Annotated in this window: 40 protein-coding genes, 14 pseudogenes and 2 riboswitches (1 of these 56 only partly in view); of the genes and pseudogenes, 35 read left to right on the forward strand and 19 right to left on the reverse strand. The window is 44.1% G+C overall.

What is annotated here, in order from left to right; translation table 11 throughout:
• Nucleotides 1–259, forward strand: the 3' portion of a protein-coding gene (locus G7Y90_RS14415; protein ID WP_250162727.1) for a GNAT family N-acetyltransferase. The gene continues 224 nt to the left of window position 1, outside the view; only the last 259 of its 483 coding nucleotides appear in the window; the start codon falls outside the window, past its left edge; the stop codon is at nt 257–259.
• Nucleotides 260–328: 69 nt separating this feature from the next.
• Here the strand turns inward: G7Y90_RS14415 and ppnP are convergent, their stop codons facing one another.
• The 3 genes from ppnP to G7Y90_RS14430 form a co-directional block, all read right to left on the reverse strand.
• Nucleotides 329–613, reverse strand: a complete 285-nt coding sequence (ppnP, locus tag G7Y90_RS14420) for a pyrimidine/purine nucleoside phosphorylase (protein ID WP_250162728.1) — start codon at nt 611–613, stop codon at nt 329–331.
• 34 nt (nt 614–647) lie between these two features.
• A protein-coding gene (gene prfB, locus G7Y90_RS14425) for a peptide chain release factor 2 (protein WP_157292386.1) occupies nt 648–1743 on the reverse strand; the annotation gives its coding sequence in 2 pieces (ribosomal slippage) (nt 648–1670 and nt 1672–1743; 1095 coding nt in all).
• Between the two features lie 116 nt (nt 1744–1859).
• The gene (locus tag G7Y90_RS14430; protein ID WP_250162729.1) at nt 1860–2561 is read right to left on the reverse strand and encodes an HAD family hydrolase; all 702 of its coding nucleotides are present in this window, start codon (nt 2559–2561) and stop codon (nt 1860–1862) included.
• Between the two features lie 211 nt (nt 2562–2772).
• On the opposite strand from G7Y90_RS14430, the gene G7Y90_RS14435 reads away from it, so the two are divergent.
• Both G7Y90_RS14435 and G7Y90_RS14440 read left to right on the forward strand, forming a co-directional pair.
• Nucleotides 2773–3114: a hypothetical protein gene (locus tag G7Y90_RS14435; RefSeq protein ID WP_250162730.1), complete on the forward strand. Its 342-nt coding sequence runs from the start codon at nt 2773–2775 to the stop codon at nt 3112–3114.
• On the forward strand, nt 3095–3277 hold the full coding sequence (locus G7Y90_RS14440; RefSeq protein ID WP_250162731.1) for a hypothetical protein: 183 nt from the start codon (nt 3095–3097) through the stop codon (nt 3275–3277). Before G7Y90_RS14435 ends, G7Y90_RS14440 begins: the two co-directional genes overlap by 20 nt.
• Before the next feature lie 89 nt (nt 3278–3366).
• Here the strand turns inward: G7Y90_RS14440 and G7Y90_RS14445 are convergent, their stop codons facing one another.
• Nucleotides 3367–3903 (reverse strand): gamma carbonic anhydrase family protein, encoded by a 537-nt coding sequence (locus G7Y90_RS14445; RefSeq protein WP_087813762.1) that lies wholly within the window; start codon nt 3901–3903, stop codon nt 3367–3369.
• 410 nt (nt 3904–4313) lie between these two features.
• Here G7Y90_RS14445 and carA point away from each other — a divergent pair, with 410 nt between their 5' ends.
• From carA to G7Y90_RS14500, 11 genes and pseudogenes are all read left to right on the forward strand, one after another.
• The gene (carA, locus tag G7Y90_RS14450; RefSeq protein WP_250162732.1) at nt 4314–5546 is read left to right on the forward strand and encodes a glutamine-hydrolyzing carbamoyl-phosphate synthase small subunit; all 1233 of its coding nucleotides are present in this window, start codon (nt 4314–4316) and stop codon (nt 5544–5546) included.
• A gap of 159 nt (nt 5547–5705) precedes the next feature.
• A pseudogene (carB, locus tag G7Y90_RS14455) lies at nt 5706–8962 on the forward strand (carbamoyl-phosphate synthase large subunit).
• A gap of 393 nt (nt 8963–9355) precedes the next feature.
• Nucleotides 9356–9831, forward strand: a pseudogene (gene greA / locus G7Y90_RS14460) (transcription elongation factor GreA).
• Between the two features lie 509 nt (nt 9832–10340).
• Nucleotides 10341–11090, forward strand: a complete 750-nt coding sequence (locus tag G7Y90_RS14465) for a hypothetical protein (protein WP_250162733.1) — start codon at nt 10341–10343, stop codon at nt 11088–11090.
• A 10-nt stretch (nt 11091–11100) separates the two neighbouring features.
• Entirely contained in the window at nt 11101–11310 is a 210-nt protein-coding gene (locus G7Y90_RS14470) for a hypothetical protein (RefSeq protein WP_250162734.1), read from the forward strand.
• 172 nt (nt 11311–11482) lie between these two features.
• Nucleotides 11483–11866: a hypothetical protein gene (locus G7Y90_RS14475; protein ID WP_250162735.1), complete on the forward strand. Its 384-nt coding sequence runs from the start codon at nt 11483–11485 to the stop codon at nt 11864–11866.
• On the forward strand, nt 11847–12095 hold the full coding sequence (locus G7Y90_RS14480; RefSeq protein ID WP_250162736.1) for a 2-oxoacid:acceptor oxidoreductase family protein: 249 nt from the start codon (nt 11847–11849) through the stop codon (nt 12093–12095). The genes G7Y90_RS14475 and G7Y90_RS14480 overlap by 20 nt, the downstream gene beginning before the upstream one ends.
• A 117-nt stretch (nt 12096–12212) precedes the next feature.
• Nucleotides 12213–13481 carry a putative DNA modification/repair radical SAM protein gene (locus G7Y90_RS14485; protein WP_250162737.1) on the forward strand — a complete coding sequence of 423 codons (1269 nt, stop codon included), beginning with the start codon at nt 12213–12215 and terminating at the stop codon, nt 13479–13481.
• A gap of 42 nt (nt 13482–13523) precedes the next feature.
• Nucleotides 13524–13916, forward strand: a complete 393-nt coding sequence (locus G7Y90_RS14490; protein ID WP_250162738.1) for a hypothetical protein — start codon at nt 13524–13526, stop codon at nt 13914–13916.
• On the forward strand, nt 13838–14392 hold the full coding sequence (locus G7Y90_RS14495) for a TIGR03915 family putative DNA repair protein (RefSeq protein ID WP_250162739.1): 555 nt from the start codon (nt 13838–13840) through the stop codon (nt 14390–14392). Before G7Y90_RS14490 ends, G7Y90_RS14495 begins: the two co-directional genes overlap by 79 nt.
• A gap of 149 nt (nt 14393–14541) precedes the next feature.
• A complete protein-coding gene (locus G7Y90_RS14500) occupies nt 14542–15891 on the forward strand; it encodes a glycosyltransferase (RefSeq protein WP_250162740.1) in 1350 nt (449 codons plus the stop codon).
• A 162-nt stretch (nt 15892–16053) separates the two neighbouring features.
• Here G7Y90_RS14500 and G7Y90_RS14505 read toward each other — a convergent pair whose 3' ends face one another.
• Genes G7Y90_RS14505 through G7Y90_RS14515 form a run of 3 tightly spaced genes read right to left on the reverse strand, consistent with a single transcriptional unit; the run spans nt 16054 to nt 17525 of the window.
• Nucleotides 16054–16812 (reverse strand): cupin domain-containing protein, encoded by a 759-nt coding sequence (locus G7Y90_RS14505; protein WP_109590839.1) that lies wholly within the window; start codon nt 16810–16812, stop codon nt 16054–16056.
• Nucleotides 16787–17338 (reverse strand): gamma-glutamyl-gamma-aminobutyrate hydrolase family protein, encoded by a 552-nt coding sequence (locus G7Y90_RS14510; RefSeq protein ID WP_250162741.1) that lies wholly within the window; start codon nt 17336–17338, stop codon nt 16787–16789. The genes G7Y90_RS14505 and G7Y90_RS14510 overlap by 26 nt, the downstream gene beginning before the upstream one ends.
• Before the next feature lie 40 nt (nt 17339–17378).
• Entirely contained in the window at nt 17379–17525 is a 147-nt protein-coding gene (locus tag G7Y90_RS14515; protein WP_250162742.1) for a hypothetical protein, read from the reverse strand.
• A gap of 590 nt (nt 17526–18115) precedes the next feature.
• On the opposite strand from G7Y90_RS14515, the pseudogene G7Y90_RS14520 reads away from it, so the two are divergent.
• The 7 genes and pseudogenes from G7Y90_RS14520 to G7Y90_RS14550 all read left to right on the forward strand — a co-directional run bounded on the left by G7Y90_RS14520 (nt 18116) and on the right by G7Y90_RS14550 (nt 26029).
• A pseudogene (locus G7Y90_RS14520) lies at nt 18116–19347 on the forward strand (glutamine synthetase family protein).
• 1 nt (nt 19348) lies between these two features.
• On the forward strand, nt 19349–20731 hold the full coding sequence (locus tag G7Y90_RS14525; protein WP_250162743.1) for an NAD(P)/FAD-dependent oxidoreductase: 1383 nt from the start codon (nt 19349–19351) through the stop codon (nt 20729–20731).
• Between the two features lie 195 nt (nt 20732–20926).
• Nucleotides 20927–22420 carry a Na+/H+ antiporter NhaC family protein gene (locus G7Y90_RS14530; protein WP_020443104.1) on the forward strand — a complete coding sequence of 498 codons (1494 nt, stop codon included), beginning with the start codon at nt 20927–20929 and terminating at the stop codon, nt 22418–22420.
• 161 nt (nt 22421–22581) lie between these two features.
• Entirely contained in the window at nt 22582–23409 is an 828-nt protein-coding gene (gene aguB, locus G7Y90_RS14535) for an N-carbamoylputrescine amidase (protein WP_250162744.1), read from the forward strand.
• A gap of 148 nt (nt 23410–23557) precedes the next feature.
• Nucleotides 23558–24627, forward strand: a pseudogene (gene aguA / locus G7Y90_RS19280) (agmatine deiminase).
• A gap of 31 nt (nt 24628–24658) precedes the next feature.
• Nucleotides 24659–25517: pseudogene (locus tag G7Y90_RS14545) on the forward strand (aldehyde dehydrogenase family protein).
• Nucleotides 25463–26029, forward strand: a complete 567-nt coding sequence (locus G7Y90_RS14550; protein WP_250164009.1) for an aldehyde dehydrogenase family protein — start codon at nt 25463–25465, stop codon at nt 26027–26029. Before G7Y90_RS14545 ends, G7Y90_RS14550 begins: the two are co-directional and overlap by 55 nt.
• Before the next feature lie 95 nt (nt 26030–26124).
• On the opposite strand, the gene G7Y90_RS14555 is transcribed toward G7Y90_RS14550, so the two are convergent.
• The 3 genes and pseudogenes from G7Y90_RS14555 to G7Y90_RS14565 all read right to left on the reverse strand — a co-directional run bounded on the left by G7Y90_RS14555 (nt 26125) and on the right by G7Y90_RS14565 (nt 30793).
• Nucleotides 26125–27567, reverse strand: a complete 1443-nt coding sequence (locus G7Y90_RS14555; protein ID WP_045445480.1) for an APC family permease — start codon at nt 27565–27567, stop codon at nt 26125–26127.
• A 310-nt stretch (nt 27568–27877) separates the two neighbouring features.
• Nucleotides 27878–29140, reverse strand: coding sequence for a 4-aminobutyrate--2-oxoglutarate transaminase (gabT, locus tag G7Y90_RS14560; RefSeq protein WP_250162745.1), 1263 nt, complete (start codon nt 29138–29140; stop codon nt 27878–27880).
• 181 nt (nt 29141–29321) lie between these two features.
• Nucleotides 29322–30793 (reverse strand): annotated as a pseudogene (locus G7Y90_RS14565) (NAD-dependent succinate-semialdehyde dehydrogenase).
• Nucleotides 30794–31055: 262 nt separating this feature from the next.
• Between G7Y90_RS14565 and G7Y90_RS14570 the strand changes: the two are divergent.
• Nucleotides 31056–31826 (forward strand): IclR family transcriptional regulator, encoded by a 771-nt coding sequence (locus G7Y90_RS14570; protein ID WP_201560691.1) that lies wholly within the window; start codon nt 31056–31058, stop codon nt 31824–31826.
• A 34-nt stretch (nt 31827–31860) separates the two neighbouring features.
• Here the strand turns inward: G7Y90_RS14570 and G7Y90_RS14575 are convergent, their stop codons facing one another.
• The 3 genes and pseudogenes from G7Y90_RS14575 to G7Y90_RS14585 form a co-directional block, all read right to left on the reverse strand.
• Nucleotides 31861–32865, reverse strand: coding sequence for a histone deacetylase family protein (locus G7Y90_RS14575; protein WP_250162746.1), 1005 nt, complete (start codon nt 32863–32865; stop codon nt 31861–31863).
• Nucleotides 32866–32985: 120 nt separating this feature from the next.
• Nucleotides 32986–34194, reverse strand: a complete 1209-nt coding sequence (locus tag G7Y90_RS14580; protein ID WP_201560689.1) for a CaiB/BaiF CoA transferase family protein — start codon at nt 34192–34194, stop codon at nt 32986–32988.
• A 178-nt stretch (nt 34195–34372) separates the two neighbouring features.
• Nucleotides 34373–35555, reverse strand: a pseudogene (locus G7Y90_RS14585) (acyl-CoA dehydrogenase).
• A gap of 175 nt (nt 35556–35730) precedes the next feature.
• Between G7Y90_RS14585 and G7Y90_RS14590 the strand changes: the two are divergent.
• Nucleotides 35731–36558, forward strand: coding sequence for an IclR family transcriptional regulator (locus G7Y90_RS14590; protein ID WP_201560687.1), 828 nt, complete (start codon nt 35731–35733; stop codon nt 36556–36558).
• A 73-nt stretch (nt 36559–36631) separates the two neighbouring features.
• Here the strand turns inward: G7Y90_RS14590 and rtcR are convergent.
• A pseudogene (gene rtcR / locus G7Y90_RS14595) lies at nt 36632–38340 on the reverse strand (RNA repair transcriptional activator RtcR).
• Between the two features lie 291 nt (nt 38341–38631).
• On the opposite strand from rtcR, the gene G7Y90_RS14600 reads away from it, so the two are divergent.
• The 6 genes and pseudogenes from G7Y90_RS14600 to G7Y90_RS14625 all read left to right on the forward strand — a co-directional run bounded on the left by G7Y90_RS14600 (nt 38632) and on the right by G7Y90_RS14625 (nt 45607).
• Nucleotides 38632–39861, forward strand: a complete 1230-nt coding sequence (locus tag G7Y90_RS14600) for an RtcB family protein (RefSeq protein ID WP_250162747.1) — start codon at nt 38632–38634, stop codon at nt 39859–39861.
• 39 nt (nt 39862–39900) lie between these two features.
• On the forward strand, nt 39901–41493 hold the full coding sequence (locus tag G7Y90_RS14605) for an LA2681 family HEPN domain-containing protein (protein ID WP_250162748.1): 1593 nt from the start codon (nt 39901–39903) through the stop codon (nt 41491–41493).
• Nucleotides 41494–41606: 113 nt separating this feature from the next.
• Nucleotides 41607–42709: pseudogene (rtcA, locus tag G7Y90_RS14610) on the forward strand (RNA 3'-terminal phosphate cyclase).
• Nucleotides 42710–42915: 206 nt separating this feature from the next.
• The gene (locus tag G7Y90_RS14615; RefSeq protein WP_087813738.1) at nt 42916–44718 is read left to right on the forward strand and encodes an FMN-binding glutamate synthase family protein; all 1803 of its coding nucleotides are present in this window, start codon (nt 42916–42918) and stop codon (nt 44716–44718) included.
• Nucleotides 44719–44790: 72 nt separating this feature from the next.
• Nucleotides 44791–45012 carry a hypothetical protein gene (locus tag G7Y90_RS14620; protein WP_250162749.1) on the forward strand — a complete coding sequence of 74 codons (222 nt, stop codon included), beginning with the start codon at nt 44791–44793 and terminating at the stop codon, nt 45010–45012.
• Nucleotides 44972–45607 carry a phosphodiester glycosidase family protein gene (locus tag G7Y90_RS14625; protein ID WP_250162750.1) on the forward strand — a complete coding sequence of 212 codons (636 nt, stop codon included), beginning with the start codon at nt 44972–44974 and terminating at the stop codon, nt 45605–45607. Before G7Y90_RS14620 ends, G7Y90_RS14625 begins: the two co-directional genes overlap by 41 nt.
• A gap of 132 nt (nt 45608–45739) precedes the next feature.
• Here the strand turns inward: G7Y90_RS14625 and G7Y90_RS14630 are convergent, their stop codons facing one another.
• The 5 genes and pseudogenes from G7Y90_RS14630 to G7Y90_RS14650 all read right to left on the reverse strand — a co-directional run bounded on the left by G7Y90_RS14630 (nt 45740) and on the right by G7Y90_RS14650 (nt 51184).
• Nucleotides 45740–47056, reverse strand: coding sequence for a globin domain-containing protein (locus G7Y90_RS14630; RefSeq protein WP_250162751.1), 1317 nt, complete (start codon nt 47054–47056; stop codon nt 45740–45742).
• Nucleotides 47057–47372: 316 nt separating this feature from the next.
• Nucleotides 47373–48592 (reverse strand): annotated as a pseudogene (locus G7Y90_RS14635) (vWA domain-containing protein).
• A gap of 86 nt (nt 48593–48678) precedes the next feature.
• On the reverse strand, nt 48679–49542 hold the full coding sequence (locus G7Y90_RS14640) for an AAA family ATPase (protein WP_045445446.1): 864 nt from the start codon (nt 49540–49542) through the stop codon (nt 48679–48681).
• Between the two features lie 378 nt (nt 49543–49920).
• A complete protein-coding gene (locus G7Y90_RS14645; RefSeq protein WP_250162752.1) occupies nt 49921–50559 on the reverse strand; it encodes a hypothetical protein in 639 nt (212 codons plus the stop codon).
• A gap of 306 nt (nt 50560–50865) precedes the next feature.
• Nucleotides 50866–51184: pseudogene (locus tag G7Y90_RS14650) on the reverse strand (YcgL domain-containing protein).
• A gap of 235 nt (nt 51185–51419) precedes the next feature.
• Nucleotides 51420–51557, forward strand: a riboswitch (glycine riboswitch).
• 54 nt (nt 51558–51611) lie between these two features.
• Nucleotides 51612–51771: riboswitch (glycine riboswitch) on the forward strand.
• A gap of 188 nt (nt 51772–51959) precedes the next feature.
• Between G7Y90_RS14650 and gcvT the strand changes: the two are divergent.
• The 6 genes and pseudogenes from gcvT to G7Y90_RS18640 all read left to right on the forward strand — a co-directional run bounded on the left by gcvT (nt 51960) and on the right by G7Y90_RS18640 (nt 57504).
• Nucleotides 51960–53147 (forward strand): glycine cleavage system aminomethyltransferase GcvT, encoded by a 1188-nt coding sequence (gene gcvT / locus G7Y90_RS14655; RefSeq protein ID WP_250162753.1) that lies wholly within the window; start codon nt 51960–51962, stop codon nt 53145–53147.
• Between the two features lie 69 nt (nt 53148–53216).
• Nucleotides 53217–53597, forward strand: a complete 381-nt coding sequence (gene gcvH / locus G7Y90_RS14660) for a glycine cleavage system protein GcvH (protein ID WP_011280078.1) — start codon at nt 53217–53219, stop codon at nt 53595–53597.
• Nucleotides 53598–53855: 258 nt separating this feature from the next.
• Nucleotides 53856–54637, forward strand: a pseudogene (locus G7Y90_RS14665) (nitroreductase family protein).
• Between the two features lie 76 nt (nt 54638–54713).
• Nucleotides 54714–55857: pseudogene (locus tag G7Y90_RS14670) on the forward strand (PLP-dependent aminotransferase family protein).
• Entirely contained in the window at nt 55841–56770 is a 930-nt protein-coding gene (locus tag G7Y90_RS14675) for an aminomethyl-transferring glycine dehydrogenase (protein WP_250162754.1), read from the forward strand. The pseudogene G7Y90_RS14670 and the gene G7Y90_RS14675 overlap by 17 nt, the downstream one beginning before the upstream one ends.
• Before the next feature lie 255 nt (nt 56771–57025).
• A pseudogene (locus G7Y90_RS18640) lies at nt 57026–57504 on the forward strand (hypothetical protein).
• The last annotated feature ends 167 nt before the right edge of the window (nt 57505–57671 follow it).

A 57671-nucleotide genomic window follows, 5' to 3' on the forward strand; every position in this document is an offset into this window, starting at 1 on the left:
TACTTGGAATATCACTGAATGCTGTTATTTAGAAGATTTATATGTCAATGAACAGGTACGCGGACAAGGCGTAGGACGAGTACTGATTGAAAAGGTGTATGAGTTCGCTCATAGTAAAACTGCAACCGTGTGTATTGGACGACACAAGAGGGCAACACCACGGCGCGCAAACTCTATGACGCCATCGCCACTCAAACAGACATGGTGCAGTATCGTAAAAACCTATGATTTGTACTACCTGTCTTATGACTTACAATGAATGAGCAAGTAAAAAACGCCAAGCGTTAAACACTTGGCGTTAATCTGTTGACTACTACTCTAAAAATACTTATTTACCATAAACACATAAATAAGCCGTTTCTACTGCCACTTTTACTTGAAACTTCTGATTGGCTTCAACGATAAATTGCTCACCCGCATTAAAGGTTTGCCACTCATCACTTTCTGGCAGCTTGACCGTTAAAGCACCGCTAACAACTGTCATCGTTTCAAATTCGCTAGTACCAAACTCATACTCACCAATTTCCATCACGCCAACAGTCGCAGGCAGAGTTGCCGTTTGAAAAGCAATAGAGGTAACTTTATTATCAAAATAGTTATTAACGCTTGGCATAATTTTCCTTAATTAAATGTTGATTGGTCTAAACTTACAATCCCGCTTTTAGGCTTGCTTCGATAAATTGATCGAGGTCGCCATCGAGTACCGCCCCAGTGTTAAAGGTTTCAACACCAGTACGTAAGTCTTTGATACGTGAATCATCGAGTACATAAGAGCGAATTTGACTGCCCCAACCGACGTCTGACTTGCCATCCTCGACCGCTTGCTGAGATTCCATGCGTTTTTGCATCTCAAGCTCATAAAGCTTGGCACGCAGCAACTTCATCGCCGTCGCTTTGTTCCCATGCTGGCTACGCTCATTCTGACAAGTGACCACCACGCCACTTGGCTCGTGGGTGATACGTACCGCAGAATCGGTCGTGTTCACATGCTGACCACCCGCACCCGATGAGCGATAAGTATCGATACGCAAATCTGCTGGATTGATGTCAATCTCGATATTATCATCAATTTCAGGCGACACAAAAACGGCAGCAAACGAGGTATGACGACCGTTATTGCTATCAAATGGTGATTTACGGACTAAGCGATGCACGCCAATTTCGGTACGTAACCAACCAAAAGCGTAATCCCCTTTAATCTCAATCGTTGCTGATTTAATACCAGCCACGCTACCAGAAGACACTTCAATAACTTCAACTTTGAAGCCATGCGATTCCGCCCAGCGTGTATACATACGCAACAGCATCTCTGCCCAATCTTGCGCTTCGGTGCCACCACTACCCGACTGGATATCCAAGTAGCAGTTGTTAGGATCCATCTCACCACTAAACATGCGACGGAACTCTAAATCAGCAACGCGTTTCTCCGCATTGTCGAGCTCTGCTTGCACATCCGCCAGCAAGGATTCATCCTCTGCTTCTACCGCCAGCTCAAGCATGGCAGACGCATCTTCCAATGTGCTCTCAAGCGACACCACAACATCGATGACGCCATCAAGCTGGCTTTTTTCTTTATTAATTTTAGTCGCACGCTCTGGATCATTCCATAGCTCGGGGTTTTCTAACTCTAAATTGACTTCTTCTAAGCGTTCTTGCTTACCATCGAAGTCAAAGATACCTCCGCAAGTCCTGCCCACGCTCTGATAAATCTTTGATTCGTTCTTGATACGGATTGATTTCCATAAAGTTTCCTGTCTTTTTAAATAAATATCACGCTGATATGGCGCTATTTTAAATTAGATTGACAATAAATAGTTGGCTAATTATGACTGACTTTATATTAAATAACGTTAAATAGCCTAAATCGACCAATCCTCAACCGCCCAGCGATGCGACAACGCATGAGCATGTAGCGCATCGTCGGGTGACACACAAATAGCCACATCCGCCCACTCAAGCAATGGAATGTCATTTTTGGAATCTGAATAAGCATAAGTTTTATCAAAAGTCGTGCCTGCTGATTGCTGCTTCTCTAACCATTTATTCAAATGGTAAATCTTACCCTCTTTAAAGTTTGGCTTGTCTGTCAATTTGCCCGTATAGCGCTCATTTTTTATCTCAAGCGGCGTTGATAGCACATTGGCACCTTCGATACCAAAACGCTTGGCGATAGCCGAAACCACAAAATCATTGGTCGCAGAAATAATCACCACCTCATGACCTTTTTCAACATGCTGACAAAGCACTTCCATCGCTTTTGGGCGTATGTGTGGCTCAATTTCACTTTTAATATAGTCTTCTCGTAGCTCATGCAATCTATCCATTGGCAAGCTACTCAAAAAATGCGCCACAAATTCATTATATTCCGTCGCATCAAGCGTACCTTCGATATAGTCTTGGTAAAACTTTTGATTGGCCGTGCGATATTGCGCTTCATCGACGAGGTCGTGTTTGACGATATACTCGCCCCATAAATAGTCGCTATCGACGTCGAGCAAAGTATGATCTAAATCAAAAAGTGCCAGCTCTTTTGGAGAAAGTTGTGCTTGTGTTGCCTGCATAATGAGACCTTATTATTGTTTGTTGAAGGACAGAAATACAACTGGTTTTTAATAACTTCCGCTTTATAGATAAATAATGATATGAAAAATTTCTCAATAATTTTTCGTGAATGCTACTGTTTACCAAACAAAATTATGGTAACTTTATTTATATAACTTGTGGTTAGGCTGTGTCCTCACTCTGAACGAAAGCGCCTAAATGGTGCTAAAAATGGTGATACGCCCTAGTATCTGTTTTGCTTACTTCATCATAAAAATAGAGAATCGCATGGAAGCGCCTGATGTCAAAACTGTTTTGCCAAGTAAAACGCGTCGCCCTGCCCGTTCAATCAAAGAAATCAGACAACGTCAGCTGGGTAAAAGCTATCAATCACCTTTCGACCGTATACTGTATGCGCTCTTAAATGGTGTGATGTACGGCGTTGGCGGTTTACTGATCGATCTTGCTATCGTGGTTATTCGCTCAATAGCTGGTATAGGTAATGGCGACGTTTTTTGGTTTCACCCCATTTATGTTGGTCGTAGGCGCAATCATGGGCTTTATCGTTGGTAAAAATGCTGGCGCTGAAAGCGTCAATGCGCTCAACATCAACGAAACAGCCAATCATAACGCTTACCTTAATGACTATTCTATACGCCACGATATTTTTCGCGGACTGATTATTGGTATTATCATTTTTGCCATCATTTGGCTGGTCATGATGCTGATGGTATAAAGCTTCTCTATGTAAAAAACGTTTGCATGATGTATATAAAAACGATAGATCAATACCAGACAGTTCGCGGATGCTTTATAAATTTCTGCTTAATCAGGCATGGCTACTTCTGTTAAGCCCGTTTTAAATTTTTGACAACGCTCCGCATAATGCATCGCTGATAATTTCAACATCGCTGCTTGCTCGTCCGTTAAGGTTTTGACCACCTTCGCAGGCGCACCCATGACGAGTGAGTTATCTGGAATCTCTTTGCCTTCAGTGACCAATGCCTTGGCACCAATAATGCAATTTTTACCAATTTTGGCATTGTTTAATACCACTGCGCCAATACCAATCAAACTGTTATCACCGACTTCGCAGCCGTGCAGCATCGCTAAATGACCAATGGTGACATAGTTGCCGATTTTGACCTCAATGCCTGCATCAGTATGAATGACACTGTTTTCTTGCACATTACTATAATCGCCGATATGAATGCGTTCATTGTCACCGCGAATCACTGCCCCAAACCACACGTTAGCTTGATGACCCAAATAGACATCGCCTATCACTCGTGCTGAGTCTGCGACCCAACCATTAAAAGGTACCGCGAATTCGGGTACCTTGTCTAAATATTGATAAATCATAACGGCTCCTTGTTATATATAGTAATGAAATAGGTCAATCATAAAAACCAGATATCTCGATTTGCTGTCCATTGTGGCAAAGCCAAAAGGGAAAATCCAGCGCTATTAACGGCTAATAATTAAAGGCATACTTTTCAATCTAAAAATCGGCTGGCTATCTACGGGCATATTGTATAATGCGCAAAATCTGTGCCTAAGCGAGCGGACATGATGCAAGTTACCTATTCACTATCTAGTGGGTTTTGTAGTTTCCATCAATAATGTCTTCTCGCTTTTTTGTGGAAAAATTTTGGGTTTAGGTGTTTTTTAGTATCTATTAATAGCAATTTTTGCGATACAAAAAACCATTTCTAACCTGAAATTTAATCATAAAAAATTATGGCACTCACCAATAACAGCGGAGGCAAACCTTGAATTCATCGGCAGAAATACAAGCAATTTTGGCATTAGCAGACGGTACGATTTTTCGCGGTGTGAGTATCGGCAGTCTCGGTCATCGTGTCGGTGAGGTGGTGTTTAATACAGCCATGACAGGGTATCAAGAAATCCTAACCGACCCAAGTTATGCGCGCCAGCTGGTCACCCTAACCTATCCGCACATTGGCAATACCGGTACCAATAGCGAGGACACTGAGTCTGGCAATGGTCATCAAGTATGGGCAGATGGTCTCATCATCCGTGATGCCACCATGGTTACTTCTAACTTTCGTAACTCAGAATCATTAAGCGACTATTTATCACGTAACGATACTGTCGCTATCGCTGAAATTGATACGCGCCAATTGACCCGCCTATTACGTGATAAAGGTGCTCAAAACGGTTGTATTATGACCGCATCCAACGGCGAAACAATTAGCCATGATGACGAGCAACAAGCCATCAAATTGGCACAAGAGTTTGCTGGTATCGAAGGCATGGACTTGGCAAAAGAATGCTGCACGAAAGAGCGCTTCGAATGGACAGCAGGTACCTGGGATTTATCAGATACCCTACTTAACCGTGATGCCATTGGCAGTCATGATAGCGGTACAGGCGGCTTCTTTAAGCAACTCGGCACTCACATCGATTCTAAATACAATGTCGTCGCCTACGACTTCGGTAGCAAAACCAATATCCTGCGTATGCTGGTTGACCGCGGCTGTCATGTAACCGTCGTTCCTGCACAAACGCCTATCGCAGATGTGCTGGCGATGAACCCAGATGGTATCTTTTTATCAAACGGTCCTGGCGACCCTGCAGCCTGCGACTATGCTATCGATGCCGTACGTCATATCATTGAAAAAACTGATGTGCCAACCTTTGGTATCTGTTTAGGTCATCAGTTGATTGGTCTAGCTAGCGGCGCAAACACCATTAAAATGAAAACCGGTCATCACGGCGCCAACCATCCAGTACAAGATGTGGCAGCTGGCACGGTTATGATTACCAGTCAGAACCATGGTTTTGCGGTTGATGAAGACACGCTACCTGCTAATGTTAAATCGACGCATCGCTCGTTATTCGATGGCACTAACCAAGGGATTGAGCTGACCAATAAGCCGGTCTTTAGCTTCCAAGGTCACCCAGAAGCCAGCCCTGGCCCGCATGATGCTGCGCCGCTATTTGATAAGTTTGCAGAGATGATGGCAGCGGCGAAAGCGTAACTTATCAATAGTTAACCGCAAACAGAGAATAAATATAAGTATAAAGCTTGAAGCACAAATGATGCTTCAAGCTGCACCCCAAACACGATAAGCATTATCGAACATATCGTTAAAATACAGATTACTCAAAATATCACCCAAACGAAGGTAGCCCTAACTATGCCAAAACGTATCGACATAAAAAGCATTCTTATCATAGGCGCAGGTCCTATCGTCATCGGTCAAGCATGTGAGTTTGATTATTCGGGTGCACAGGCCTGTAAAGCACTAAAAGAAGAAGGCTACCGTGTCATCTTGGTCAACTCAAACCCTGCGACTATCATGACTGACCCTACCATGGCGGACGCGACTTATATTGAGCCAATTACTTGGCAGACCGTTGAGCAAATCATTGCCAAAGAACGCCCTGACGCCATCTTGCCAACCATGGGTGGTCAGACGGCGCTAAACTGTGCCTTAGAATTAGACAAGCATGGCGTCTTGACCAAGTATAACTGCGAATTGATTGGCGCGACCAAGGACTCTATCGAGATGGCGGAAGATCGCAACTTGTTCGATAAAGCAATGAAGCGTATCGGTCTTGAATGTCCACGCGCTGAAACCGCTGAGACCATGGAAGAAGCATTTGCAACCCAAGAAAAAATGGGCTATCCGTGTATCATTCGTCCGTCGTTCACCATGGGCGGTTCAGGCGGCGGTATCGCGTATAACCGCGATGAATTTATCGAGATTTGTGAGCGCGGCTTTGACTTATCACCAAACCATCAATTGCTCATCGATGAATCATTAATCGGTTGGAAAGAGTATGAGATGGAAGTGGTTCGTGACAAAAACGACAACTGCATTATCATTTGTGCGATTGAGAACTTTGATCCAATGGGTGTGCATACGGGCGACTCAATCACGGTTGCGCCAGCACAAACTTTGACCGACAAAGAATACCAAATCATGCGTAATGCCTCATTGGCAGTACTACGTGAGATTGGTGTTGAAACGGGCGGCTCAAACGTCCAGTTCGGTATCAATCCTGATACTGGTCGTATGGTCGTCATCGAGATGAACCCACGCGTTTCACGCTCATCAGCATTGGCATCAAAAGCCACTGGCTTCCCGATTGCTAAAATCGCTGCCAAACTAGCGATTGGTTATACGCTTGATGAGTTGCAAAATGACATCACGGGTGGCAAAACGCCAGCGAGCTTCGAGCCTGCGCTTGATTATGTCGTCACTAAGATACCGAGATTCAACTTTGAGAAATTCCCGCAAGCCGATAGTGTTTTATCAACGCAAATGAAATCGGTTGGTGAAGTCATGGCAATCGGTCGTAACTTCCAAGAATCGATGCAAAAAGCATTACGCGGTATGGAAACCGGCAATGATGGTTTTGATGAGCAAATTGACTTAGCAAAAGTAAGTATTGAAAAAGCCCGTAGTGAGATTAACAATCGCTTAACCATTCCAACGCCTGAGCGCATTTATTATATTGCTGATGCTTTCCGTATCGGCATGAGCGTCGATGAGGTGTTTAACCTAACCAAAATTGATCCATGGTTCTTGGTACAAATCGAAGACATCGTGAAAACCGAAGCACAGGTTAAAGCCTTGGGTTTTGGCGGTTTAAACGACAAGAACTTACGTAGCTTTAAACGTAAAGGCTTATCAGATTTACGTTTGGCGAAACTGCTTGGGTCTCACAAAAACAGCTACGTTACTAAGCGTTGGGACTTAAATGTCTATCCCGTTTATAAGCGCGTCGATACCTGTGCAGCAGAATTTGCCACCAGTACTGCTTATATGTACTCAACGTACGATAGCGAATGTGAAGCCAATCCTACCGATAACAAGAAAATCATGGTTATCGGCGGCGGTCCTAACCGTATCGGTCAAGGTATCGAGTTTGACTATTGCTGTGTTCATGCGGCCCTTGCTATGCGCGAAGACGGTTATGAGACCATTATGGTCAACTGTAACCCTGAAACCGTTTCTACCGATTATGACACCTCTGATCGTCTCTACTTTGAGCCAATCACGCTTGAAGACGTACTTGAAATTGTCCGTATCGAAAATCCTGATGGTGTGATTGTACAATTTGGTGGTCAAACGCCATTGAAACTGGCACGCGCCCTTGAAGCTGCTGGCGTCAAAATCATTGGTACTAGCCCAGATGCGATTGACCGCGCAGAAGACCGCGAACGCTTCCAACATATGATTCAACAGCTGAATCTTATCCAACCAACCAATGCTTTAGCGACTAGCTTAGAAGATGGTTTGGTCAAGGCAAAAGACGTTGGCTATCCGTTGGTAGTACGCCCATCATATGTACTTGGTGGTCGCGCGATGGAAATTGTCTATAACGAAGACGAGTTAAGACACTACTTGCGTACGGCGGTACAAGCGTCAAACGAAGCGCCTGTACTATTAGACCGCTTCTTAGACGATGCGATCGAAGTCGATGTTGACTGCGTTAGCGACGGCACAGACGTCGTGATTGGCGGTATCATGCAGCATATCGAACAAGCTGGCGTGCACTCTGGTGACTCCGCGTGTTCATTGCCGCCTTATTCATTGTCTGATGAGCTGTGCGATGTGATGCGCGCGCAAACGGTCGCCATGGCAAAAGAGCTTGGTGTTGTCGGCTTAATGAACGTCAGTCCCTTTGCCGTAAAGGTGAAACGATTTATATCTTAGAAGTGAACCCTCGCGCTGCCCGTACCGTGCCGTTTGTCTCTAAATGTATCGGTACTTCTTTAGCGCAAATCGCGGCGCGCTGTATGGCTGGCACCTCATTGAAAGACCAAGGCTTTACCACTGAAATTGTTCCAGCATTTTTCGCGGTCAAAGAAGCGGTATTCCCGTTTGCTAAATTCCCTGGCGTTGATCCAATCTTGAGCCCTGAGATGAAATCAACCGGTGAAGTGATGGGCGTCGGTAAAACCTTTGGCGAAGCATTTTATAAAGCCATTATCGGTAGTAATGAGCGTCTGCCAGGTCTACCGACCGAAGGCGAAACCAAAACGGTCTTTATCTCAGTACGTGATAGTGACAAAGCACAAATCGCCCCTATCGCTCGCCAGCTTGTCGACTTTGGTTTTAACATTGTATCAACTACTGGTACGCAAAAAATATTGAGCGACGCCGGTATTGAGTGCAAGCAAATCAATAAAGTTACCGAAGGTCGCCCGCACATCGTCGATGCCTTGAAAAATGGTAAAATCGATCTTATTATCAATACCACTGAAGGCAAACAGGCACAAGAGGATTCATTCTCTATCCGCCGTAGTGCCCTGCAAGGTAAAGTATTTTATGTGACGACTTTAGGGGCGGCAGACGCGGTTTGTAAATCTTATGCCATTGACCTACCGTTTGAGGTCTATAAGCTACAAGATTTGCACGAACAAGCAAAGACTATTGCCTAGCTCTATTGACTTAGCAGCATAATTTCAGTAGATTAAGCATAACGGCAACGCTCGTTTAACAGCGGATGCAAAACTTGTTATCGATTTTTATATAACAGTAGTGCTTTAAAAAAACGTACGGCTTAAAAAAGCAGTACTTTAAAAAAATAAAGTTTTAAAAAGATAGACCTAAAAAGCATAGTGGCTAAACTGCGACTATGCTTTTTATTACGTAAGGTTAAAGTGCCTTGTTTGTCAGTGTATCCATGCTCACAGATAAGCGCGTGTTTAGTTGTTACGCAGTCTAAACCTCATTCTTTTTATATCTTCACATACTCATTGCAACAACACTGACACCATCTCACTATTCACTAAGAGTAGGAGATGGTGTGGTGTTATTGGTTTAAAAAAAACATGCAACGTTATCCCATGACTCCGCAAGGACATGCGGCTCTAGAAGCCGAATTAAAACAGTTAAAAAGTATCGACCGTCCACGCATCACTGCTTCTATCGCTGAAGCCCGTGAACACGGCGATTTGAAAGAAAATGCTGAATATCATGCTGCTCGCGAACAGCAAGGTTTTTGTGAAGCGCGTATCCGTGATATCGAAGCCAAACTTGGCGGCGCGCAAGTGATTGATCCTGCAACATTGCCAAAAGATGGTCGTGTGATATTCGGCGTGAGCGTCGTTATCGAAAACATGGACACCGGAGAAGAAAAACAATACAAATCGTTGGTGATGATGAAGCAGACTTTAAAGCGGGTAAAATCTCAGTCAATTCACCGATCGCACGTGGTTTGATTGGTAAATCTGAAGGCGATGAAGCACGTATTGAAACGCCAAAAGGCGTGGTCGAATACGAAATCATGAAAGTAATTTACGATTAATTTTTCTGATTTGAGAAATATCTGGATAGAAAGCCTTTGATAGCAATTCTTTGATAGGTAATTCTTTGATAAAAAGCTTTTGATGACAGCAGTATTTTAACGTGAATCAGCTGGCAATTCGCCTAGCAAATGAGCGTAGAAAGTAGTACACAACCTCATTATGAATAGAGCAGAAGTTACACAACGCTGCTTTTTTAGTCTGTTTTGTTTTAGCGCATAATTGCTCGAGTATAAATGCTGAGCCTTGTGCCTATTACAAGTGTCTTATTACAAGTGTCTTATTATAAACATTAGACATAAGTGCTTAGCAACTGACTAAAATAATGATGGAGAGATAGCGAACGTTGGCTATCATTAGTATCTTTACCCTCGTTATTTGACATGGTTTACATGCTCATTTGACGGGGGTTTTTCTTTTCTAGGTATTGTTTTCTAAGCGTTTTTTTTACGCTTTGCTTTCTGCTACTACATTAGCGGCTTTATTTACTGTTATTTTAAAGGAATCTATTATGACCATACACATCGATATGCCAGCGTTACTGACTATAAATAAGAAGGCGTTTACCCAGCACAGCCTCGTCAAAAAAAGCGTGATAAGCACTGCTATTCCAACAATCTTAGCAGGCGCTTTATTGACGGTATCTACCGCACATGCTGCGCCTGAAATCGCCATCACTTCGTCTGCTGGTAGTAGCACTACCGTCGTTGAGCAGTATTCTGATGGTAAAACCGCGACCATTACAGCGACACCGCACGGCATCACTATGCAAGACGGCATGCCTTATGCGGTGACTCAAGTAACTAACGTTCCACGCTATACGGTTCGCCAAGTCGCCAGTAATGGTGCGAGCAATACGGTCGTCACCCAAGGCAGCACCACAGTTACGAGCGTACCTGTGACTAACCAGATGACCAATCAAACAAGCAACGTTGATGTCATAGCCGTGCCGACGACTAGCGTGACGCAAGTATTGCCTGTGACGACGGCTACCCAATTGCCAGTCATCAATACGCCAACGACAACCGTAGTGACGAACCAACCTGCAACGACGCAAATAGTATCTACGTCTTTAGATGCTCTGCAACTGACCCCGACCTTTAGTACGCCTGACGTGGTGAATGCACAAACCAAAGTGATGAAAATATTAAAAAACAAAGATGGTCGCGAAGTGGCTGTACCTGCGAACCATATCGCACCTGGCGACATCATCGAATACACACACCACTTATACCAATACCACGGCACAACCCGTCACTGACATCAATGCCATGGTGTCACTGCCAAATGGCGTGCAATTGGTATCATTGAATAGCCCACTACCAACGCTTGCGACAACAGGCGGCGACAGTTATCAGACTATCCAACAAGTTGGCAACACTGTAGTCATTACAGAAAATTACTCTGGACTCAAATGGAACTTGGTAGATCTTCCTGCTAACGCACCGCAAACGGTTGTTATACGTGCGAAGGTTCAGTAAAAATTAGATTTGAAAATATTGTTATTTAATAAATCTTAAAATTAAAATTAATAAAAGGTCTTGCCGGCTAATTTCCTAGTCAGCAAGACCTTTTTGATGAGTGTACCTTATTCCTTAACAACCAATCTTTTGCTATAGTGCTATTAACTCAAAACAAATATCCGGCCATTATTTGCATGTATTTACTCCTCTCTATGCATTGGTTTTTATTATTTATAGCTGTATTTTTAGTTCTATATCTTGGGCTGAAGCTGCCGAACCAAAATTTGACGCTAGCTTTTATATGTCGAAAATTTGTACTGCATATATAACTAAGAACGATAATGAATTTTGCGATGATGGTTATATCCTTAAAAGCGAAACGTTAAATAATGGCGAAGTAATAGAAACCGTGCTTATGGATGGAATAGGTCATTACGGCTGGAACCATACTTCGCTTAAAAAAATCGATAAAGATACTTATCATGTCTATATCGGCTGTGGCAATCCGTGCGGTGCTAATATGCTATTTGGCCGTGGCAGCAAGGAGCAATACTTTGGCCGTTTTCACCTTTGACCTAAACAGTCGGTGTAGCGTTAGATATAATAATGATAAACAATTATGGACGGCTAGCCGATTTTTTTCAGATAAAGAAATCGATTTTCCTTCAACCTATGACCCTGACGCTTTTGCAGCTTACCCCAAGTACAACGTCGAGTTTGATAAAAAAGGACGTCTCATTGTCAAAGAATACTTCTCAGAAGAAGTGGTTCAAACCTTGCCTAATCCCTGCTCTCATAATTAAAAAAATCTCATAAATAGCACGACAACAGTTGTCGCATGAAATAAATATTTCTTCAATTTACAGTGACTTACAAGACAATTTGCTAAAATAATAGCCAATAAATGAATTGGTAATCTTATGGCCACCATCAATTATGAACGACTACAAGGCAAGCTCAATATTTTAGCGGATGCTGCTAAATATGATGTTTCTTGCTCATCCTCCGCTGGCACGCGCAAAAACCAAGGCGGTGGTCTGGGCGATGCTTCTGCAACTGGTATTTGTCACAGCTACACTGAAGATGGTCGCTGCGTCAGCTTGTTAAAAATCCTCTTAACCAATCATTGTATTTACGACTGCGCTTATTGCACCTCACGCAAAAGTAATGACACCCCACGCGCTGCTTTTAGCGTCGAGGAAGTCGTTGATTTAACCATGCAGTTTTATCGTCGTAACTATATCGAAGGGCTGTTTCTGAGCTCAGGTATCTTTAAAAGTGGCGATTATACGATGGAGCGACTGGTTGAGGTCGCTAAGATATTGCGGACACGTGAACGCTTTAATGGCTATATCCATTTGAAGACCATTCCGGGTGCATCTAAAGAGCTGCTATTAGAAGCGGGATTGTATGCCGATCGTCTCAGTGTCAATATTGAGATTCCAACGATATCTGGCTTGGCTTTACTCGCCCCAGAGAAGTCGCATGATGAATTAAAAGCACCGATGGAAACGGTTAAAACTGAAATTATTACAATCAAAGAGAGCCGTAAAACCCATAAAAAAGCACCGAAATTTGTGCCAGCAGGTCAAACCAGTCAGATGATTGTTGGCGCTAGTAACGAGACTGACTTGCAAGTGATTCAGCTATCGAGTCATTTTTATAAACAGTACGATCTTAAGCGTGTTTACTACTCTGGCTATGTACCGATGTTGTCCGACAGTCGCTTGCCAGCGATTGGAACGCCAGTGCCGATGATACGTGAAAACCGTCTGTATCAAGCGGATTGGCTGATGCGTTTTTATGGTTTTGGCGCGCATGAAATCGTTGAACCTGACTCGCCATTTTTAGACTTAGACTGCGACCCAAAGCTTGCTTGGGCAATCCGACACCGTGAGCATTTTCCGGTCAATATTCAAACCGCAAGCTATGAGATGATTGTGCGCATTCCGGGCATTGGTACTAAGACGGCTAAAAAGATAGTGAAGGCGCGCAAGTTTAATCAGTTGACGCTTTATCATCTGAAAAAGATGGGCGCGGCGGTCAATCGCGCCAAATACTTTATCGCGACGACGGGCAAGAACGAACATTTAGCGCATTTAACGCGTGATAACTTCCGGCAATATGTATTGGCACAGACGCAGACCAAATATAAAGACCAACGCAACGGTCAACTGGCGCTGTTTTAATCGTCATGGTTTTAATTGCCACTATTTTAAATAGGAATATAGATGTCACAACTGCTGCAAAATAATGACTTCGTTGTCGGTCACTTAACACCCAACATTGTGCTTTACGAACCAAGTTTTGAGGGTTGGCTGAGTGCGGTTTATGTCTATGCTGATAAGTTACAAGACGATGAGTCTCTACAGTTAATCGCTCAAGACTGCTATGTACCTTCATTAATCGCACAAGCGACTAGCGTTACTACTGATGAAGACAATGCTGAACGCGTATTAGTAAAGCTTAATCAGCTATTGGGTCGTTCAGGTATGCGCAATTTACTTTGGGGGTTTTGTCGGAAAAAGATAGTATTGGTAGTACATTGTTTCAAGTGGTCAAATATGCCATTGACTACCCTAGCCGCCATATTATGGAAGACTTGGGTAATCTCAATGTCTTAGAGCTGGTGCAAACGGTCAAGTCTGTTGGTCGTGAGAAGCATCGTATGGAAGCCTTTGTACGTTTTGAGCATACCACTGACGATATCTATTTTGCGCGAGTAGAGCCTGATTTTAATGTCTTACCGCTAATTGGTGAGCATTTTCGTCAGCGCTACCAAGACCAACACTGGGCGATTTATGATTTATCCCGTGGCTATGGCATTTATTATGACAAGAGCCAAAGCTCGCCATCACGACCTGCGACCTTGCAAACTATCACTGATTTAGATGATACCGTTCTGCGCAATCCTGCCAGTATTCATAGCGAGGATGAGCAGCGCTATCAAAAATTTTGGCAAGGTTACTTTACTAACGTCAACATCAAAGAGCGTAAAAACCCACGTTTGCATAAGCAATACTTGCCGCAGCGCTATTGGAAATACTTAAGCGAAAAACAAGTACTGCCCAATGCTGAGCATTTACAGAAATGTCGTTAATGACTTTTATCCTTCGATTCAAGCCTTTATACGTTTCTCTCTTAGAAACTCGACCATATAACCTTATCTTTTTATCTTGATGGTTGAGTTTTGGCGGCTTTTAACTGACAATAGCCACTTGTTATTATGAACTGGTCACCAATGCCATTATGAAAGTTATGCGCTTATTGTCGTCTTTAAAGCATGATGAATCCGAGCGCGGTATTTTTCATCTTGGGCGTGCATTGGTCAAAAATGGCCATACCTCCATCATCGTCTCTAGCGCCGATGAAGATAATGATCTGGTCAAACGCCTAAAGCGTGATGGCAATAACTATCATCAGCTGCATATGAATAAAAAGTCTTGGCTGTCGTTACTACAAGTCACGGCGCTGCGGCGTTTAATTGAAGAGTACGATCCTGACGTGATCCATGTGCACTCACGCACACCTGCATGGATACTGCATTTAGCATTGCGCCGCGCCCGTGTCAAGCGGATACCAAAGCTAGTGTCAACCATGTATGGTTTTTATCCGATCAATAAATACTCTCAAGCCTTACTCGATGTCGATACCATCATTACCGTCTCCGATAGTGTGACCAATTATCTAAAAAAAGGCCTGCGCCGAGAAGATGCAGACCCTAAAGTCATCAAACGCATCTACCGTGGTATCGATACGCGCCGCTATCCTTATCGTCATAATCCGTCTGTTTATTGGCTACGCCATACCTTTGCTGAATATCCTGAGCTTGAGCATAAAAAGTGGCTGGTATTTCCAACTATTATTGGTAACGAATATGGTCAGGAATGGCTGATTGATATTTTGGGCAACTTGCAAGAGCAGTTCCCTAACATCCACGTCATTATCATGGATGATGATTATAGAGATGGTGACGTCGCACACGAAGATTTTCGTCAACGCACTAATACATTAGGGTTGGCTGATCGAATTACTTATGTAGGTAGCAAACGTAATGACATGCGTGAATGGCTCTCAGCCGCCAATATCGTCATGGCGCTTGCTAATGAGCCTGAATCAATCGGCATCAACGCCTTACAAGCGATTCATCTAGGTACGCCCGTTATTGGTTGGGATCAGGCCGCATTTAGTGAGATTTTACAACCGCTATATCCTCAAGGGCTGGTCAAAAAATATAATGCCAATGCGCTATGTAAAGCCGTGAGAAATCAATTAGAAAGCATCACACGCCCTGAAATGACCAATAAATTCACCATGCGTGAGATGATTGAAGAAACCCTCGCTGTCTACCAAGGTTTATATGACGACTCACTCGCAGAGGAACAAGCTGCGAGCGATGCCGCTGCTGTCAAAAGAATTAACAAGACGCTAAAAAAATCCTCTAAACCCACTAGTAAGAAGCCTGAGTCTGCTTATGTCGCGCTTGCACCAGCCGATAAACAAACTAAAGTAAAGCTTATTAAAGAAAAACCTAAAGCGATGAGTCCTTCAAATTCGCCTACTGACTCAGACACGCTTCAAGATCATAAAGATCTGTAAGCTTACCACTTTATTACTTAGGCTAATATCTAACAGCTTGCTGGGGCGTGTTTTCACCATGAATTATTTCATACAAAAAACGCGGCTTCTATTTTTAGAAGCCGCGCGGAAAATCACTATGGTTATTTAAACATCAACTTAAATGGCTATTAAAATGCTCACCTAATAAGTCGTCGGGGTGTGCGCACTAACAATGCGAGTCACGCCATCAGTAGGGTTGATAAAAGTATGCGGGCGAATGGTATCAATCACGTAGCTATCACCTTGGTTTAATAGATACGTCGTCTCATCAATACGGATAAGAATCTTGCCTTCAATAACGGTGCCAATCTCTTCACCTTCGTGGGCGATTTTTTCTTCCGTTGAGCTGTTCGGTTGATACACCTCAATCAAAAAACCCAAATTCTTGGTGGTACTACAGTTATACACCTGTCTTAGCGACACTCTGCTACTCGGTTCGCTCAGCTCCAACAAATCCTTTGGCGTTACTACGACTCTCGCCTTTGGTTCCTTCCATTCATCACTAAAAAACGTGGTCAAATCAGAACCCAATACCGCCAAAATTGCCTTTAGCGTATTCACTGCTGGACTGACTTTATTGCGCTCAATGGAGCTGATAGAAGTATTGGTTAATCCCGACAATTTCGCAAGCTTACGTTGCGAGTAGCCTTTTGCGAGGCGCAGCTGATTGATCTTTTTACCGATATCCTCTTCTGGCGACTCGTCATTTTCGGCTGACATCGCTGTCTCAGAGTCTGTCAGCTCATCTTCATCATCACCACTGATGTCGTCATCTGTATCGATATCAGCCGCCTTATCGCTGGCAACATCAGCGTCAATGCTGTTATTAATATCAATGTCAGTGCTGGCATTGTCTACATTGCCTTCAGTAGTGCTATTCAGTTTGGGGTTTGCTGGCATAGTGAATGAATTCCGTGAATAGAAATTTGGACAAGTCGTCTTGTGCATAATTTAACTCAGGATGCCATTGTACACCAATCATAAATGGATGTTGCAACAAGCTGACGGCTTCGACCAAACCATCAGACGCTAGAGCCTCAACCAATAAACGCGCGCCTACTTTATGGATTGCTTGTTTATGTAGCGAGTTAACGTGCCATTTCTCACCAAAGGCGGCAAGCCTGCCATTTGCTTGAATATTCACGTCATGAACTGGCTGATACTGCACTTCAAGTGGCTGAGTATTGTCCTCTAAATGTGGCTCATAAAACCCCTCTACTTCCCGCCAATCAGGATGTAGCGTGCCACCAAAATGCACATTCATCTCTTGCAAACCTCGGCAAACTGCCAATAGTGGAGTGCCAGTCTTGTCTGCATAATCCAATAACTTAAAGCTCAGCTCATCACGACCCAAGTCTTGTTTCGCTTCGATATGCGTCGCGCCATAACGCGTTGGTGCCACGTTACTATAACTGCCCGTTAACAAAATCCCATCTGCGATATTCAGTAGCGCCTCAAAGTTTTCGCTATCGGCCAGTGTTTGGCAGCATTATGGGATTGCCACCATAAAAATTCACGGCATCGATATATTTTTGATACACCGCTTGTGCTGGCTGCCCATCAACCATCTTATGACAAGAAACAATAGCAATAATAGGTCTAGAATTTTTCATACCGTCTTCCCTAGTTATAACAAATAGACCTCATCGTCTATATTGCTCAATCCTTTATTTAGCTAAAATTTAACACAGCATCTCATAAAATGTAAACTATAAATTTCAATATTGCCGATATTAATAATAAAATTGGAAAAATGCATTAATTTAAGATAATTTTAAATAAAAATTGACAACTATATTTTTCACACATATATTGGAAGTCATCAGCGAGACATTAAACAAGGGTTGACGTTTATATCTCGATGTTAAGGGCTAAGAACAGCGAAATCTAAAGAATTCATATTATTAATAAAATCAGTTTTGAGAAACCTAAAGAGAAATACAAAGAGAAACATAGAGACTGTTTAAATAAGAGGTAATCAATCGCTGTTTTACCAAGCATTGGTTATAAAGATCACTAAAAGACGATGCGCCAGCAGTATCCGTATCGACAATAATCCCAGTAATTCTAAAAATTCATAGGAAGAATAGACATGACGACAACCAATGGAATGGTCGAATCTGCAAACAACACAGAATACGTTTATGTTGCGGCAGGTGATATTAATGGCTTACTTCGTGGTAAGCGCATCCCTTTCAATCAAATGGAAAAAGCAGAAAACGGTGCGATACGATTGCCTTTATCTATCTTAGGCGTTGATATTTGGGGTGCTGATGTCATCGAGTCTTCTCAATGTAATGGCGATATAGATGCCATTGCCCGTCCTACTGGTCGTGCCGCCTATCCACTTCTCAACACCAGTGCGCCTTCATCGCTATTGCCCGTTTGGCTTTATACAGAAAACAACGAACCTTATTACGGTGATGCCAGACACGTTTTGGATTACATTAGCAAAAAATTCAAAGCGCTTGGTTTGACTCCAGTGATGGCCACTGAGCTGGAATTTTATTTGGTTGACTACACTGAAGGCGAAACCCCAAGACCACCTATCCGCCCCAAAAGCGGGCTAAGACTGAATAAAACCTCAATTTTGAGCATCAATGATCTATTACAATTCGATGAATTTTTAGACGAAGTTTATGCACAGTGCAAAAAGCTCGATATCCCAGCAGATGCCGCGTTGGCAGAGAATGGCTGTGGTCAGTTTGAGATTAATTTATTACACGTAGACGATCCACTAAAAGCCGCTGACGATGCGATTTTGTTCAAACAGGTCGTCAAGGCCGTCGCTGCTCGCCGTAAACTCACCGCGACATTCATGGCAAAACCTTTTGGTCTCCAGTCGGGAATGGTTTTCATGTGCATTGCAGCTTATTAGATAAAGACGGCAATAATGTCTTTGATGATGGATCAGATGAAGGCTCAGATATCTTGCGCCATGCAGTCGCCGGATTGTTAAAAACCATGTCAGATTGCACGTTGTTATTTGCCCCACATGTGAATTCTTATCGCCGCTTTACACCCGGTACGCTAGCACCAAACAATGTGTCATGGGGTTATGAAAACCGCACCGCCGCCGTACGCATCCCTGGTGGCGACTCAAAAGCACGCCGTATCGAGCACCGTGTCTCTGGGGCAGATGCCAATCCTTATCTGGTCTGTAGTGCGGTACTGGCAGGTATGCTGTATGGCATCGAAAACAAGCTGGAAGCGCCAGAACCCATTAATAGCATTACTTACGACGAAGCAGAACTTAAAACCTTGCCACTTGACTGGCTGTCCGCTATCCGCAAATTTGAAAGCAGTGATGTGATTGATTCGCTGTTCCCAAGCGAGATGATTGAGCTGTTGATCGCCGTCAAAAAGCAAGAAGCCAAACGCTTTGCTCAGCAAGTGACCAACCTTGAATACCTCACCTATTTACAGGATGTTTGATATGTCAAATAGCAACTCAAGTAGCAATTTAAACGGCAACACAGCAACGAACCAAAACCTATCCTCGAATAATACGCGCAATATCCCGCATTATTCAGACAAAGGGCAATATCCTGATAGCTATTATGCGGCCAGTCGTAATCCTAAGCCGGATAGACCAACGCTAAAGAATGACATCCAAGTGGAAATATGTGTGGTTGGCGGCGGCTATAGTGGTTTATCCACTGCCCTGCATCTCATTGAAACCGACCATGAAGTCGTGGTACTGGAAGGCGCGCAAATTGGTTGGGGCGCATCAGGTCGTAATGGCGGTCAAATCGTCAATGGTCTAAATGCGAGCCTACAAAAAATCAAAAAGTCTTATGGTCAAGAAAATGCAGATTTCGTCGGTCAACTCGTGACCCGCGGTGGCAAAATCATTCGTCGTTTTGTTAGAGACTACGATATCAGCTGTGATCTCAAAGAAAAAAATATTTTTGCGGCATTAAATAATGGGCAGCTAAAAGACTTGCAAGAAACGCATGCACTGTGGGAGAGCCATGGTATGCATGATAGAGAGATGCTCGATAAGCGCGGTATCCAAGAGCATATAAAATCAGATGCCTATGTGGGCGGAGTCATCGATCACTCTGGTGGACACTTTCATCCATTGAATCTTGCTCTAGGTGAAGCAGCGGCCATTGAGCAAGGCGGCGGCACCATTTATGAAAACACCTTAGTGGTGGATATTGAGTATGCTGACGATGCTATCAAAGTCATCACAGAGTTTGGCACCGTAACTTGTAAGCAAGCGGTGCTATGCGGCAATGCCTATCTCAATAAAGTCATCCCTAAACTGACTGACCGTGTCATGCCGGTATCGACGCAAATTATCGCCACCGAGCCGCTGGGTGATTTAGCAGACCAGTTACTGCCAACCGATGTTTGTGTCGAAGATGTCCGCTACATTTTGGATTACTATCGCCTCTCAGCAGACAAGCGCATGTTATTTGGCGGTGGTACAGTCTACGGTGGTCAAGACCCCGCCGACATCACAGCTAAAATTAGACCAAATATGAATAAGATTTTTCCAGAGTTACGTGATGTCAAAATTGACTATGCGTGGAGTGGGAATTTTGCGTTGTCTTTTTCTCGTGTACCACAAATGGGCAAACTACATGAGCGAGTATATTTCGCCCATGGTTATAGTGGTCATGGCGTGACAGGCTCGCATCTATTTGGACAAATATTAGCCGATGCCATCAATGGTAAAAAAAGAGTTCGATGCTTTTGCACAAATTCCTTGGATTCCATTCCCAGGTGGTCGAGCGCTGCGAGTCCCTTACTCTGTCATGGGCTCATGGTGGTATGCGCTAAAAGATACCACTGGCATGTAAACGCATAAAAACTTTGGATAATAAACATTGAATAAGGCGTTTTTATTTTAAAAGCGGTCGTTACAGTGACCTATCATAGCAACGGATTGTTGTGATGGGGCGCGATAGACAATTGATTCGCTACTGTCCTACTGTCTGTCGCGCGTCAACCATAGAATAGAGCTTGTTTAAAAAAACAATGAGGTTTTACAGGGAGCGTAAATATGAACATGAAGCTCAATGATGCGGTCGAAGGACAGTATCATAATAAGCGAGTATTTCTCACCGTCATAGTAGCCGTCGTTATCTATCTGGCTTTTGCTTGGCTATCTACCAGCCGTGCCCCAGACCAATCTTGGGGCGCCTTATCTTTACTACCAACATTACTAGTATTAGTCACTGCCATTGTCTCTAGGCGACCATTCGAATCCATGATCGCAGGCTGTGTCGCTGGCCTTGTGATGCTCAATCCTTTTGATTTGGTCTCCCCTTTCGCAGACAACATGTCTATGGTGCTAGGGAATGAGACCATTATTTGGATTGTTCTCGTCTGCGGTTTGATGGGCGGTCTCATTCAACTGCTTGAGATCAGTGGGTGTCTAGATGGCTTTAGTGAATGGCTACAAAAAATCATTAAGTCACGCCGTCAGTCATTGTTGGCCACCTTTGCTTTGGGCGTGGTGGTTTTTATCGATGATTATTTAAACTGTCTAGCCGTATCAACCTCCGTCAAAAAACTCACTGACGTCTATAACGTCTCTCGTGAAAAGCTTGCTTATATCGTCGATTCAACCGCCGCACCGATGTGTATTATCGTGCCTATTTCTACTTGGGCAGTCTACTTTGCCGGTCTTTTAGAAGAAAACGGTGTGGCTGGCGATGGTGAAGGTATTGGGCTTTATATCAGCGCGATTCCTTATATGGCATATGCTTGGTTTGCACTTTTGATTGTATTCTTGGTCGCGTATGGCATTTTGGGTGACTGGGGTCCGATGAAAAAAGCCGAGGCACGCGCCAAAGCGGGTAATCCTGTTCCTGAAGCCTTTGTCGAAGAGCAACTGATCTCAAACGTCCAAGCCAAACGCAAGCTATCGTTCAAAGCCAATATCGCAAACTTCGCTTTCCCAATGATTTTGTTAATTGTCTCGACGGTCTACTTCGAAATCGATCTATTACGCGGTGCATTATTGACCTGTTTTGTGACCGTCGTTGTCTATTGGATGCAAGGCATTTTAAGTTTTGAGACGCAAGTTGAAGCCATCTTTAAAGGCTTTAAAGTCATGCTTTATCCACTCTCAACCGTCATCGGCGGTTTTTTCTTAAAAGCCATCAATGATGAGCTTGGTATGACCTCATATGTGATTGAGGCTATCACGCCTTATATGACGATTATTATTTTCCCTGCCGTCATATTTGCCGTCATGGCTTTTTTAACTTTTGCCACATCATCAAGCTGGGGTTTATATGTCCTTGCCATGCCGATTGTCTTTCCAATTTCTATTGCACTAGGCGTTAGCACACCCCTTATGATTGGGGCATTGTTATCAGCATCATCATTTGGTAGCCATGCTTGCTTCTTTAGTGATTCATCGCTACTTGCCGCGCAAGGTGCCGGCTGCTCCCCCATGCAGCACGCTTTTACCCAGTTCCCCTATGCCATGCTCGGTGCGGGTTTATCCGTCGTCACCTTCTTAGGATTGGGTTATATGATGGCTTAAGCCAACCTTAACGCTATTATTGTAATCATTGACTAACGGGCAATGAGAGATTGTTCGTTAATCAATAAAAACAGCCCTTTTATGTGGTAGTCACTAATAAATACGATAAGGATTTAGATCATGCGCAATGTTACCGTTGCTACGACTCAAATGGCATGTGGTTGGAATATACAACAAATATTGCCACTGCGACTGAGTTGGTCATCAAAGCCGCCAACGCTGGTGCCAATATTATTTTGCTACAAGAGTTGTTTGAAACGCCTTACTTCTGCCAAGTTCATGACTTTGATTACTTTGCCCTTGCGACCTCAGTTGAGGATAATGCGGCCATCAATCACTTCAAGCAGTTGGCTAAAGACTTGGATGTAGTATTGCCTATTAGCTTTTATGAAAAGTCAGGCAATACCTTTTTTAATAGCGTGACCGTGATTGATGCCGATGGCGAGATACTTGGCACTTATCGTAAAACGCATATACCAGATGGTATTCCTTATGCCGAAAAATTCTACTTTACCCCCGGCGATACTGGATTCAAGATTTGGCAAACCAAGTATGCCAAAATCGGTGTCGGTATTTGCTGGGATCAATGGTTCCCGGAGTGTGCTCGTAGCATGGCATTAATGGGTGCAGAAATACTGTTTTATCCGACTGCGATTGGTGATGAGCCAACATTGGACATCGACTCAAAAGGTCATTGGCAGCGCTGTATGCAAGGTCATGCTGCCGCTAATCTCATGCCAGTCGTAGCAGCCAATCGTATTGGCACTGAGACAATTACTCAAAACGGAAACGATAGCGTCATGGCATTCTACGGTAGCTCATTTATCACGGATGTTCGCGGTGAGATCATCCAAGAAGCATCTAAAGATAAAGAAGAGATACTTAGTACGACTTTTGACTTAGATCAACTGACTATCGAACGTCAGCAATGGGGCGTTTTCCGTGATCGTCGTCCATCGACGTATGGCACGTTGCTGACTCATGGATAAAGTTTGTTAACAAGCAAGCTCACTCGCGCTATCGTCAAATAAGGTGCTCTATATGTCATTATTACCGAACCGATTAATCACTGGCTCAACACCACAACAAGACGGCTTTTACATGCCAGCAGAATTTGAGCCTATACAAAAAATATGGATGGTATGGCCATATCGTGCTGATAACTGGCGACAGCAAGCCGCTCCTGCTCAGAAAGCTTATGCTGATGTTGCATTGGCAATCAACAGATTTTGTGAGGTTGGCGTACTGGTCAATCCTGATGATTATCAATCATGCTGCGATAGTCTACCTGCTGACATCGATGTCATATCCATACCCAGCAACGATGCGTGGGCGCGTGATACTGTCCCGACATTTTTAATCAATGATAAAGGTGAGCTACGCGCTTGTGATTGGACATTCAATGCATGGGGCGGCGACTATGACGGACTATACTCGCCGTGGGATTACGATGATAAGCTGGCTGAACGCTTATGTGACCATCTAGGTATCAAACGCTATCGAACGGATGACTTTGTGATGGAAGGCGGTGCATTTCATGTCGATGGTGAAGGCACGGTTCTGACCACGCGCATGTGTCTGCTCAGCCCTGGGCGTAACCCGCACCTAACCGAAGATCAAATTGAAGACAAGTTAAAAGCCTATCTCAATGTGCAAAAAGTACTGTGGATTGATGACGGTATCGATCCTGACGAAACCACTGGTCATATTGATGATATTGCCTGCTTTGCGCGCCCTGGTGAAGTGGTTTGTTTATACACTGATGATTCTGAGCATCCATTTTATAAAGCAACACAAAAAGCCTATGAGCAGTCTCAAATATGACCGATGCCAAAGGTCGCCGCCTAAAAGTCCATAAGCTTTGCTGTACCAAGCAACCTGTTACTTTACCTGAGAACTATGATATTGAGCAGTCTGATGATGCCAAGGCGCGTCAGACTGGTGATGTTTGTATCGCCTCGTATGCCAATTTTTTAATTTGTAATGAGGCTATCATCGTACCGCAATATGATGATGAAAATGATTCATTAGCCATCGAGCAGCTTGAAAAAGTATTTCCTCAGCATCAGGTAGTGGGAGTACGCACAAAGGAGGTTGTCTTTGGCGGTGGTAATATTCACTGTATTACTCAGCAGCAGCCAAAATCATCAATTAAAAACATTAACCAAAAGCACCCGCATAAAAATATAGACCCAAATGGATTTTGAACCCAATAATATTTTAAAAAAGGACATAGCTATGAGCGATTATCAAGTTAATAATCCAGCCACTGGCGAAGTAGAAGCCACCTACCCTACGGCAACTGAGCAGGACATCCAGAACGCTATTGCACAAGCCGATACCGCTTATCAAGACTGGCGTCAGGTTTCATTGGTGAACGCAGTGCCATACTTCATAAAATTGCCGATATCTATCTTGAACGTCAAGATGAGCTGGCCCGCGTCGTTGCCAATGAGATGGGCAAGCCCGTTGCACAAGCAAGAGGTGAAATCGGTCTAGTTGCCGATATCTATCGCTACTATGCAGACAACGCTGAGCAGCTACTAGCACCTAGTACCATTGATGTTGATTCAGGGTCAGCTTCGGTAGAAAAACGTCCTGTGGGCGCTTATTAGGTATCATGCCGTGGAACTACCCGCACTATCAAGTGGCACGTTTTGTCGCGCCAAACTTTATGGCAGGCAATACCGTTATTCTAAAGCATGCGCCGCAATGTCCTAAGACTGCAGAAGCCATCGCTGATATCCTAAAAGATGCCGGCTTACCTGAGGGTGTCTATAACAATGTGTTTGCCACCAATGAGCAAGCGGCAACAATCATCGAAGACAGCCGCGTACAAGGCGTTTCGCTAACAGGTTCAGAGCGAGCTGGGCAAGCAGTTGCTAAAATAGCAGGCGGCGCGCTGAAAAAAGTCGTGCTAGAGCTTGGCGGTTCAGACGCCTTTATCGTTGCAGCTGATGCTGATATCGAACAAGCTATAAAAGGGGCTATTTTGGTCGTTTTGGCAATACAGGACAAGCGTGTAATGCTGCCAAACGCCTTATCGTCGTCGAATCTGTTTATGATAAATTCGTTGAAGGGTTTACTAATGCCGTAAGCAATATGACACTTGCTGATCCACTTGATGAAGGTACTTTCATTGGTCCAATGTCTTCAAAGGCAGCCGCAGTTAACTTGCAAGAACAGCTCGATAGCGCCATTCAAGCAGGCGCAACCGTATTGGTCGAAGGCGGCATGGTCAAAGACAAGCCGGGTGCGTGGTTTAAGCCTGCGGTATTGACAGATGTAACTGAGTCCATGGATGTTTATCGTGAGGAGCTATTTGGTCCTGTGGCGGTCGTCTATAAAGCTTGTGATATCGATCATGCCATCAAGATAGCTAACGATGTGCCTTTCGGACTTGGTGCTTCTATTCAAACGCAAGATGCTGCGCTAGCCGCTGAGATTGCTGAGCAATTAGAAGTCGGTATGGTCACTATCAATGCGCCTTCTGGTAGCGAAGCCAATACCCCGTTTGGCGGCGTTAAACGCTCAGGCTTTGGTCGCGAGCTTGGCACCCTTGGTATCACTGAGTTTTTAAATTATAAACTGATTCGTGATAAGTCGTAATCGACAGAGCGATTTTTAGAACAATAAAAAGCCTAACATTGACTGTTAGGCTTTTTTTTGAAAGTTGATGTTATTAAAAAAACCCATCGAAAAAACTATTGCTTAGGTGGGTTGTCTTTTAACCACAACTGATTGACGATTTTTAATTCACGTAGTTCTTCTGCCATAATTGACTCGCTAATACCTGGATATTTCACCCTTGCATAACCATATAGCGCAATACCTAAGACTGTCCAGCCAAAGAAAATCCACCACTCGATAGGGGTTAGCGCGGATGGCATACCTGGCATATACAGCATGAGTATTCCAAAACTTAGCGCAATCGTGACCATGCCAACAAGCTTACCTGCTGGTATTCTAAATGGGCGTACCATATCAGGCTCGCGGTAGCGGAGTACTAAGAATGAGATAGCGACACAGGTATAAGCAATAACGATACCAAAGCCACCAGCATCTACGATCCACACCAGCATTTTACGACCAAACAAGGGTGCTAGTGTCGCCAAGCCACCGATCAATAAAATGGCATTCGACGGCGTCTTATACTTTGGATGCAGCTTGCTTAAAAATGCGGGCAACATACGTGCTTTTGACATGGCATAAAGTAGGCGGCTACCACCAATCAAAAAGGCGTTCCAGCTTGATAAAATACCCAGCACACCGCCAATGACTAATAAAATACCTGCCCACTTGCCATGCCAAGCATTGGTCATCGCATCCGCAGTGGCGAGCGTTGAGTTTTCGGCTTGTAAGAGTGGCAAGGTCGTGCCAACACTCCAAGCGATACCCACGTACCACATTACCGCAACGACAATCGATAAAATCAAAAATTTACCAATATTAGGACGAGTCAGATCAATTTCTTCTGCCGCTTGCGGAATAACGTCAAAGCCGACAAACATAAACGGCACCATGACAATAACGGCCATCATACCGCCAATACCACCGATAAATGCAGGTGCTTGTACTGAGTTTGAGCCTTCAGGATTAAACATGACTGCGCCAATGAACAGCAACGTACCAACAAATAAGATGCCCAATACGGCGGTCTTTTGGAACCAGGCACTGACTTCCATACCGCGGATATTTAGCCAAGTGACGATGACTGAGCCCAGCATCCCAACGCCCACCCAAGTGGCATAAACATCCCAACCAGCGATGGTCCAGAGATATCCTTGATTGTAATTAGGGATAAAATACTCTACGACTGTCGGCAAGGCAACCGCCTCAAACGCGACCACCGAAAAATACCCAAATAAAATACTCCATGAGCAGATAAAGGAGACATTTACCCCCAGTGCTCTATGCGTATAGGTATGCTCGCCGCCCGTAATCGGCATCGATGCGGCAAGCTCGGCATACGTCACACCAATCAGTATCACTGCCAAACCGCCTATCAAGAACGCCAGCATTGCGCCCCACGTCCCGGCAGATAAAATCCAGCCACCAGCCAAGACTACCCAGCCCCAACCAACCATAGCACCGAATGCTAAGGCGATAATATCTAGCGTCCCTAACGATTTTTTTAATTCAGACATAACCTGCTCCTTGTCTGTGTGTCATCCGTGTTAACCCTTGACGGTCACACTATCTTTTGTTTAGTGGGATAGTACCCATCATAATTATCATATATACCTTTTGATCGAAGCTGTTAGGCACTACTTGTTTCATATTCAAATAGTACAAACAGCAACGGCGTCTTGACTTGCAAGGCGCCGTTGTAAAAAATGTACTCAAAGCGAGTGCCATATGGGCAATCTTGCTGTGCTATTAAAAATAGCCTTCTAACCAAGATCGAGGCTTGATTAAAAGTGATGTATTTCACTATAAATAAATACTGAATACTTATTAAGCAGTTAGGATACCTTTGATAATATCTAGACCTTCTTGGAGCACTTCATCTTCAACCGTCAATGGCACCATCACGCGAATGGCATTGCCATACATACCGCAAGACGCTAATAATAAACCTTTCTCAAATGATTTTGCTTTTAGGTTAGTCGTCGCTTCCACATCAGGCTTGCCATCACTATCGATTAATTCAAACGCGAGCATCGCGCCTTTATGGCGAATATGACCGATACTGCTTAAGTTTAAGCCCTTTAAGAAGGCTTCGATTTTGTCGCCAATCTCAATACTGCGCTCAAGTAGGTTCTCTTCTTCGATGACTTCCATGACAGCGAGTGCAGCCACACAAGCCAGTGGATTACCAGAGTATGTACCGCCCAAACCGCCGACTTGCGGCGCATCCATGATATCAGCGCGACCGATAACGGCAGAGATAGGATAACCACCTGCCAAGCTCTTAGCACTGGTCATTAGATCTGGCTCAACGCCCAACTGCTCGGTGGCAAACAACGTACCCGTACGGGCAAAACCACATTGCACTTCATCAAAAATCAAGACAATGCCATGCTCGTCACAGATATCGCGTAGAGATTTGGCAAATGATGGGGTTACTTGATGGAAACCACCCTCGCCTTGTACTGGCTCGATAATCATCGCCGCCACTTCGCTAGGATCGATATCCGCTTGGAAAATCATGTCAAGGCTATGCAGCGCTTGTGCTTCTGTGACATTCAACTCTTCAGCTGGGAATAGCGCATGGAATACAGGGCCTGGCATTGGACCAAAGTTCTTTTTGTACGGCAGCACTTTACCTGTCAAACTCATGCACATTAAAGTACGACCATGCCAACCACCAACGAAAGAGATGATACCTGGACGACCAGTTTTCGCACGAGCAATCTTGATACAGTTTTCGACGGCTTCTGCACCAGTCGTTAAAAAGAAGGCTTTTTTCTCACCGCTGATAGGCGCTTTTTCACAAAGTTTTTCGGCAAGATCCACATAGCATTCGTAGTTGATCATTTGCGCCGCAGTATGGGTAAACTTGTCGAGTTGCTCATGCACGCGCTGGGTAATTTTTGGATGGCTGTGACCAGTATTCAGTACTGAGATACCACCAACGAAGTCAATATAACGATTGCCTTCAACATCCCAAACTTCTGAGTTTTTGGCTTTTTCTGCAAAGATGGGATAGGCAACGCCAAGTCCTGTTGGTAACACAGCTTTACGGCGCTCAAGTAGTGATTTATTGGTAGTCGTCATGGGAATGTCCTTTTCTTTATTTTTAACATAAGTGCCAGTGATTGAATGGCGGTTTTGAGGAATGGTTTATCTAATAGTTAACAGTTGCTAGTTGCTAGCTATAGAGGGGATTCATGGTGCTGAATCCCGTTCGATACGGTGTGACAATTAAAACCTTAAAAGAGCGCATGTCGCTAAACGATTAGCTGACGTCAGAGCACCAGTATTTAGTCACGACATATTCTTCGATGCCGTATTTTGAGCCTTCGCGGCCAAAGCCAGACTGCTTGACACCGCCAAATGGGGCGACCTCGGTAGAAATCAGACCAGTATTATGACCAATAATGCCGTATTCAAGACCTTCAGTGACGCGCCATGAACGTGCATAATTGCCACTGTAGAAATAGGCAGCTAAGCCATAAATCGTGTCGTTGGCTTGACGAATGACGTCTGCTTCATCTTTAAAGGTAAAGATAGTCGCAATAGGGCCAAAGATTTCTTCGTGCGCGATATCCATCTCAGCACTGATATCGGTAATGACCGTTGGATTGTAAGTAAGCTCTGAGGCGTCATTGGTGCTGCCGCCAGCGATAAGCGTCGCGCCTTTGTCTAAAGCATCTTTAAGTAGCGCTTGCACTTTTTCTAGCGCCTTTTGATTAATCAAAGGACCAATATCCACGCCTTCATCCATGCCGTTACCGACATTTAATTCAGCGACTTTTTTCACAAACACATCTAGGAATTCATCTTTAATGCTGTCTTGCACATAGACACGGTTGGCACAAACACAAGTTTGACCAGCGTTACGATATTTAGAGGCGATTAAGCCTTCAGCTGCTTTTTCCAGATCAGCGTCATCAAAGATAAATGGCGCATTACCGCCCAGCTCTAACGATAGTTTTTTGATGGTTGTCGCACATTGAGCCATCAAGGTACGACCGACTTCGGTAGAGCCTGTGAATGAAAGCTTATGAATGCGTACATCGCCCGTTAGGATATCGCCGATGGTTGATGATTTGCCCGTCACTACTTGGATAACGCCTGCTGGAATACCTGCTTGTTCAGCCAAGGCAGCCAGTGCTAATGCAGAAAATGGCGTTTCAGTCGCAGGCTTAATAATCATCGTGCAGCCTGCTGCCAATGCTGGCGCGGCTTACGGGTAATCATCGCTGCTGGGAAATTCCAAGGCGTGATCGCCGAGCAAACGCCAACGGGCTGTTTGAGTACCACATGGCGCAGTTGTGACTGATTGGCAGGGATAACATCGCCATAAACACGCTTGCCTTCTTCAGCAAACCAGCGGATAAAGCTATTGGCATAGCCCACTTCACCGCGCGACTCGTTTAGAGGTTTGCCTTGCTCAGCGGTCATAATGATAGCCAAGTCTTCTTTATTGGCATCGATGAGGTCTGCCCACTTTTGTAGTAGCTCAGCACGCTCTTTCGGGGTTTTGGCTGCCCAAAGGATCTGGGCTTCATGAGAGGCGGTAACCGTGTCGTTCACATCGTCGGTCGTTAGGCTTGGTACCGTACCGATGATATCGCCGTTGAAAGGATTGCTCACATCAATAGTCGAGTCATCACTAGCGGCATACCAGCCATCTTTGATGAAACACTGCTGTTTAAGTAGATCTGGGTTCGATAGCTGTAGCGTAGACTGTGACAGTTGTGACATTGTGACGCTCCTTGTCAATTGAGGTTTGCAAATAGGATTCGCAGATTTATAGCGATAAGTGAATAACAATCAATAGAAGGTTATGATTTAAATAATTATTGATAACTTGTTAAGCGTTCAATATACTGAACATCTATTCTATATATGAGACATCATTATAAGAATGATAGCCAGCCATTTGCAACCCCTATTCTCATTTTAATGATGATTTATCGCGTTATTTTTATATTTTCCCAATTTTACTGACTTTTATAGGTTCCTTATGAGCTCAACTGCCGTTCCTGCCTTGGACAAAACCTTTCAGATTTTAGATTTAATTACTGATAGTGCGCAGCCTTTAACCGCAGCTCATATTGCTAAAGAGCTCAATCTACCACGTAGCTCAACCCACAATATTTTGCAAAGTCTTTTGGCTAAGCATGTCATCTATAAAGACAGCGATAGCCGCTTTCATTTAGGCTCTTATTTGATGTATTGGGCAGGTAAGTATGAACAGCAGCAAGGCGTCATCCAGTTATTTAAAGACCTCATTGTCCAGTATCCAATTCTTCTTCAACATACAGTTACTTTATCTAAGCTTGATTTAGGTGAAGTGGTATTTTTGGCCTGTCATGAAGCGCCTGCCCCGCTTGGCTTTACCTTTCGCGCTGGTGTTCGCGTACCAGCGGTATTCTCTGCCACGGGCAAGGCCATGCTCTCAACATTCTCTATGGACAGTATAAAATCTATCTACGCTACTGGTTTCCCCGCACCTATTACCCAACACGGTGTCGATAACTTTAGCGATTTGTCCACCGAGTTGACCGCCATTCAAAACAGTCGCATCTCACTCGATGATGGACAACTTCGCGAAGGGATGTATTGTTTGGGTACTTATATTCGCAATGCGTCAGGCAATGCCGTTGCGGGTATGGCGGTTAGCTTTTTGCAAGGCGAATATGAGTCCAAGCGTGCTGAGGTCAGCGCAGTATTGATTGAATTGGCGCAGCAAATTGAGCAGCGTTTGGGTTTTATCGATAATAAATCAAGTTAAAACGCTGCTAGTTTCTTGCTTACTTCAAACTCTTTCAGTTATTTTGGTGATAACTGTTAATCTTCTGAAATAAGCCCTGATAAAAATGCTTGCAAATTGTCATTGAGCTTTTGCAAGTAAAACCGCCCTCGACTAAAACAATCAGTGGTTTGTTTAGCGCTTTCATCTTTTGTGCCAATATTTTAAATCCTTTCGTACTCACCGCACATCTCGCTTCTGGGTCGTTCTCATAAACATCAAAACCTAAGACATGCACAATGACATCAGGGTCAAATAGCGTCATCGCTTCGATAGATTTATCAACATACTCAAAAAACCCAGCTTCATCGGTGCCGTGCGGCATCGGGAAGTTAATGTTATAGCCTTCACCCACGCCTGTGCCCCTTTCAAACGCATGCCCTGTCACTGCGGGATAGAAGTTAACCGGATCACCGTGAACCGAGGTATAAAGAACATCGCTGCGATCATAAAATATCTCTTGAATACCTTGTCCGTGGTGCATGTCGGTGTCTATGATGGCGATTTTTGCATATTTTTGCCGCAGATGTTCAGCGATGATGGCTGCATTATTTAGATAGCAAAATCCGCCAGCGGCGCTTTTGCGAGCATGATGACCAGGCGGCCGTGAGAAGCAAAGCTGTATATGACTTTCGGCACGCTCGGTATCTGACAAATCATCGTTCAGCAATGCTTCAGCCGCATTGAGTGCAGTCTGCGCAGACCAATAAATAGATGTCCAAGAATGCTCGCTGATAGGCGCGCTATCATCCGCTTGATACTTTGCTGCTTTTGCCATGATACCGATACCGGGATTGTCATACGGCACAAAAATCCCCGTCTGTACCTGCGCGCCTAGATCTTCTTCAATTGCCATCCAGTCATCATAGCCATGCTTGAGAAAAGCCACATAACCAAAATCGTGAACCGCTAATATAGGCCCAATGCCGACATCAGTAGCTGTCGTCACCTCTAACCCTAACGCTGCTGGTGCTTTTAAGAACTCAACCATACGCTCTGGTATCTCTAACGGCTCATGCATCTTTCCATAAGAGAAATAAGGTAATGGTCTATGTAGACTTAGATTTTCATGGCTATATCTCTCATGCTTAACATTCCTTTGTTCAACATTTTTTCCAATGGCGCTTTTCTTGATGCCTAACTAAACAATCCCATCGGCTTTAAGCTTGGCTATCATCTCGCTGTCATAGCCCAAATCAGCAAGCGTACTATTAGTATGCTCGCTCAACTTCGGTGGCGGTGACCGATAAGTGACGGGTGATGCAGATAGTTTGATTGGACTACCAAGTGCTCGAACAGGGCTGCCTTGTTTGGCAAAATCAATTACCATCTCGCGTGCCAGTGCTTGCGGCATGGCCAATGCTTCAGCGACATTATGAATCGCTCCGCATGGAATACCTGCTTGATCCAACACCTCTAACCAATAAGTGCGTGGTTGCTCGGCAAATTTATTACTCAGCTCATCACACAGCAGCTCGCGGTTGGCAACGCGTTGTGGATTGGTCCTAAAGCGCTCATCGGTATGCCAATCAACTGCAAGCACATCACAAAGTTTGGCAAACTGACTGTCATTGCCGCAAGCTAAGATAAAGTGCGCCTCCCCCTGACCTGCAAACACTTGATAAGGCACAATATTAGGATGCTGATTGCCCAGTCTTGGTGGGATTTCACCTGATGCCAAATGATTCATACCAACATTAGCCAGCATGGCAAGCGCACTATCAAGTAATGCCACATCGACATGCTGTCCAAGTCCAGTATGTTGACGCGCCAATAGAGCGGCTTGGATACCAATGGTCAGCTGTAAGCCTGCAAACAAATCAACCACTGCCACGCCAACCTTATGCGGTTCGCCATCACTTGGCCCAGTGATACTCATCAGTCCTGACAACCCTTGAATAATATAGTCGTAACCAGGGCGCGCGGCATCTGGCCCCGTCTGACCAAACCCTGTCAATGACGCATAAATCAGGCGGGGATTGTCTTGTTTTAGACTGTCATAATCTAAGCCGTATTTTTTTAAACCGCCTACTTTAAAGTTTTCAACGACAATATCGCTATCAGCAATGAGTTGCTTGATGATGGTCTGCCCTGCTGGCGTGGTGATATCAACAGTGAGGGATTTTTTATTGCGGTTGATGGTGGCGTAATAAGCGGAGGTATCATCACTGAATACTGGCGGTGCCCAATGACGCGTTTCATCACCGATATGAGGACGCTCAACCTTGATGACTTCGGCACCAAGATCAGCAAGTACTTGAGTACAAGAAGGGCCAGCCAGCACTCTCGACAAATCAAGCACCTTGATACCATGCAATGCGCCCTCTGGTGTATTAGCCATATCCATCATAATAATCCCTTATTGTATCGCGTATTTTTGACAATAAAATTGTTCTTCAGGATGTAATTTTTCAGTAGTTAAATCATGAAGAACAACTGAAGAACGTACGCTATTGCTTATCACAAAACTAAACAGTAACGTACGTTGATAGCCTAAAAACTGACTAGCACTTATTCACCAGCATTAATTAATAAAACGCTTGAATGCCTGTCTGCGCACGACCTAAGATGAGCGCATGAATATCGTGCGTACCTTCATAGGTATTAACCGCTTCTAAGTTCATCACATGACGAATAATGTGGAACTCATCCGAAATACCGTTACCGCCATGCATATCACGAGCAATACGCGCGATATCGAGCGCCTTACCACAATTATTACGCTTAATGAGTGAAATCATCTCAGGCGCAGCATTGTCTTCATCCATCAGACGACCAACACGTAGCGCCGCTTGTAGACCTAAGGTAATCTCAGTCTGCATATTGGCAAGCTTCAATTGTACCAGCTGCGTTGCGGCAAGTGGGCGACCAAATTGCTTACGATCTAGCGTGTACTGGCGTGCTGCTTTCCAGCAGAATTCAGCTGCGCCCATTGCACCCCAAGCGATACCGTAACGCGCTTTATTTAAGCAGCCAAACGGTCCTTTTAGACCACGGATATCTGGGAAAGCATTGGCTTCAGGGACAAATACCTTGTCCATCACAATCTCACCGGTAACTGAAGCACGTAGTGAAAACTTACCCTCAATCTTCGGCGCTGATAAGCCTTTCATACCTTTATCTAAGATAAAACCACGAATTTCACCAGCATCGTCTTTTGCCCAAACGACAAACACATCAGCGATAGGACTGTTGGTAATCCACATCTTATTACCCGTCAGCTCATAACCGCCGTCAACCGCTCGTGCGCGAGTCGACATTGAGGCTGGATCTGACCCCGAATCTGGCTCAGTTAGACCAAAACAGCCGACATATTCGCCAGTCGCAAGCTTAGGCAGATATCTCTCTCTTTTCTTCAGTACCGTATGCATGGATAGGATGCATCACCAAGCTTGATTGCACACTCATCGCCGAACGATAACCTGAATCGACTGCTTCTACTTCCTTAGCAATCAAACCATAAGCAACACTAGATAAACCGGCACAACCATAACCTTCAATCGTCACACCAAGCAGACCCATTTCACCCATTTGACGCATGAGATTACGGTCAAAATTCTCGTTACGATTGGCCTCAATAATGCCAGGCATCAGCTCTTTTTGAAAAAACTGACGAGCGCTGTCCGTGACCATGCGCTCTTCATCAGTCAGCTGGTCGCGTAATAAAAACGGATCTTCCCAATCGAAACTTGGACGCTTAGATGTTGCCATGTGGATCTCCTTGATATCAGTCATCCTGACCGACGATTAGTAATTAATGAATAAATTAACTTAATAGTTTATTGACTTACTAATTCCGCTGTGCGAAACTTAGTTTCATAATTTAAATTCATTAAAACAAAGTTTCGGGTCGCTGTAAACCTTTATCCAAAAAAATGAGCATAAAATGACAAAAAATATATCAGCAGCTCTACCATTACTGACTCGAATGAATAGCATCCTTGAGCAGAGTAAAGAAGATAATGACCGACAATTCGTGACTGCATTGGGGCGTGGACTGACTTTGTTATCAGCCTTTGAGCATCATGAGCAGCTTAGTCATCAACAGTTATGTCAGATGACTACCCTACCAAAAGCGACCATCACTCGCCTGATTCACACATTAATAACGCTTGGATTTTTACGCATGACCGAGCACGGACAGTATCAACTAGGCAGTAGTGCTGTACGTCTAAGTGCTACCGCATGGAGTCGCCACGACATGGTAGCGGTAGCTGAGCCGTTGCTACGGCAGTTCGCTAGTAAGAATGAAGTATCAGTAAACTTGGCAACCGAGGTTGAAGGAGAAATGCGCTATCACGCTTGTTGTCGTAGCCCTGCTCGCTTATCAGTCAATTTGCAAGTTGGCTCAGCTGTGCCCGTCGCTCGCACTGCTATTGGACGCGCTTTTTATGCGGCTAGCTCGCCAGCGAGACAGGCGGTGATTCATAATAATTTACAAGAGCATTTATCTACAGAAGATTACACCCATGCGCAAACCGCCCTAGCCAGCGCTGCAGGGCATTATGCAGTGCATGGCTATACGATATCAGATGGGGAGTTTTCTACTGATATATTGGCAGTAGCGGTTGGAGTTTTTGATGTTGCGACTGGACAATATGCATATTCGCTCAATGCCAGTGTACCAAGTGCCAACTGGGAATCAGAAGAATATGCAGCGATGATTGTGCCAAAATTGCAGGCGTTGGCGGAGCGGATTGGCAGTGGTGTTTAAAAGAGAACAAATGATAAATCTATAGTACAAGCATCATGGCTTAGGTGATGGGTTTTGTCTTATGAAAGATGCTTTATTTTAGCTCATCAAACTTCAAACCAAACTTCAGCAGATACTTCCGCAATCTATCGCTATCGTTTGGGCTTTTTAGCTTATCGCGTGAGTTGGCGTACAGATAGCGGCCAGCCGCCGCTTGGTTTTTATGGCTGATACACACTTCAATCACATATGCCAATTGCACCGCATCAAACGGATCGATAGTTGTCAGAATCTCTTCATCGAGATATTGGAGTAAAATATGATGGCTACCCTGCTCAATGGTGTCACTATTTAAACTAGTATCGGGGCTGTTATTGCTTAGGCTATTTTTAGTCCTAACATTACCGTTATTTAAGCTATTAGAGCCATTTAAAATGTCGGGCAATTCCCAAAGATGCGTTAAGCGTTCAATCTCCGCTTGTACGTCATCATTGCGAATGACTTTACTCTCAGCAAGTGTAGTCAAACGAATCATACTGGCGGTCAAATCACGAAAGTTCCCTTGCCATGTCGCATCCGCACTCATTGCAAAAGCTTCATAACGCTGTCTTGCTTCTGGGGTAAATCGATAGTGCTGCTGCTGCTCGCTGCCCAAGCGCGCCAATTCATAATCGATATTGGCAGGTAAATCCTCCAACCTATCTTTGAGTGATGGCAAAAAAACGTCCATGTATTGAGACGCGCAAATAAATCTGCCCGAAACTCACCATTAGCGACTGCTTGTCGCAAATCTTTATTAGTGCCTGCCATTAGCTGAAACGACACACTAATCGGCGTATCACTGCCAAGCGGATAAAAACACTGTTCCTCCAGTGCGGTTAGTAGCATCGCTTGCTCATCAAGCCCCAACTCACCGATTTCATCTAAGAACAACAATCCACCATCAGCTGATTTTAGCAGCCCATCTCGACTCGTCGCAGCGCCCGTAAAGGCACCTTTGACATGACCAAATAACACACTCATGGCGGTGTCACCACGCAGGGTGGCGCAGTTTACTTCCACGAATATATCAAGCGTATTTTTGCCTTGCGTACTGCTGGCTTTGGCTTTTTTGAGCGCGTAAATTTGGCCTGCCAGTTGCGACTTGCCCGCCCCTGTTGCGCCCATCAATAATATGGGTGCAGTTGAGCGGGTGGCGACCTTTTCGATATCGGAGATGAGCTTTTGATAAGCGGCATTTTGGGTGACTAAGTTGGCTTGCAAGGTTTGCCAATGTTGCTGTTTTTCTGCCTCAAAACGTTCACGCAAGCCATCATAGCGCGAGACGTCCAAATCAATCACTTGATAGCGACCTTGCGGATCAGCTTGGTCAGGTCTTGAGCAAGGGGAAGTCTGAATCAAATCAGCGGGAATAAAGCCCGCCTCTACCAACAAGAACCAGCAAATCTGCGCCACATGCGTACCTGTGGTCAGATGCAGTAAGTAGTCGGTACTATCCTGAAAATCGAACCCTGCGGCAAAATCATACAACTCAGCATAAACGTCTGCAAAATCCCACGGACTAGTCAGCGCCACATGATGACCAATAACGGTAGTGTTCGGACTAATTTGTGCCACGTCATCGACAATTATTTTAAACAGGCGCTTATCGCGCTTGCTATATAAGATATGCAGCTCATCGACCAGTAGCTCGTCATGCAGCCCCAAACTGACGGTTGGTCGCCAACGTTGCCAACGCTTATCATTAAAGCCATTGTCTAAGGTAGTGCCGAGGAAGCCGATGACGGCGGTTTTGTTAGACATAAGGTTCAATCATCCAAAATATTGGTGCATGTACGAAAATTTAGTATGAGCGTTATAGGATAAAATATTAATTATAGAATAAATACTATACTAATAGAATATTTTATAAATTTATTTTTCAATATTTTCACTAACCTACTTTAGATGTATAAAAATAATATTATTTAAAGCATTAATATCAAATACTTACGATTAAATTTTGAGTATATTAAAAACTTGGCACACCCTTAGCATTATATAAAGTAAGCAATCTTTCATAATAAACAACTTTGCACTGCTAAGGACAACGACATGCAACCAACCCTCATAACATCATTCAACGGCGGAACGCCTATCAGACTTTGGACCAAGGGCGTGCCTGTTGATCCAAAAGCGCACGACCAATTGATCAAAGCATCAAAAATGCCGTTTGTATATAAATGGCTTGCGGTGATGCCCGATGTACATGTCGGTATTGGTGCAACTATTGGTACCGTACTGCCCACCAAAGAAGCGATTATTCCGGCAGCCGTTGGCGTCGATATCGGCTGCGGAATGATGGCTGTACAAACCACCCTAACCGCAAACGATTTGCCAGATAGCTTGCTTGGTCTGCGTACCGAACTAGAAAAAGCCATTCCACATGGTCGTAGTAAAACGCGTGGTCGCGGGTCACGCCGTGATGTTGGCGCATGGGCAAACCCTGATGATACCGTAATGAACGGTTGGGGAACGCTGGTTGATGACTTTAATTATATAACCCAAAAGCACCCTCGCCTAAAAAATACCAATAACCTTAATCATTTGGGTACGCTGGGTACGGGGAATCATTTCGTCGAGGTGTGCCTTGATGAAACTGACCAAGTTTGGATCATGCTGCACTCAGGCTCACGCGGTGTGGGTAATGCCATTGGTCGCTACTTTATTGAGCTGGCACGTGAGGACATGCGCAAGTGGTTTATCAACTTGCCAGATAAAGATTTGGCCTACTTTGCCGAGGGTACAGAGCATTTCGATGACTATTGGTTTGCGGTGGGTTGGGCGCAGCGTTTTGCCTTTAAAAACCGTGAAATCATGATGGAAAAAGCCATCAAAGCGCTACGCCAAATCATACCTAAGCCGTTTGATGCAGCCGTAAAAGCGGTGAACTGTCATCATAACTATGTGGAAAAAGAGCAACATTATGGCGAGGAAGTATTTGTGACCCGCAAAGGTGCTGTCCGTGCCCGCGTTGGTGAGTACGGCATCATTCCGGGGTCAATGGGTGCCAAATCGTTCATCGTGCGCGGTAAAGGGAATGAAGAATCGTTTTGCTCTTGCTCACATGGTGCAGGTCGTATCATGTCACGTACCGAGGCGAAAAAGGTATTTACGGTCGCCGATCAAATCGCGCAGACCGAGGGCGTAGAATGCCGAAAGGACGCGGATGTGATTGATGAGATTCCAGCGGCTTATAAAAATATTGATGACGTGATGCAAGCACAAAGTGATTTGGTAGAAGTGGTACATACCTTGCGTCAGGTGGTTTGTGTTAAAGGATAGGTAGGAACTATTATTTTCTAATATCACAAGGATAAAATTATGGAAGATTCCATCCAGTCTAAGCTTATATATACAAACTTGCAGTTAGATAATGCATCTGAAATGATTAATAAAGGGCAGTTTGAACAAAGCTATAAGTTATGCTTATATTTAAAGGAGCTTCTAGAAAAAGTCCATGATCTCAGTGACCCTAGTTTTTCCTACGCATTTTTTAGACTTGCTGGACTATTTGTTGATTTAGGTAATAGGGATTCCAACCTAGAGTCTTCTCAAATCGGATTGGAAATAATGGAGTCTAATAGCTTTGAACACTGTTTAACTCGTGATAGTTATTACTACTGCTTAGCAAACGCTAAAGGTAATTTGACTCAAAGTGATTCCAATAACTACTGTAAAACTGATGTCAGTAAGATAGAAAGATTTTCAGAAGTAGGGTCATTACTTCTCAAAGCAACTATGATTCGTAGAAAAAATAAAGATGTTTTGTCGCCACAGGTTATGGTTAATATGGGAATAAATCTATATCTGCAGTATAGATTTTCAGAAGCATTAAGTTTGTTTGACAAGGTCAATTGTATGGGATTAGACATTCCAGAATCTTGGGTAAATCGCAGTGAATGTTTAGCACTATTAAATCAGATTACAGAAGTATTCTCGATCCAACAATATAAAGAGGTAGCTCAAGGCTATTATCATGCTAGTGTTTCGAGTGAATTTCCTTATGACTGGCAAAATAACTTTTTCAATAAGGCTAAACACACGAAAAAAGAGATCGAAGATTATTGTTTGGATTTGGGTATAGATATAGAAGATGACAAACATTTAGACGAACAGGAATATCAATCTTTGTCAGAATATCGTAGATGGTGTTTAGATAATTTTTTAAGCCTTAGTGAACATGGTTTATATTGTAAGTGTCATGGAAGTGCGCGTGATAACTTGAATATCCCAGTGCCCACTAGAGCAGTTGCTGGAGATTTTATATTACCGATGGAGAAGGTACTAAATAGGCTTAAATCCGAATTTGGTCTTGCCAGATTAATGTTGTATGAACATCAATCTGATAAGAAAGATAACGATATTGACGATGATGCTTGCTATGCGGAGCTATATGACAACGAGCTGCTAGGAACAAACATCGAAAAGCTTCGTACTGCTTTTCGAATTTGCTTTGGTATACTAGATAAGATAGGTAATGCCATTGCTTTGTTGTTTGATTTACAACTTAAAACCAATAAAGGTAAAGTCAGGCCCTCATACTTTCATACCTTTTGGGAACTTGAAAACGAAGACAGACGTCAAAAGTTCGAAGCTTATGATAATGAAGGTTTGATTGGTTTATATAGCATAGCTTGTGATTTAAATCACAAGCTAGAAGGTGAGCTTAGTTTTTACAAGCAGTGGCGAAATGCCTTGGAGCATAGTTTTGTATTTGTTTATGAGAATGAAAAACCTGAAGATATTGAAACCTCATTAGCCTATTATGAAGAACCAGTTTTTATTTCAGAGTCCGAATTTGTTGAGAGCGCCGAGCATGTCCTGCAATTGACACGTTCAGCCATTTTTTCCTTCGTCTTTGCAGTTAGGATCAAAGCCGAGAGGGAAGCTCTTAACAATATCCCTGATTTTTAATTCAAAATAAGTTTCTTGAACAAAAAAAATATACTTAGAAAATGAAGAATAAGAGAGTACCAAAATGAAGCTCGCAGAGGCCCTACTCATTTGCCAATAAAGATAAAATACTCATGACTAAAACAAAGCCCAAAACCCTAAAAATCGACGGCAGTACAGGCGAAGGTGGCGGGCAAATCATTCGCACTGCCCTATCATTATCGATGCTCACAGGCACACCAATCGAGATCACCAATATTCGTGCTGGAAGAGCTAAATCTGGATTGATGCGTCAGCACTTGATGTGCGTACAAGCCTCGCAGCAAATATCAGACGCTACCGTGGCAGGTGCAGCGTTGGGTAGCTCATCGTTTCGCTTTGCACCTAATGCGATTCAATCTGGTGATTACCATTTTGATATTGGTTCAGCTGGCAGTACAAGTCTCGTGCTACAAACGCTACTCCCTGCCCTACTTTTTGCCAATACCAACACACAAACGGTATCAACCGTAACAATAAAAGGCGGCACGCACAATCCACTCGCGCCAACCACGGACTTCCTACAGCAAGCGTTCGTCCCTGCATTAGCGAAATTGGGTATGCACGTGGGTATCGAATGCGTGCAAGCAGGGTTTGCGCCTATTGGTGGCGGCATGATTAAAGCGACGATAACGCCATTTATGCGCCGTGCGAATACGCCACCCTTACAGCTAACCAAGCGTGGAGAGCTTATCGGCATAGAGCTGGCTGCGAATACATTAAATTTAGAATACGATATTTGCAAACGTGAGCTTGCCAGTGCTCAAGCATCATTGGTTGAAGCAGGTATTGATAAGACACTAATTACGACTAAAAGTTTTAAATTACAAGGTATCGGTGAAGGCAATAGCTGCTATGCACAGTCACTCATGAGGTTTCTGACACCCGAAATCATAAAGAACATCATGCCGAGGTGTTCACTTTACTAGGAGAAAAACGCAGCTCGGCGGAAAAGATAGGTTGTCGTTTATCAGGCTTAGTCAAACGTTATGTATTTAACACCGACTCACTGGTCGATGAATACTTAACCGACCAATTACTCTTACCGTTGGCGTTGGCAGGCGGTGGCGAGTTTACCGCGCGTGTCGTTAGTAAGCACGCTGAAACCCAAGCATGGCTCATTCAGCAATTTTTGCCCGTTGAGATTCAGCTTACAGTGATCGATGAGCAGAAAACTTTGGTACAAGTTGTCTGTTAAAATCACGCCACTAGCAACATCAACAGTAGCACTCTGTTACCCAATTACTGCTATGCAGTGATATCATATGTGTATGATGTAGGCGATAAATCTGAGCGCTTTGTCAGTGTCTAACAATAATGGTCATAAGAGGGTGGTTTTTGCCCTACTCTCTCTTGAATCATTGTCACCTTTTTAATATTTATGTATTACTGTTGAGTGTAGCCATGCCCCAATCTCGTACCAATCTAAATCCTGAACCTAAAACCAACTCTCCGTATTTGGTCGGCTTATTGCTGCGTTATAGCACCTTTGGCGCTGCTATATTAATATTTTTAGCAGGTCTACTATTGCTAAATTGGTGGTTAATTATTCTCGGTGGGTTTGGGGTATGCTTGGGGATTTATGACGTCATACAATCAAAGCATGCTATTTTGAAAAACTATCCCGTTGCCGGACATATTCGTTATGTACTTGAAGACTTTCGTCCTGAAATTCGTCAATATTTACTAGAAAATGACAAAGAGCAAGTACCGTTTTCACGCCAGCAGCGGGCGCTAATTTACCAACGTGCTAAGAATGTTAGTGACACCAACGCCTTTGGTACGCTAGATAATTTATACACCAATGGTAAAGAATGGTTTTTACAATCAGCGATTAGCCAACCTCTAGAAAACAAAGATTTTCGTATTATGGTCGGCGGTGAGCGTTGTCAGCAGCCGCATGATATGTCGGTATTTAATATCTCGGCGATGAGCTTTGGCAGCTTATCGGCTAACGCGATTATGGCGCTCAATCAAGGCGCAAAAATGGGCGGCTTTACTCATGATACGGGTGAAGGAGCTATCAGCCCTTATCATCGCAAGTTCGGTGGTGATTTAATTTGGGAGCTAGGTACAGGGTATTTTGGTTGCCGTGATGATAGTGGCAATTTTGACCCGCAGTCTTTTGCCGAAAAAGCGGTTGATCCACAAGTAAAAATGATTGAAATTAAATTATCCCAAGGGGCAAAACCTGGTAAAGGTGGCGTGCTACCCGCGGAGAAAATCACCCAAGAAATCGCTGATACCCGTCAAGTACCGACAGGTCAAGATTGTGTGTCGCCCTCGTCGCATACAGCCTTTAGCACCCCGCGAGAATTGGTGGCTTTTTGGCAACAACTGCGTGAGTTGTCAGGCGGCAAACCTGTGGGCTTCAAACTTTGTGTTGGTCAGCCTTGGCAGTTTATGGCGATTGTGAAAGCCATGATTGAAACCGATAACTACCCTGATTTCATCGTCATCGATGGCGCAGAAGGCGGTACTGGTGCGGCTCCTGTCGAATTCATGGACAATGTCGGCATGCCAATGGTTGAAGGATTTTTATTAATACACAATACTTTGGTCGGCGCAGGCATTCGCGATAAAATCAAACTTGGCGTGAGCGGTAAAATCGTCTCTGGTTTCGATATTGCCCGTATGATTGCCTTGGGCGCAGACTGGTGTAATTCAGCGCGCGGCTTTATGTTTGCTGTTGGCTGTATTCAATCACGTTCGTGCCATACCAACACTTGCCCGACTGGCGTTGCCACCCAAGACCCGTATCGTCAAAAGGCGCTGGATGTACCAAGCAAAGCTGAGCGTGTCGCAAGCTTCCATAAAAACACCCTGAAATCCCTAGCCAGTATCGTCGGTGCGGTCGGCTTACAACACCCAAGCCAATTACAACCGTATCATATCGCGCGCCGCCTCGATGATGGGCAGATAAAACTATTATCGAAGTTCTTTTATTTTACAGATAAGGGAGCGCTACTCAATAATAGCGCCCGCGCAGATGTGTTTAATCAGATGTGGGTCATGGCGAACCCAGATAGCTTTTTAGCCAATGATGATGCCCTCATTGCTTATAATAAAGACTCACGGGATAAAGGTAGAGAAACCACCACATCGGTGGAACAGAGCCTTGGTAACTTTGCGAGTATCACTGGCGGTGGGCAGTTAATCGGCAACGTCAACAATACTTTTCGCGAATTTCCGCCTAGCAGCGATTAAGAAATAGCGATCAAAAATCCGTGAGCCCTGACTATTTATATCTCACTCCATACTATAAAAGATATATCATTGATGCCAAATTTCGCTCTTCCCTTACCTTTAGGAGCAGTCGCCCTACTGTTGCTAAGTGTCAGTGCTTGCCAACCGATAAGCACTGATGCTGCTGACAGCGAGATACAAAAATGGTCGTGTCAGACTCAAGATGCACCATTTTCTTATAGTGTTTGTAGCATTGATGCTGAAGCTTTGACGGATGGGCCGCTACTCATTAAAATTATTTTGGCAGCAGCCTGATAGTACGAAATCGTTACTCACCTTTGAGACGTTATTAGCCACATTGCCCTCAAATCAAGCGCTGAGCTTTGCTATGAATGCAGGTATGTACAATGAGAACTATGCACCGATTGGCTATACCATCATTGATGGTGAAGAGATCAAATCGCTAAATCTCAAAGAAGGCGGTGGCAATTTCCATTTATTGCCCAATGGTGTGCTGTGGTGGGATAAAGTTGGAAACGTACATATCACAGAAAGCAACGCCTTAAACGAGCAGCTTAACAGCGGCGAAGCGAAGCCTTGGTATGCCACCCAATCAGGTCCTATGTTGGTTATCAATAACGAGATACATCCACAGTTTAATCCTGATAGCACCTCACTCAAGATTCGTAATGGCGCAGGTGTTTGCGATGACGGCCACATAAAATTTGTCAATAGCGATGAGCCAGTGACATTTTATCAATTTGCATCGTTGTTTAAGAATGACTTAAACTGTCCGAATGCTCTGTTTTTAGATGGCGGGATTGCTTCGGCATTATATGCGCCCAGCATTGATAAGCATGATAAAAAAGAGATGGGTGTGATGGTTGGATTGGTTGAAAATAAAGATTAGGCGATGTATCCATTTTTCAAATAGTGATAAAAATAAGATAAATTGCACTGAATAAAAAGCACTTGAGACGACTTTGTCATCCAAGTGCTTTTTTTATTAATAGCAACAGTTAATGGCTAACAGTAGCTAAAATTAACCGCCCAAACTCATCTTGGGACCAAACGGTTCATAATGAACGCTATCAACACCGTGATCTAGCGTCACTAGCCCATCGATCATGCTTTCCATAAATGGCATCGAGCCACAGACATAAATATCAGCAGGCTTAGGTAATTGAGCAAGCCACGCCTCATCTAATAGTTGTCCAGACTCAAAATAGAAAATATGCTTTTCTACAGTCTCAGCATTTTCTAACAGCGTCTCCACTTCAGTATTGAAAGCGTGATGCGCATCATTTTGGCAAGCATAAACCCAGATAATAGGTCGTTTTGGATTGGCTAATACTTGTGCCTCCAACATAGACAGCACAGGGGTTACACCAACACCAGCACTTATCAATACTAGCGGAATCTCATTTTGCTGTACCAAGTCTTGATTGAGCGCAAAGTCACCTGCTGGTGCCGATAATAAAACCGTGTCACCCACCTCTAATTGGTCGTGCATATAGTTAGAGACCAAACCATGATGCTCATTGCGGTTATCGCGTCTGACCGCAAACTGAATGCCTGCATCGGTACTAGCAGAGTACAAAGAGTAATGACGCAGGGCAACATGGTCACTGTCTTTTGGATCTGTTTTCACCGTGATGTACTGACCTGCTGTTAAAGTCAATTTGCTCAGGTCGATCTGTTGATGACTTTCTGCATTATCCTTGGCTGGTACAACTGTAAAAGCCGCAATATCCGTAGCAGCTGCTACCTTTTTAGTCACTACAAAAGGCGCAAAACCCTGCCACATCGCCTCCTCATACATGCCATGTTCAATCTGAATAAATACTGAGGCAATCTCATCATAAGCTTCAGTCCAAGCATTGATGATATCGTCATTGGCAGCCTCGCCCAGCACTTCCTTGATTGCGCCGATTAAATGCTTACCAACGATAGGATAATGTTCAGGCAAAATTTGTAACGCGCGATGCTTGTGGCTGATTTGCGTGACTTGTGGCAATAACGTCGCCAATTTATCCAAGTGCTTAGCAGCGGCTAACACGGTCGTCGCCAGAGCCGTCTGTTGACGACCCAATTTTTGATTGGTTTCGTTAAAGATGTCCAACAGCTCGGGATGCTCTTCAAACATATTTTTATAAAACACCGTGGTGATTGCCGTTCCATGCTCTTCAAGGACGGGAACAGTTGCGGTGACGATTTCTAAAGTCTTTGATGAAGCCATACTGTCTCTCTTATTAATACCAATTCCAAAATATCTGAGGAGCACCGTCAAACTCGTGTAGTCTACTGAATGTAGTACTTGCACGCGCTTTTTTGCTACTAAAATGGTTGAAAATGGCATAAGTTCATTACATTGATTGGTTGATTAACATATGAAAATGAAGTGCTTAAATAAGCAACGACGACTGATTTTTACAAACGATTATCAAATTCTTGTCATCAAATTTTTCGCCGAACCAGTCAAAACGCTTCTATAAGATTCATTTAAAATGAATGTTATCATATTTTGCTACTTATACCAATGCCGTATGACTGCAAAACTGATTATTTTTGACTAAAAAGCAGCCGCTATGCTGTCATAACGGCTGCTATTATCAAAAAATATGTGGATTAACAGGTTTTATAAATTAGGGCGTATCTTTATCCAAACGTCAAAACTAACGCGCTAGATAATTGGTCTCTTCTACCCCATGTAAGGTCATCGGATACATTTTATTGTCGAATAGTTTCTTAATTTCAACGATGGTTTGGGTATATTGCCAGTATGTTGGATCTTCAGGGTTGAGCCAAGCGACTTTATCGAAATGCGCGAGCACCCGCTTAAGCCAAACAGTACCCGCCTCATTGTTCATATATTCAACGCTGCCACCAACTGTCATCAGCTCATATGGCGACATTGACGCATCACCGACGAAGATAACGCGATATTCGCGACCGTATTTATTGAGCAGCTCAAAGGTAGGCATCGGCGCACTATGGCGACGGTTATTGTCCTTCCAGACATAGTCATACAAACAGTTATGAAAATAAAAAAACTCTAAGGTTTTAAATTCATTTCTAGCCGCTGAAAATAGCTTTTCTAAGGCTTCAACATGGACATCCATACTGCCGCCCACATCGAACAGCATCAATACTTTGACGCGATTACGACGCTCAGCTTGCATATGGATATCGAGCACGCCTTTTTTTGCCGTGCGTTTAATAGTCTCATGAATGTCTAGTCATCGGCGCTACCAGTACGGGCAAACTGGCGCAAGTTTCGTAGTGCCATTTGAATTTGACGGGTACCAAGCTGACTGTCATCATCAAGGTTGCGGTATTTACGCTGCTCCCAGACTTTAGCGGCGCTACGTTTACGCGATTCACCGCCAACGCGCACGCCTTCTGGATGGTCACCATAAGCCCCAAATGGCGATGTACCGCCTGTACCAACCCACTTACTACCGCCTTGATGACGCTCTTTTTGCTCTTTGAGACGCTCTTCAAGCGCTTTCATCAGCTCCTCTAACGAGCCGTATTTTTTCAGCAGTCGGCGCTGCTCTTCGGTTAGGTTTTTTGGATCAAGCTTTAAATCGAGCCATTCTTTAGGAATGTCCGTCAATTTAGCCAATAGCTCATCCATATCTAGACTGTCGACGCCTTCAAAATAATCTGCCATTGCTCGATCGAATTTATCAAAATGGCGCTCGTCTTTGACCATACAAAGCCGAATCAGCCGGTACATATCCTCACGACTGGCAAAGGTAGACAGCTCTGGATTTTCAGGATGCGGCTGCATCATCAGCCCTTGATCTAATGCGGCATTTAGGTCAAGCAGCTCACGCGTACTGACTGGCACACCATAAGTACGTAAGGTATAGAACAATTTGATAAACATAAGAGTCGCATCGCTTATTGGCTGATATGGTGACGAGTGAAGCCATTTTATTAGGGCGTGTCGTCATTTTGAAAATAGTCTGTTGCTTAACGGCGCATTATATTAGCAAAGCGTTGCAACAAGCTCACATCGGCTTCATTTTTAAGCAGCGCGCCATATAACGGTGGAATAGACTTCTCACCACGTAAGTTTTCTTCTAGCTCTGCTTGCGCCATATCATCAGCCAGTAGTAACGTTAACCAATCGACCAATTCTGAGGTTGATGGCGGCTTTTTAAGCCCTTGGACATTACGCAGCTTATAAAAGATATCCAGCGCATCATTGACCAGCTTTTCTTGGATATTAGGGAAATGCACGTCAATGATTTGACGCATAGTTTCTTCTTCTGGGAAGTCAATATAATGGAAGAAGCAACGACGCAAGAAAGCATCGGGCAACTCTTTTTCATTGTTTGAGGTGATAATAACCACAGGACGCTGTGCAGCAGTGATGGTCTCGCCTGTCTCATAGACATAAAAAGACATTTTATCAAGCTCATGTAGCAAGTCATTTGGGAACTCGATATCGGCTTTATCAATTTCATCAATCAGCAACACACTGCGCTCGTTACTGGTAAATGCCTCCCATAACTTACCGGGCTTGATATAGTTGCCAATCTCATACACCTTATCATCACCCAGTTGCGAGTCACGCAAGCGCGATACGGCATCGTACTCATACAACCCTTGCTCCGCTTTAGTGGTTGACTTGATGTGCCACGTAATCAGCGGCATCCCTAAGCTTTCAGCGACCTCCTCCGCCAATAATGTCTTACCGGTGCCCGGCTCGCCTTTAATCAATAGTGGTTTTTGTAACGTCATCGCGGCGTTGACCGCCAACTGCAAATCGTCAGTGGCAATATAATTTTGCGTACCAGTAAAGCTTTTTTTCGTTTTATCAGTCGTGCTCATAATCAAGTCTCAGTTATTGTTATAGATTAGGGCTATCAAGAGCCAGAAAAGGCTTAAAGGCAATTGATAGCAAATAAATAATCATTTAGATTAGCACAGCATGATTGATTGCCAAAATACTCATGCGTTCGCAGTTGTTGAAAAATAATAGATACCTTGAACGCCTATTGACGGTTGGTCGACAAAGTCATAAAACATTTTTTCATAAAAAAGACACGCATGGTGTCTTTTTTTATGGTGCTTTTCATTCACAGTATTTTTATTGATAGCGTCTTTTTATAGCTACTATAAAAGCAAAGCTCCAATCATCGCTAGCAAAACTTTAATATCACTTTACTGACGTCATTTTTCTGATGGCACTTTATTAATGTTAATTTACTACTTATCGAGCTTTTCCATATTAGGCTTTTTAGCTAAACTGCTGTCTTTTTTTAAGCTAACGTCTGCTTTAGGATTAGCCGCTAAAGGCGTTTTATTAGACGGTTCAGCAACAGTGGCTTGATCGGTTAAAGTCGTGCCTTCTGTCAAATAATTGCCAGTCGTCAGCTGCATGGTCGCTTGTGTATCTTCTGCAGTACGACTCCGCGCTTTGTCTAGACTTGACTCAAAAGCACCGCGAATAAGCTGCCAGACAAAGCCCACAAACAAGCCGACCACTAACACCACAAAGTATCGGCAGCATATGGTAATCGCGCCAGCCGTGTCTTTCATCATAATCGCATAAACCACGGCGATACTAGCAGGGGCAATCACACTTGGATCGCCAAGGGCAGTACCTGGTGCCAATAACACAGCAAACAATATCATCCAACTCATACCGCCCAACGGCCGCGGCAGCATACGAGCGACCAGCAACCACAATACCAACACAATAACGACACCCCAGATACGCATACATCGGTAAGTCTGGGGTGGCACGTCTTTTACCAGCTGTCCCCACCAAATAGCAATTTCGCCGAGAATATCACTAATGGCTTCCAGCGGTAAGCTGTTTATAATACCTTTTAACCAGTCCATGCGTGTGTAGTTACCTGCGTTTATAAATTGTGCAGCGCGTTTACGCGCTTAACGATAGACAGTGTGCTGTTTCAACGAACCATAATATCGAATACATTATCGTCAAAAGCATTTAAGACATAAGCACTTGAAACACGACCTTTTGCCTCGCCACGTATTTTTGTCTTGTCACTCATATAGCCTGCTAGTTTATCACGACTTTCTACCAAAATGCATGAGCGCAAATGTGTCGTAAACTTTTTCTTGCTGGCTGTCATGCAACATAGCCAAAAGAGGCTGATTAAAAACTCACTTCAAAAACACCCATTAATCATAAATATTGTCTTGTGCTTCGCGCGCACGTAATTCCGCTTGGCGGCGCATCACATTGCGGTGGCATTTGTACAAAATACCCTTGCGACTGTAATTTTGCCAGTACCTCTGCTTTATCAACGCGCGCAAGTGTCGGTGTATTGGCTAAGTCCAAGTGCATCACAAATTTACTGCGCCCTAAACTGGCACGGAAATCTTTTGGTAATACGCCAAGCCAATCTTTAATCTCGTCGGTATCGTCAGGATAATCAGGACGGGCAATATAGACATACATATCGTTATGTTTGGGGAATTTATAAATATCACAATGCATAATAATGACCTATCAGAAACTATCGCCATAGATTAGCATATTTTGGGTGAATATCAGTAGTCGCTTTACGTTTTACGATGGGCATTCATGCTAAATTGACTACTACCTACCAAACGTAAAACGCTTTACTTATCGATACGGTATTGATTATTCTCACAAAAAATCATTTTTGCCAAAATTATTCACTTTAATCGCCTAGATGACTTGTAAAAGCGCGGTGAACCTTTCATAATAAAAGCGTTTTTCAGGAGAGAGTCTTGAGCACAATATCAGGTGCGCTCATATTAATGAGCTGGCGCTGATAATTGCTACTTGACCACCGAAGGCGCATCCACCCTGCCAATCGCTCAGGTAAAAGGACTGAAAAACACATGTCACGACTGTTTCGCTGTCTACCATCAATTGCGTAGCACACCCAAACATAAGGCATAACAAATCTGGAGAGCGGTAAGGACGGACGACGCCTTACCCACCGAAGGGGAGAAAATGCGACATCATTTAATTTGGTTTTTTAAAGCTGGTGCTTTTAAAAACGTGAAATGATGGTTCGTGTTGAAAATCTCAGGTTACAGGACAGATAGGGCTTTTGCTTAAACCGACGTTCAGCGTCTGTTTGGCGGATTGCGCTATTTTTCTGTGCTACCCTTGGTTGCAATGTTTGCACCTTGCAATATTGCTTCTCGCTACTATGATAAGGCACATCAGCCCTCATACTTTGATACTTGTTTTTACGACTGGTTATCGAATGCAGCTGATTTCCACATAAGGATTTGTTATGACCACTACTCAAGATAACACTGCTCAAAGCGCCAACACTTCAGCCCCTAAACGCACACCTCTTTATCAGTCTCACGTTGATAGTGACGGCAAGCTGGTGGATTTTTCTGGTTGGGAATTACCAATCCATTATGGTTCGCAAATCGAAGAGCACGAAGCGGTGCGTACTGATGCTGGTATGTTTGATGTCTCACATATGGTCGTCGCTGATGTTAAAGGTAGCGATACCAAAGCATGGCTACAAAAGCTACTGGCCAATGATGTCGATAAACTCAAAACCGTCGGTAAAGCGCTATATTCTGGCATGCTCAACGAGCAAGGTGGCGTCATCGATGACTTGATCGTTTACCTAATGAACGAAGACGCTACTGAATATCGTATCGTCTCAAACGCTGCTACTCGTGATAAAGACATGGCGCAATTTGACAAAGTCGCCGAAGGTTTTGACATCAGCATCACCGAGCGTCCAGAGCTTGCGATGATTGCCGTGCAAGGACCAAACGCTGTTGAAAAACTCGCGCAAACCAAACCTAGCTGGGCAGATACTTTAGCTGGTCTTAAGCCTTTCGTTGGTGCTGATTTAACAGACATCGAAGGCACAGATTGGTTCGTCGCTCGGACTGGCTATACTGGTGAAGATGGCGTCGAAGTCATTATGCATGGTGATGATGCACCAGCGTTTTTTGAGCAATTGAAAGCCAATGGCATTAAACCTGCCGGTCTTGGCGCGCGTGATACCTTGCGTATGGAAGCTGGCATGAACCTTTATGGTCATGACATGGACGACAACGTCAGTCCTTACGAGTGCAACATGGGCTGGACACTCGCGTTAAAAGACGATCGTGATTTTGTCGGTCGTGACGCTTTAGTCAGTAAACGCCAACAAGCAAAAGATGATAACACCGCCATGAAACAAGTCGGCTTACTATTGACGACGCGCGGCGTATTGCGTGAAGGCATGACAGTCACCATCAATCAAGGCACGGACAATGAACAAACTGGCATTATCACCAGTGGTACATTCTCCCCTAGTCTAAAAAATTCAATTGCGATTGCCCGTGTGCCTGCCAGCGTATCAGATGATGATAGCGTTCAGGTCGATCTGCGCGGCAAAGGCAAGTTCGTTGATGTGCGTGTTCTTAAGCTACCGTTTGTCCGTAATGGCAAACAGCAGTTTGACTCGTAGGCATTATAAACCCTATTATTAACGTCCACTATTTTTGTTAACCATCCTCTATTACTTAGGAGAGAGACCATGAGCAATATCCCAGCAGAACTAAAATACATCGCCAGCCACGAGTGGTTACGCTTAGAAGACGACGGTACTATCACTGTTGGTATCACTGACCATGCTCAAGACCTATTGGGTGACGTGGTATTCGTTGAATTGCCAGACGTGGGCGACATCATCGCTGTTGATGACGAAATCTCTGTAGTTGAATCAGTAAAAGCGGCTTCCGACGTTTATGCGCCTATCTCAGGTGAAGTCGTTGCGATCAACGAAGCCCTAGAAGACGATCCAGAAATCATCAACTCTGACCCATATGGCGAAGGTTGGTTCTTTAGAATGAAGCCTGACAACATCGCTGACTACGAAGCATTGCTAACCGCTGATGAGTACGAAAACGAGCTGTAATAGCAGCTTCACTCTCTCGCCTAAAAGCGGTATTTTATTTAAATGCCGCTACTTATAACCTTAAAAAACACAACTTGTTATGACAGATATTGGCGCCAGCTGATATCTGTACGCTTTTTCTTAGAATGTTTATCGCTCAATTTATTGCGTCCAATCGCTATCTGATTTATTCATATCAACTACTTGTCAGGCGCTATTAAAGAGACGTACTCAATACTGCCCCAAGTTGATCACTTAATCTCCAGCATGGATTCTCATATGACCCCTGACACTGATAATCAAGCAAACGCTCAAGCAAGTTCTCAAGAAAAATTTGCCACGCCTGATAATACACCGCAGCTGCAAGCGTTTCGTGAGGTGGTTGAATCACGTCGTTCAGTCCGCCGCTTTACCGACACAAAGATACCTGATGATGTGTTAGCAGACTGTTTGCGTTTGGCCATGCTTGCGCCAAACTCTAGCAATCTACAGCCGTGGGAATTTTATGTGATTGATGATGCGGACAAGCGCAAACGCGCGGTGAAAAACTGCATGAATCAAAATGCAGCGAAAACCGCCGCGCGTTTAATCGCAGTCGTTGCGCGCACCGATGTGTGGCATGACCATGCCAAGCAAATATGCGCGAATACCCTGATAAGCCAGTACCCAAAAAGGTCAAAGACTACTACACCAAAGTCGTTGCCATGGACTTCTTACGAGGACCTGTCAATGTGGTATCAGCGGCTAAATGGGGTGCGACTCAAGTGGTCAGACGGGTAAAAGGTCCGATTAAATCACCTTACTATACTTTTGAAGACACCAAAAACTGGGCAACCAACAATACCGCCCTTGCGGCTGAAAACCTAATGCTTGCACTACGCGCGCATGGCTTTGATAGCTGTCCGATGGGTGGTTTTGATGAGCCTGCCATGAAGCGCTTATTAAATTTAAGCGACGATCAACATATCATTATGATGATTGGTGCTGGTGAGCGCGCTGATAATGGCGTTTACAACAGCCAGTTCCGCTTTGACCAAAAGCAATTTGTTCATTACGTATAAAATCTTAAACCGTCATTAGTTATTATTACTAGTTATTTTAGCCATCCCTTTATTACTCCCTTAACCAAGGATTGTCATGACTATCTCGCAAAACCCAACGTTTGATACCTTTAAAGGTTTATTCAACGAAGCTGAATTTGTCTATCGTCATCTAGGCTCTAATGAGACCAAGCAAGCTGACCTGCTCAGTGCCGTTGGTTATCAAGACATGGCGAGCTTCATCAACGATACCGTGCCTGAGCCAGTGCGCTTGCATAAAGAGCTAGACTTGCCAGTGGCGATGAGTGAACATGCCGCGCTTGCCAAATTGCGTACCATGGCAGATGACATCACTGTTAATAAGAGCTATATCGGACAAGGCTACTCGCCAGTACGTATGCCTGCGGTCATTCAGCGTAACGTCCTTGAAAATCCAGGCTGGTACACAGCTTACACGCCTTATCAGGCAGAGATTGCCCAAGGTCGTCTAGAAGCCTTGCTAAACTTCCAGCAAGTATGTATTGATTTGACTGGTCTTGAGCTCGCTGGCGCGTCATTGCTTGATGAAGCAACCGCAGCCGCAGAAGCCATGGCAATGTCAAAGCGTGTGAGCAAAAGCAAATCAACGCAGTTTTTGTTGATGACCGTATCTATCCACAAACCTTAGATGTTATTAATACCCGTGCCAAGTACTTTGGTTGGGAAGTGGTGGTTGGTGATTTCGAACTGGCTAAATCAGGCGATTATTTTGGTGCGCTATTCCAATATGTCGGTGTTGAAGGCGACGTAAAAGACTTAACCGACGTCATTACTGCTGTGAAAAAAAAACTTATGTGAGTGTCGTCAGTGACATCATGAGCTTGGTATTATTAAAATCACCAGCAGATATGGGCGCAGACGTCGCTTTAGGTAGCACGCAGCGTTTTGGTATCCCAATGGGCTTTGGTGGTCCACATGCTGCTTACTTTGCCTTCTCTGACAAAGCCAAGCGCTCAGCGCCTGGTCGTATCATCGGCGTCTCTAAAGATTCACAAGGCAATACTGCCCTACGTATGGCACTACAAACTCGTGAGCAGCATATCCGCCGCGAAAAAGCCAACTCAAACATCTGTACCTCACAAGTATTGCTCGCCAACCTAGCCGGTATGTATGCCGTTTATCATGGTCCAGGTGGCGTGAAGCGTATTGCAACTCGTATTCACGCGTTTGCCACTGCCTTTGCTGATGTCATTAAAAACTAATGACAGCAATTTAAACGTGGTACATGATCAGTTCTTTGACAGCGTCGTCGTTGATTGTGGCTCAGAAAAACTGGCCACTCAAATTTTCGAAAATGCTGACAATGTAGGCTATAACTTATGGCGTCTTGGTGAAACCAAATTAAGCGTCGCGTTTAGTGAAACCAGCGATCAGCATGACTTTAATGTATTAACTCAACTGTTTGTCAGTAAAGCACATGACCTACCAGAAGACGCTCGCGTTTCTCTTGATAGTGCACACTTGCGTACCGATGCTATTTTATCGCATCCAGTATTTAACTCGCATCATACTGAACACGAAATGCTGCGTTATTTAAAATCACTTGAAGACAAAGATTTAGCAATGAACCGCAGCATGATTTCATTGGGTAGCTGTACCATGAAACTGAATGCCACCAGTGAGATGCTACCGATTACTTGGCCCGAATTTGCTAATGTGCATCCTTTTGCACCACGTGACCAAGTCACAGGCTACGTTGCCATGATTGATAGCTTGCAAGACCAGCTGAAAGCCATTACTGGTTTTGATGATGTGTCTATGCAGCCAAACTCTGGCGCTTCAGGTGAATATGCTGGTCTGCTAGCGATTCGCCGTTATCACGAATCATTGGGTGAAACTGACCGTGATGTTTGTTTAATCCCTCAGTCAGCGCACGGTACCAACCCTGCGACAGCTATGATGATGGGTATGAAAGTAATCGTGGTTAAAACTGATGACAATGGTAACGTTGACATCGATGATCTAACTGCTAAGTGTGAAGAAAACAGCGCCAATCTAGGTGCATTGATGATTACTTATCCATCGACGCATGGCGTGTTTGAAGAAGGCATCCGTAAGATCTGTGATCTTATCCATAATCATGGCGGTCAAGTTTTATGGATGGTGCCAATATGAATGCACAGGTTGGCATGATGCAACCGGCTGACGTTGGCGCTGATGTACTACACATGAACTTGCATAAACCTTCTGCATCCCGCATGGCGGCGGCGGTCCAGGCATGGGCCCTATCGGCATGAAGTCGCATTTAGCACCCTTTATGGCCAATCATACATTGAGCCCTGTGCATAATGCGCAAAAAGACTGCTCGGATCGGCAGCCCCTTATGGTTCAGCAAGTATTTTACCAATTTCATGGATGTACATTGCCATGATGGGTCGTGATGGTCTGCTAAAAGCCACTGAGCTTGCGCTATTAAATGCTAATTATGTCGCTGCTCAATTAAAAGACCACTACCCTGTCCTTTATACGGGCAAAAATGGTCGCGTTGCTCACGAATGTATCATCGATATTCGTCCGTTGAAAGAACGGGCATCAGTGAAAGCGATATTGCTAAGCGCTTGATGGATTACGGTTTCCACTCACCAACGATGAGTTTCCCAGTTGCGGGTACCTTGATGATTGAACCAACTGAGTCTGAATCTAAAGAAGAATTAGATCGTTTCATCAGTGCCCTAAAATCTATCAAAGCCGAAGCAATGAAAGCCAAAGCTGGCGAAGAGGGTTGGACGTTAGAAGACAACCCACTGGTCAACGCACCGCATACCGCTGCGATGGTCACCAACAGCGAATGGACGCACCCATACAGCCGTGACACAGCAGCATTCCCACTGCCTTATCCGCGCCCATAAGTTCTGGCCAAGCGTAGCACGTGTCGATGACGCTTATGGTGATAAGAACCTCATGTGTTCTTGCCCAAGTATCGAAAACTACATGTAGTTTTCAAATAAGTATGAACAGTTATAAAAATAAACCTCCAAGTCAACAGCTGATTTGGAGGTTTTTATTTTGTATGTAC

This window comes from Psychrobacter sp. WY6 (genome assembly GCF_018448495.1).
Lineage (GTDB): Bacteria > Pseudomonadota > Gammaproteobacteria > Pseudomonadales > Moraxellaceae > Psychrobacter.

What these genes read in the sequence shown, in the direction of transcription:
- G7Y90_RS14590 (WP_201560687.1), top strand. Translation starts at nt 35,731, where the DNA reads ATGACAAAAAATATATCAGCAGCTCTACCATTACTGACTCGAATGAAT.
- G7Y90_RS14445 (WP_087813762.1), bottom strand. Translation starts at nt 3,903, where the DNA reads ATGATTTATCAATATTTAGACAAGGTACCCGAATTCGCGGTACCTTTT.
- G7Y90_RS14525 (WP_250162743.1), top strand. Translation starts at nt 19,349, where the DNA reads ATGTCAAATAGCAACTCAAGTAGCAATTTAAACGGCAACACAGCAACG.
- ppnP (WP_250162728.1), bottom strand. Translation starts at nt 613, where the DNA reads ATGCCAAGCGTTAATAACTATTTTGATAATAAAGTTACCTCTATTGCT.
- G7Y90_RS14500 (WP_250162740.1), top strand. Translation starts at nt 14,542, where the DNA reads ATGAAAGTTATGCGCTTATTGTCGTCTTTAAAGCATGATGAATCCGAG.
- gabT (WP_250162745.1), bottom strand. Translation starts at nt 29,140, where the DNA reads ATGACGACTACCAATAAATCACTACTTGAGCGCCGTAAAGCTGTGTTA.
- G7Y90_RS14625 (WP_250162750.1), top strand. Translation starts at nt 44,972, where the DNA reads ATGGGCCGCTACTCATTAAAATTATTTTGGCAGCAGCCTGATAGTACG.
- G7Y90_RS14640 (WP_045445446.1), bottom strand. Translation starts at nt 49,542, where the DNA reads ATGAGCACGACTGATAAAACGAAAAAAAGCTTTACTGGTACGCAAAAT.
- G7Y90_RS14435 (WP_250162730.1), top strand. Translation starts at nt 2,773, where the DNA reads ATGGTGATACGCCCTAGTATCTGTTTTGCTTACTTCATCATAAAAATA.
- G7Y90_RS14440 (WP_250162731.1), top strand. Translation starts at nt 3,095, where the DNA reads ATGGGCTTTATCGTTGGTAAAAATGCTGGCGCTGAAAGCGTCAATGCG.
- G7Y90_RS14485 (WP_250162737.1), top strand. Translation starts at nt 12,213, where the DNA reads ATGGCCACCATCAATTATGAACGACTACAAGGCAAGCTCAATATTTTA.
- G7Y90_RS14630 (WP_250162751.1), bottom strand. Translation starts at nt 47,056, where the DNA reads ATGCCATTTTCAACCATTTTAGTAGCAAAAAAGCGCGTGCAAGTACTA.
- G7Y90_RS14470 (WP_250162734.1), top strand. Translation starts at nt 11,101, where the DNA reads ATGGTGTCACTGCCAAATGGCGTGCAATTGGTATCATTGAATAGCCCA.
- G7Y90_RS14465 (WP_250162733.1), top strand. Translation starts at nt 10,341, where the DNA reads ATGACCATACACATCGATATGCCAGCGTTACTGACTATAAATAAGAAG.
- G7Y90_RS14605 (WP_250162748.1), top strand. Translation starts at nt 39,901, where the DNA reads ATGGAAGATTCCATCCAGTCTAAGCTTATATATACAAACTTGCAGTTA.
- G7Y90_RS14430 (WP_250162729.1), bottom strand. Translation starts at nt 2,561, where the DNA reads ATGCAGGCAACACAAGCACAACTTTCTCCAAAAGAGCTGGCACTTTTT.
- G7Y90_RS14675 (WP_250162754.1), top strand. Translation starts at nt 55,841, where the DNA reads ATGTCATTAAAAACTAATGACAGCAATTTAAACGTGGTACATGATCAG.
- G7Y90_RS14575 (WP_250162746.1), bottom strand. Translation starts at nt 32,865, where the DNA reads ATGCATGAGCCGTTAGAGATACCAGAGCGTATGGTTGAGTTCTTAAAA.
- G7Y90_RS14645 (WP_250162752.1), bottom strand. Translation starts at nt 50,559, where the DNA reads ATGGACTGGTTAAAAGGTATTATAAACAGCTTACCGCTGGAAGCCATT.
- G7Y90_RS14570 (WP_201560691.1), top strand. Translation starts at nt 31,056, where the DNA reads ATGAGCTCAACTGCCGTTCCTGCCTTGGACAAAACCTTTCAGATTTTA.
- G7Y90_RS14490 (WP_250162738.1), top strand. Translation starts at nt 13,524, where the DNA reads ATGTCACAACTGCTGCAAAATAATGACTTCGTTGTCGGTCACTTAACA.
- G7Y90_RS14515 (WP_250162742.1), bottom strand. Translation starts at nt 17,525, where the DNA reads ATGAAAAATTCTAGACCTATTATTGCTATTGTTTCTTGTCATAAGATG.
- gcvT (WP_250162753.1), top strand. Translation starts at nt 51,960, where the DNA reads ATGACCACTACTCAAGATAACACTGCTCAAAGCGCCAACACTTCAGCC.
- G7Y90_RS14620 (WP_250162749.1), top strand. Translation starts at nt 44,791, where the DNA reads ATGCCAAATTTCGCTCTTCCCTTACCTTTAGGAGCAGTCGCCCTACTG.
- G7Y90_RS14505 (WP_109590839.1), bottom strand. Translation starts at nt 16,812, where the DNA reads ATGCCAGCAAACCCCAAACTGAATAGCACTACTGAAGGCAATGTAGAC.
- G7Y90_RS14615 (WP_087813738.1), top strand. Translation starts at nt 42,916, where the DNA reads ATGCCCCAATCTCGTACCAATCTAAATCCTGAACCTAAAACCAACTCT.
- gcvH (WP_011280078.1), top strand. Translation starts at nt 53,217, where the DNA reads ATGAGCAATATCCCAGCAGAACTAAAATACATCGCCAGCCACGAGTGG.
- G7Y90_RS14555 (WP_045445480.1), bottom strand. Translation starts at nt 27,567, where the DNA reads ATGTCTGAATTAAAAAAATCGTTAGGGACGCTAGATATTATCGCCTTA.
- G7Y90_RS14530 (WP_020443104.1), top strand. Translation starts at nt 20,927, where the DNA reads ATGAACATGAAGCTCAATGATGCGGTCGAAGGACAGTATCATAATAAG.
- G7Y90_RS14600 (WP_250162747.1), top strand. Translation starts at nt 38,632, where the DNA reads ATGCAACCAACCCTCATAACATCATTCAACGGCGGAACGCCTATCAGA.
- G7Y90_RS14580 (WP_201560689.1), bottom strand. Translation starts at nt 34,194, where the DNA reads ATGATGGATATGGCTAATACACCAGAGGGCGCATTGCATGGTATCAAG.